Here is a 57,671-nt window from a genome sequence, read left to right as displayed (position 1 = left end):
AATCATAAGCAGCCTGCATTCTTTCCTGAACGATCCGGGAAACTTGTTCAATCATTTTATAGTGGCTATTTTCTGAGGTGAAATAAGTGGTCGCCCAATTTTTTATATTGTTAAATGCCCCATCCCTGTCTTGTATGATCATTATTTCTGCTAAAAACCTGTAATCCCAAGAAGAATCGATAATCTCTTGTCTTGTTGCTAACTCTTTTACAAGCACTATCTCTAACTGTATAATCTCCTCACCATACAAAACATCCATATGATCCGCGTGCCTATCCGAATCCGTATAAATCGTAATATCCACATCACTATATTGGTCCGCTTCTCCCCTAGCGACTGAACCACCTACGCTTGCATAGTGAACTGGCAGATCCAACTCTTGAATAAAATTCTTAGCTACTGAAAGTAATTCCATGCTTCGCTTGTTCATATTGTCCCCCACTCTTATTGGCTATCACTTCGCTTTGATCCACGTTATTCATTCAGCAATATCATCGTTTGGCGGTTCACTTAAACGGCTGTCTGGTTTATAATATTTTGTTAACCAATGGTTTAATGATTTTTCTTTAAAACCAAGGCTCTCATATATTTTTTTTGCGGGATTACCTTTCACCACACCAAGTTTTACGATTTTTTCACCACGACGCATGATTTCATTCACAAGAAAGGAAACAAAAGCCCTGCCATATCCCCGCCCTTGAAGCTTTGGACGAACGGCGACATGACGCAATTCATTACCGTTAATCACTCCAACTCCTGCGATTTCACCACCTATTAGCATCACGAACCGGTTGTTTCTGTTTCTCAGAAAACTCTTCCGCTCGCCTTCATCGGGAGGAAAATAATAAGAAGGAAGCATCCCCACATGCTCACGCATTTTGAAAAAGGCGATTTCGCTAATCTTGTGGCATGCCAAATAATCCTCATCTTCATATTGCCTGACAAAAATATTTTCTTCAATAAGCGTTTTGCCTTCACGCTCCATAATATAGCTAGAATAATTGATATAATAGCCGTTCTTATATAAAAATTGCAATGAAGAACGGTCCCCGTCTATACATGTTACAATCGAACGTTCTACTGCAACACATCGAGAAAGAAAGGTATCTGCCCTCTCCATAAGTTTAGTGCCGATCCCCTTTCTCCTGTATTCCTTACTGACAAATAGTATCGTTTTCGCGCCTCGTCCTCGCCTAAAATTATTTACAGAAAGAAAGCCTGCAATTAAATCATTGTAATAAGCAACAAATAGACCGTCGTGGAAATTTTTTTGATTCTCTTGAAACACTTCGTCCAAGTATCCTTCTCCACATAACATGGCTCTAATAGCAAGTTTATCCCTTTCAGAATCATAGGCTTCTATTATCAGATTTTCCATTGACATACTTCCTTTCGAGTATTTTATATATACGGCTTTGATTAAATAAAAAGCGTTGTTAAATGTTGCTGTAAACAGTAGTAAATCAAGATATCACAGGATTGTAATAGCCATTAAAACTATATTGATAATCGTTCTCTATACGGATATAGCCTAAAATGCAATGTTGTCTACTTCTTCGAAAGACACTTGAATAATTTTCGTTATTTTTATTCCCTTCTGCAACAAGAATTTGCTTGTCTTCACAAGCAAGAACGATTCCTATATGATCATGAGAATCATTGGATAATAGTTTGTCATAGATAACAATATCACCACGTTGGGGCATAAACCCCTCTTGTCCGTCATAATAGAAAAAACCAGTCTCAGGTAGTTGGGCCCACTCTAGCCAAGCACCCACACCGGCAAAACGACAGATACCGTTCGGGTAACGGATTGGGATTCGTATTCCGGCTTTTCTACAGCAGTGATAAACAAATGCTGCGCACCAGTTACTTTTGAGTACTTTATGGATATCTGAATCAGGCCAATATTGGCAAATTTCTTGATATCGCTTATCCTCCGGTATCCCGACTATATGTTGTCCCGCCAATTCTTCCGAGATGTTTGCTAAGAACCGGCGTTTATCTCCATTATTCCTGGGTGCTAATTTATCAGGAATGCCTTCTCCCTCTCTGTCTAGCTCATTTGGAATCGCTAATTCTTCTAACAGTTTTCGGATTCTTTGTGTTTTTAAAGGTTGGCAGGTATTATCTACATTTTGAAAGTACATATGTAACTCTACAGCATCCTTTACAATCTCTTCATAAGGACCATGCACCTGACTTCTGTCTTCCTGATAGAATATTGCCCGAAGGATGATGATTAGCTCATCATTTGTGAAAATGTTAGTATCTCTTAGGAAAGGTCTCACGGCTTCAGCACTGTTGGGGCCAGGAAATTCACGAATTCCGGTTTGATAGAAGTAATAATAATGAAGTAATCCCGCAATTGCAGCCAGTTCCGAATTTTGAACTCTCCTCATAGCAAGCATAGAAGAAAATGTTGATACCCCGTAAAGATAAATACAGGCTTCCTGTTTTTCTGCAGAGATGTCTAGTCTTTGTAACATTTCATTGATAAATTCTCGAACATATTCAAACCGAGTAGCTCTAGCACAATATTCCATTTTACCCACCACCTCTTACCCCCTATTATTTTGTATACTGTTGGTCCCCCTGATGAACGGTACTCAATAAGATACAGGAAATATTATGAAAAGTATAGACTTATAATTTGCTCTCGGTTATAATAAAAATATGGATTCCAAGGACACCATAGCTGTATTAAGTTATGTCAAAAACATACATAAAACAAAACTGCAATGCCTTATGCATTGCAATTTTTTATTGCCCTATAAACGATTTACTTGTTTCTGAGCATATGTATGTTCAGAAAAATTCGCGATTTCAATAAAGTTATTTTTTTCATAAAATCTTTTGGCGCCTGTGTTTGATTTCGCCACACGCAGCAAGATATTTTCTATTCCCTTCATAGCCCTTAAACGTTCAATACACTGCTCCAATATGATGGTTCCGCAGCCTTGATTCTGAAAATCAGGATCTACCACAAAATCTCGAATATATTCTCCTGATATAATATAAGCACCGATCAGATCCTCATCCAACCAGAAAGACCTAACTTGTCCCAGCGATTCATAATAATCGAGAAACTCTAAAAATTCATCTGGATCTGTAGCCGTACTCCAACCATTTTCTTTGTTTAAATGAAAATATGCCCTATCGAATAAATGAGTAAATTTCCCAAGCATCTCCTTCGTAAATCCTTTTTCTATAAATGGAGACGGAAAAAGTCTATCTGCTGTTTGATTTCCACTATATTTTAATTGAAACCCTTCCATGTCAGTTACAAAACCAAGTTCTTTAACGAATTTAATAATTGCAGTGTTTTTTCCGTATACATTAAAGCAAATCTCTTTTGTTTCGTTAGGGGTAAAATACTTCCTTAGTTTTTTTGCCATTAAATCGAGTAAAGCTTGGTCAGTGTTGTCATAATTAAAGACAGCGTAAGCAATGACCTGATCGATATTTTCTACTAAACAAAATGTCCCTTGATTCTTAGATGATTCCTCATGGTAAACAACACTTACCTTGCTATTTTTAAAAGCCTCTTTAACATATTCTTTGGCGTCTGTAGAAATGAGAGAAAGTAAATGTAATATCTTTACATTCGTATTAGTGGTCATATAGATAAGTCTCCTGGTTTTATTTGATTGAATATAATCTCTTTTCCGCTTATTATATCGCTCATGAGCTTTTATTTCGGTTAACCTATGAATATAGCATCATTGTTTCCGCTTACATATAATAGCTTTGTCGTAAACGACTGGTTTTTGATCTTAAACGTTAATTTTTACCGTTTGAATCAATAAAACATGCTTCTTTGTCTAGGTTTCGCTCCTTCATAATAATAAGAGTGAGAGGCGGTTTGGTTTTTAGTTCAATTATCGAAAAAAGTTGACCGAAAAATAATAGGTGGGTTCACTCATCCGTCATTGCTAGAATTTACATATTAGAACTATATTGTTTTTCTCGATACCCAATTACTAGTGATTTCCTCCCCATTAGATTGTATAAATACTCGAATTTTTCTTTAGCAATTTTAAAGTCTTTTTCTCCATATTCTTCAGGATCATTTACATAGACATATTCTTCGTCATATCCCGTCAAAACGACGTTGTGAAGGGGAGTTGGAGCATAAACCTCCTTGCCCTCTTTCGTTTGCCAAAATCTTTCATTCGGTGTTTCATATTCAATGGTGACCCAAATAAGCACTGGCTTCCCTTGTGCAACAAAATATTCTAACGTTTCAAGATTTGCTCCGGTCGAATCCATACTTAGGATGAATTGATCTGCTTGCTGTTTTAATATATTAGGAAAAATTGTATAACCAACAGAGAAGGGATCACCGACATAGCCTTGTAATGGATTTCCCCACATTTGAATCGAATTATCTTCCGCTCTTATTAATTTCGCATCGTCATAAATATGCTCTTGGGCAATCTCTTCTTTTGTGATAGAGATCCCATAATAATTTAAGGCCATGGCTAACGAAGTAGCTTCACAGCCGGAAGGCAAGCTTGGTCGTTGCTTGGTATAAGGAATGTCTAATTGCGCTTTTTTCAGATTAGCCGTTTCCCTATCCATTATCAAGGTCCTTACTAAAAACATGCTATTGATGTATCCTGTTTTACCAGCGTACTCAATGGGATAATATCCGTTGATAGGCTCTCCAACCACATCAACCTGTTCCTCAGCATTAAGTGTGCCAATGATTTTCTGATCTTGACTAGGTCCTGTGCGAATATTTAACATTGATCTTGTCACAATATAAGTATTGTTACTTACAGATAGACTAAAATTATCATCAGCATTTTGTTGAGTTAAATGTTCAGAATCAGATGCTGCACTCATAGTGAAATGATCCTCCTTACTATTGTGATAGTACACTAAAAAATGCTCCCCTATAAAAGATCATGATTTCATAAGCAATGTTTTTTACTGAAACTAGCGAACGCTCCCTCCTATAAAAATTATTTTACTAAAAATAAAATAGGAATGAATTGATTATTTAATCACTTATTCATACATGGAGAGTGTATTCAGTTTTATTAATCTAGGAACATAGTAACATTGTTTTTCACTATATAAACATTTTTGACATAAACGCCCATTTTTTAATCATAAACGTCAATTTTTAGTATCATTGAGCTATAATAAATAAATAATAACTTATTAGTCGTGCAATAAAATAATGAATTTGACGAGGTGGAAATGTTGCAAAAGTATGACTCCGAAGAAATAGCGATGGACCCCCAGAAAAAAGAAAAGCTCAAAAGGTACAAGCTTCTTAATCAATCCGTTATTAAGGGAGAAATTCTATTTGTTGGTTCTTCCTTAATGGAACAGTTCCCTATTAATGAACTGCAACAAACCTTAGGGAAAAACATGATTATCTACAATAGGGGCGTTGGCGGATTTGTTACAAAAGAACTGTTAGCATCCATGGATGAATGTATTTTTGAGCTAGAACCAGCAAAAATATTTATCAATATTGGCACAAATGATATCGGTTCACCTGACTACAAAAAAGAAAATTTGCTAATAAACTATGATAAAATTCTAGGCCAGATAAAGAAGAAATTACCCAATTGTAAAGTATATGTAATGGCTTATTATCCTGTTAATGCACAAGCAAATTTTCCTTCCATAGACCAGCAGCAAAAAAATGAAATGTTTAAGACGCGAAATAATTCATCTATCCAGGAAGCGAATATAGCAATTAAAGATTTAGCACATCACTATAATTATGAATTTATTAATGTAAACGATGGTTTAATAGATGGAGCTGGGAATTTAAAAGAGGACTATACAGTCGAGGGGATTCACTTATGGCCAAATGCCTATGCTGTGATTCTTGAAAATTTAAAACAGTATCTATAAGTTGCGTGTTCAAAAAGGAAGAAATCAGCAACTTCGCTGACGTCCTGTCAGTACATCCTGTACGTCGAAAGGTCTGACGCAGGTATGTACTGACTTCCGTGTTGCTCAAAAGACGTGGGCAATTTTAGCGAAAGATTCCTTTCCCTGCCAACGAGCTTACATAGCATCGATACAGGACATGTTAGTACTTAGTCGAAGATCCTGTATCTCACCAGTGCCATTTTTACCGAGGCCTGCAGGAAGCAAATCACAAAGGCGTTACGGGCAGGATGTCGTGAATTTAGTCATTACTTTTGAATATCCTCTATTAAGTACGTGTGCAAAAGGCTCGGCAACTTCGAACGCTTGATTAAATCCCCTATCTTCTCTTGAATCACATTTTCCGCAAATAGAGCTAGTCTAGCCCCAAATTAATAAGAAAGACATGTTTATAGCCCATTCCAAAAACACTCATAACCACATAGGATGTTAAAGATCAGTAGCCCATAATGGCTATTTTAATTCAAAAGGAGGTAACTGTTAGTATGTATTTCAACAACCAACAAGCATTTGATCAAAATGGTTATTATCGCAATCATCAACATGCCAATCTTCAACAATCCACTCTTGCTACGATAAGTCCAGTTGTGAGTCACGGGTTACGAGAAGCCCAACATCTGGGTTATGAACATGCCTTAACAGAAGCGGTTGCTATAGCTTATTTGATGGGAAGAGGACACGATTATAATACCGCTTGGAGTACTGTTGAATCGTGGTGGAGACCACCAGGAACCCCGCTTCCAACTCCATATTAAAGTTTCAAATGAGCTGTTTAGTTTAAACTTGAAACATAAACAGCTCTCCTTAGAAAACTTACCTCTTTATCTAATCAGTCAGTGATGTAAAAACCTTATGGTGGCTTGATCCCTACTATTATTAACATAAAGCAAAGGAGTAGCAAAACTCGCTATTCTTTTTTACTGTTTTAATAAGTGCAATTTTTTTGAGTAGGATTTCGAGAAGTCAGTGAAACTTCATTGAGCGGGCCTTTTTTATCCCCCACCATACCACATAATTTTGGTTGTCAGATGCAATTCGTCGAAACGTAGCTATGATATTATCAAAAGTTCCCAAATAGAAATCATCGGTATTCTATTCGTTTTTAATAAGAATTCTAAGTTCCCTATTATTTGGTGTTCAGTGTGCCAACTTAGTGCTATATTCACTGTTAATTGCAGATTGAATTCGTTTGATTAAATAAAACGTTGTCTAAGACTAATAAAAACATAATAATGCATTTTTTAAACCTCCCGATATTGATTTCTCAGGAGGTTTTGTGTTCTTAACAAAAATAAAAATGTCTCTCCTTAAAGCAACTAATTTCTTTATTCAGCGGCACCTGAAGCACATATGAAGAGCCCCTACAACAGTGTACCCTTATTAAAAGTTTTTCATTTCAGTTCCTACTACTTGTATCAGTGAGGAGAGTCTTACTTATTACATTAAGTGTATTAAATGGAAGACAATACCTACAACGAACAATCCAAGAATCATAATGATGGGAGAAACTTTTTTTCTAAGCAACCACATGCTTAAAAGAGTTAATCCCAACCCAGCTAAACCTGGAATTAAACTGTCCAGATTATCTTGTAAAGTCGTTATTTTGTGAGCAGTCAATGAAAGACCTTCTGCTTGTTGTTGCAATGCCGTTTTAATCCCTTCTGCTCCTGCAGGCAATTTGTCCCAATCTATATAAGCCCCTTCATCAAGCTTTACTCTAGCCACAACAGGCGTGAATTGGACAGTAACCCATCGATTCACTAATGCACCAAGGATAAACATACCCAAAATTGAGGCACCTTTGGTTATATCTTGGAGTACTCCACCAGATAAGTCGTCTGTAATTTTTGAACCAGCCTTGTAACCAGATTCTTGTGTATACCACATAAATGCCATACGAATAATATTCCAGGCAACGAAGTAAATAATGGGTCCAAGTAGATTACCGGTCATAGCAAGAGAAGCCGCTAACGCACCAAGGATTGGTTTAACCGTGAACCAGAATACAGGATCCCCGATACCTGCTAAAGGCCCCATCATCCCAACTTTAACCCCCTGAATCGCCGCGTTATCAACCGGCGCCCCATTTGCCCGCTCTTCTTCAAGCGCTAAAGTGACTCCAATAATAGGTGAAGCGACATAAGGATGGGTATTAAAGAACTCTAAGTGACGTTTTAATGCAGCAGCACGATCTTCTTTTGTTTTATATAGTCTTTTGATTGCGGGGATCATTGAAAATGCCCAACCACCGTTTTGCATTCGTTCATAGTTCCAAGAACCTTGTATAAAAGTAGAACGCCACCAAATAGCTATCCGATCTCTTCGCGATAATCTTATTTCCTTTTCCATTTTTATATACCTCCTTTTTAGTAATTATCAATAATATCGCCTAGTGGATCGCCGGTATTATTTCCGCCATTGCCTGAACCACCTTGTTTAGAAAGGGCTAAATAAATAAGTGCAAGCGCCACCCCTATAGCACCTAGACCAATAAGGGTAATTTCTGAAACAGTCGCTAATACGAAACCAATTGCGAAGAATGGCCATACTTCTTTAGTGGCCATCATGTTAATAACCATTGCATAACCCACGGCTACGACCATCCCTCCACCTATTGCTAAACCACTTGTTAACCAAGTCGGCATAGCTTCAAGCAATTCTCGAACAGGACCTGCACCAATTGCTAGAATTAAAGCGGCTGGGATTGCAATACGTAACCCTTGCAAGATGATCCCGACGATATGCCACAGTTCAACTTTTCTTATGTCTCCTTCATTCGCTGCAGCATCCATTAAATGAACCAATCCTGTTGCAATTGTACGGACGATGATCGTTAATAATAAACCTGCTACAGCAAGCGGAACCGCAATCGCAATCGAAGATGTCACACCAGCCTCACCTTGCCCACTTAAAACTAAAATAATGGCAGACGCAACCGATGCTAACGCAGCATCCGGTGCTACGGCTGCTCCAATATTTGCCCAGCCTAAGGCGATCAATTGAAGAGTACCACCTAAGACAAGGCAGGGTGCTAAGTTTCCAGTAACTAAGCCGATTAACGTACAAGCAATGATAGGTTGGTGGAAGTGGAATTCATCCAAAATTCCTTCCATACCAGCTAAAAATGCGATGATAACGACTAATATGATTTGAATCATGTTTAAATCCATTATTAGTCCCTCCGTTTTCTCTAATAGTAGAATTATTTTTGTTTGTTTAACTCTGCTTGAGCTCTCCTGATAATTTCATTCATGTTTCCTTTTGAATCGTTCGGAACTTTACGTACATCAAATTTCAAACCAACTTCCTTCAACTTAGCGAACGTGTCAATATCTTCTTGATTAAAGGCCAAAACCTTATTTGGTTGGACTTTACCAGGTGAATGGGCCATCGAACCAACGTTGATCGTCTCTAATGGTACTCCACCTTCAACCGCTCTAAGCACATCTTGTGGATTTTCAAAAAGAAGTAACGCGCGCTGACCGCCGAAATGTTGATCATCTTTTGCGAGTTCAATCATTTTTTTAACAGGAACAACGTGTGCCTTTACACCTGAAGGAGCAGCCTGTTGTATCAATTTCTTACGGAGTTCATCTTTAGCTACTGCATCAGATACAACAATGATACGTGTAGGCTGTACCGTTTTTGTCCAAGCAGTTGCTACTTGTCCATGAAGTAAACGAGAGTCAATACGTGCTAATACGTATTCAAATTTACCAGGTGCTCCTACATTTGATGGTCTGGCAACATCTGTACCAGCTGCTTTAGCTGGTTCTAATTCTTCAGGTTTTACTTTAACCCCTTCTTTGGCAGTGTCCAAGATATGCGTAGCAATTTCATGCGCGGTGTTCATTGAGAATCGCGATGCATAGGCCTCAATCAACATCGGTAAGTTCATACCCGCAACGATTGCCCATTTATCTTTGTGTTCTTCAGACAAGCTGTTGGCTTGATTGAAAGGAGTTCCCCCCCAAAGATCGACTAAGAATAATACTTCATCTTGATTGTCGAAAGAGGCAATAGCTTCTAGCATTTTTGCCTTAACATCTTCAGGTCCTTCACTCGGCATTAATGTGACAGCCCTTACATTTTCTTGTTCACCAAAGATCATTGCTCCAGATTTCATAATTCCACTGGCAAATTCACCGTGACTCGCAATGATAATTCCGACCATTTTTTTACCTCCCTATTATATTTTTACAACTAAATAATCATCCGTAAAAATATATATAACTAATTTTTAGTGTGCTACGAAATGAAAGGTATGAATATAGATTTCATTTAACAATGCTTTTTACTCACCCCCGGTCGAGATAGTAGTACGCAAAAAATAATTGCAATCTAAATTCAATTTGTAAGCGCTGTAAAATTGAATTTGAATAAACTGGTTGTATTTTACAAATGTTTGCCTGTCTTGTAAAAAATTATTATTTTTTTCCTTTACCCTTTAATCCGAGTTTGATAACCTCGAAGAAACTCAATGATTGGACCATATGATTCGGATCAACATAATCACGCATCGTCCGTAGAACTTTTTTTGGATCTTTAGAAGAAAATAAAAATGTTCCACTTCGCTTTGTTTGTATAGCGTAGCGTGGAATCCATTTCCCTTTGAACATCACTGAAGCGATCACATGATCAATTTCTTCCCAAGGAATTTGAATAAACTTACGTGCGTCACGATCATTGAAGAATTCAAATCCTTTATCTCCGATCATGATCTTACCGTACTCTGAAATTCCGATATGAGAGGTAGCATCCATAACTAAATCGACTTTTGTATTGATTGATTGGACCATTTGATGCACTCCATTTCTCTATTTTAAGATTTATTATAAGCGTTTTCTCACTTTATGCAAAAAGATTGGAGTAGGAAAGATTATGTATTTCCTTTAAAATTGTATTATTTCATGTACGATACCCATTTAGAAAAAACAAACAAATGAACAAGAGCCATGTTCTAATCTATAAAACCTAAAATGAAAGAGTATCGATTTTAAAGAGTATCATATTGGAAGATATAATTCTTCACACAGACGTTCGTTTATGACAGAGAACCCATGGGTTAGACCGACGAAGGAACCATTGAGAAAATTGTCTTTGGACGATTAATAAATAAAAGGAACACTTAAGCAATGATTGACTTGCCTTTTATTCTATGTACTGTACTATAAATAAAATAAGATATAAATTCCATAGATTTAGAAAAAGAAGGTGTTTTATATTGGAAACAGAAATTGCAAATATTATTACAACTATTGCTTCCATCACGATTTTTATTAACTTATTATTGGCATTAGGTGTATTGTTTTTTGAGAAACGCGATCCCGGATACACGTGGGCGTGGTTATTAGTCTTATTCTTCCTGCCTATTGTCGGATTCTTAATTTATATCTTTTTAGGACGCAGTTTAAAACAAAATAATTTCTATCGATTAACAAAAGAGGAACAAAAGCTGCTTAAAGAAGAAGTTGATACACAATTAAAGATAATCGATGAAGAAAAAAGAACTGATGTACCATGGTTAACACAGTACGAGGAGCTTATCACAATGAATTTGCGTTCCTCACACGCAAGGTTATCTGAAGATAATGAAATGGTGATATTTAATGACGGCCATAAGAAATTTGATGCACTTCTGGAAGATATTATAGCTGCGAAATATGAGATTAATATTCAATATTATATCATTCAACCTGATAATCTTGGAAGAAGACTTAGAGATGCACTAATAACAAAAGCAAAAGAGGGTGTAAAAGTCCGGGTTTTATACGACGAAGTCGGTTCAAAAAAATTGTCATCCAGATTCTTTGATGATTTAAAACAGGCAGGCGGACGAGTACGTGTTTTCTTCCCAGCCTTTTTAAAACTAATTAATTTCCGGATCAATAACCGGAATCACAGAAAGCTGGTCATTATTGACGGTGCACTTGCTTATATTGGCGGCTTCAATGTGGGTGATGAATATCTTGGTGAAGATAAGAAATTCGGCTATTGGCGGGATACACATTTTAAAATATACGGAAATGCAGTCAATGATATTCAAGCCAGGTTTATTATGGACTGGCATCAGGCAGGTAAGGACAAACAACATGATGATTATAAGGAGTTTTGCTTTCATCTAGAGCAGCACCACGGGAAAAGTCCAGTACAGATCGTTTCCAGCGGCCCAAACTCAAAAACAGAACATTTAAAGAATATGTATATTAAAATGATACTTTCTGCAAAGGAAAGTGTTTGTATCCAAACACCATATTTCATACCAGATACCAGCTTTATGGATGCTTGTAAAATGGCGCTTTTATCTGGAGTAGATATACGGATTATGATTCCCTGCAAGCCGGATCATCCATTCGTATATTGGGCAACCTGGGCATATGCAGGGGATTTACTGGACTACGGTGCAAAAATATTACTCTATGATAATGGCTTTCTACATGCCAAAACAATTGTGGTAGATAAAAAAATTGCATGTGTAGGAACAATGAATATTGATTCTCGAAGCTTCCGATTAAATTTTGAAGTAAGTGCGGCAACATATGATGAAAATGTTGCTGAAGAATTGTACCGTATTTTTGAAGAAGACTGTAAACTATGCTCTGAATTAACACCAGAGCGCTATAGCAAACGCTCCTTATGGATTAAATTTAAAGAAGGTATTTCCCGTTTACTTTCACCAATTCTATAACAAATCATATTAAGAATAAAAAGGTTCCAAGCAATAAAAATGATATGCTCCCTCTTAAGTAGACACTAAAAAAAGTGAATACTTAAGGGGAGTATATCAAAAGTTTGCTTTGGAACCTTTCTGTAACATTCCTATAATGTGATTTGGCTTTCTGTTTATGGGACTGTCCTAAAGTCGAAAATCGTCAAAGAGGCTCCCTTGCCTCAAGGGCTCCTCGCTTCGCTTCGGGTCTTCAGCCGACACTATTCCTGCTGGCATGTCGACGTTTTTGCGATTTTCTCAGTGTTTATTTGCAACAAAGGCAATGCTTATTGAGCTGTCTGCCCACCATCAACTGCTAAGTTGATACCAGTAATATATCCAGCTTTACCAGAACATAACCACACAGCAGCATTTGCCAGATCTTCAGGTTTATCAAGACGCCCTAATGGTATTGCAGCTTCTACCTGTTTAGCTTGCTCTGGCACTTCGCTAGACCAGGATTCAACACTTGGTGTTAGCGTCATTCCCGGACAAATTGAGTTTACCCGTATTCCATGTTCAAATTGGACATTCTTCCAAAAAGCTCACCTCAATACTACCCGTCAGTGTAAAAATTATTATGATTAATACTCCCAGTGTGTGTCGTGAACCGCAACAGATGAATAGTATATCCTAAGAGTCCTCATACTAAATTCTGAGGTGAATGGACATGGAGATTTTTAACAAAATAAATGACAGAATATCTGAATGGAACGCTACTCAAACTAAAAAGAAGATAAATACCAACCGCCACAAGGGTACGTGCCCCGACTGTTCTGGCAAAGGTTTTTTCGCCACGGAAGCACTTGTCGATCCGACTTGTCCTAGTTGCAACGGCACCGGATCATTTTTGGACTGGGCTGAGACTACTCTGCAACAGCTTGATTAGTTTAATATCCCAATTTATTCGTACTGTTCAATAGTTAGGTTGTAAGCACAAGCCCATCCAGCAAAGCACATAAAACCAGACGAACTAAAAGTGGTTGCTTCACGCCGGCTGAAATTTATTTACTCTGATGCGCGAGGCATTTTTTTGTTTCAAAAGTATTCTGTCTTAACTTGATTCTTTGGTGAGCCAGTAAGTTCTATATTATCGAATGTTTTTCCCATGTTGGGAAGCACAAATTTGAGTTCCATATTTTTGATGGTTAAATGAATCTTATTTGTTTGATGGTCTACACGCCAGGGAGCAACCTTAGTTTCTTGTTTTTCTGTTTTCCTTGGTTCTCGTTCTTTCAAAATTGGGTAAAAAATTAGACACCTTATTTTTAAAGTGTCCATCATCAATATATTCAATTTATATTTGTCAGCTTAGGACATTTCTAGTTGGTTCATAAAATTAACAACATCAGACGATACCCAATAATCTACAATTTTTCCGTTTCTGATTTGAAAAATATCAGTTCCCTCAAACGAAATTTCTTTTCCTTTTTCAGCATTTGCACCAGTCATTTGACCATTGTATTTTCCGTTAAACAACCATCTTGCGGAAACATAATTATCTTCCTCAATCGGTCCAACAACTAGAGACATACGAATATTGTCAAAAAAACTTATACTAGAAGTGATTACATCTTTCATAGCTTCTACACCTTGTTTGTTTTTTGAATCTTTGCCATCTGTTCTTGCTCGATGAACTATACAATTTTCATCTACTATTTCATCAAGTACATTGATATCCTCATTCCATGCCTTAACCCAAACTTTATAAATAGACTTACCGTTCATAATAGAATCTCCTTTCTTTATTCTCGTTACTCAATCAAATCATATTTGAAACAATGCTATCAATGTTGGAACTATCCTTGCTTTTTTACTGTCGTAGCTTTTTTGGGGTGGTGTCCCCTCAAAAACTGTCTCCCAAACTCAATTCGTTTTGCTGCATTTATTAGAAGGAATCTCATTGAGATATTAATGGGAAAACCTTATGTTCAAAGGCAATTATTTCCTCATGTTTGTATTCAAATGCAATATTATCTGTATCTTTGAGAATAAAGTTTAGAAAAAAGAGAAAAAAATAAGACTGTCTGTACTTTGGCTGAAACTTTAAATCAAAAATAGCGAAAAGACAAGTTAACTCTTCGTCAAATTCTCCTCCTAGATACCGCTTATAATAGGAATAATTGTGATGCACATCTAATTCGTTCCAAATAAATTTGAAAAAGTCGTAGAAGAAAACATATTCACCTGCAGTCTCCCAGTCGATATACCATAAAGTTTTCCCTTCTGATCCAGAGCTTAAAAGAATGTTATCAGACCACATATCGCCGTGTAAGTTGATAAACGGTAAGTTCATAGACAACAATTCAGGAGCAATTTTTTCTATTATTTTTTCAAACTGATGGATATAAATTACATTTGAACTTGTGTCTAATAAGCTATTCAAAGTTTGATAATCAACCTTTGAGTGAAGAGTCAGCTGATTGAAATAACTACGATAATCATCATATATTGCTCTTAAAATAAATGCTTCATTGTTATCTGTTTTATCTTCAAAATTAATGAATGCCTCCGTCAACATATTGTGCTTAGCGTCTTGATTGATTAATGCTGGAATACGAAAGAAAGATGAAAAATAAGTATGGTTTGCTATTTTCCTTTGATAACTTTCTTTATTGGCACAAATGACAAGTACCTCATCATCTGAAAAAATTCTGATATCACCATTAATACAAAACCATAAGATACTTCCATGAAAATACTTCAATCCAGGTTCTTCAATTTTTTGTGAAAGTTGAACCTCTTTTTTTGTATCTTTAAGGTTATTAATCATCGGATGAGTAGCTTTTTCTGTATTAAAAACAGTTCTGAGATCTTTATCAAAAGCATACAATCCATTTTCTAAGTAAGCACTCAGTTCTATTATTTTAGCTTTTTTTGCCATGACTATTTCGTTATATTTTTTTAATTCCGTCATCTGTTATCTCCTAATTTAGTTTCAATGAAATATAGTTTGTTACATTTTATCATTCATGCTCATAAACTTCACTTTTAATATATAATAAGCAATATTTACAAAAAAAAAATAGACTCTTGAAGCATCTCCCTTATATATTACCAACTACTTCATGCCCCGGTATACAAAGATAGGAAGTTGTTTCTCCTTCACTAGTCATAACGTCTCCATGACAGACACCACAGCCTTCTGCTCGTATAAGCACTTTTTCTTCTTTTAGTTCTGGAATAGGTATTTCAACCGGCTTCATCACGGTTCTCCTTTTGCTTCTACTTGATAGATTACACACCGTTATAAAAACAAGAAGACAGACTGATTCCAATATTCCACGGAATCAGTCTGTCTAATTCATACGATATCTATCGTTTCATCCACATCGGTTCCAACATATTTCCATCAATATCAGATACTTCCAACCCATACATTTGTTCTTCCGGCACTCCCGTGTCAATATGGTAAGCATCTCCGCCATTTTCTTTCGCTATTCGCCCAAATTCTTTCACTGCATCTGCGCTTTCCATACTAAAACAGATTAAGGCAGCATTTTCTTTATGTGTATCGGCAATCTTTTTACCTTTGAGAAACTGTTGATAAAAAGAATGTTCTAACAGCATAATATAAAAATTTTCGTCCCAAACCATACTACTTGCATCAACACTAGAAAAATCATCGTTCTTCGTAAATCCTAGTTTTTCATAAAAATTAGTGGCAGCAGCAACATTCTTTACTGGAAAGTTAACAAAAATCATTGTACTCATTCAAAAGCCTCCTTTTGATTAGTTTACTATAAACAAATAATAAAAACTTCTTCTCGATTGCTAAAATTTCCTTTTTATTTTCAATTTCTTCTATTATAAAAGCTAAGAAGACTCCTCCCCCCTAAAATTCTATAGAATTTTAGGGGGGAAGTGAATTGGCGGTTTAACATAGAAAACCGAAAGAAATTTCTAACAGGATAAGCACTGAGAGAGGGTATTACTAAAAAAGTTGTCAAAATAGCGGTATTTATTTTCCTTCTATGATATTTTAGAACATACGTTCTAATTAGGATGGGGATGAAAGATCAGCAGCTATTTTATACGTTACTTATTTCACATATGATGAATAGACTTTCTGAGCTGCTTTTACGCCTGCCCCTAAATCATAGGAATAGTTAAGATCGCCTAAAGCACATTCAATCAAGGACACAGCCTCTAGTATATCTCCTGGAAAACAATAGCCCATATGTCCAAAGCGGAATATTTTCCCTTCTAATTTCCCTAAACCCCCAGCTAAATCTAAATGATATTTCTTTTTGAGATGTGTACAAAGTTCATCTACATTAATTTCCGGCGGTGCACATACTGCTGTCACAGTAGGAGAGCCGTCTTGTTCATTTGTTAAAATCGGAAACTTTAAAGCTGACATTGCTTCACGAACCATACTTTTTAGTAATTGATGCCTATGTACAGTTTGATCAAGCCCTTCCTTTTCAATCATCTCGCATGCTGCTGAAAGTCCATATATGAGTGAGACAGCTGGCGTGTTAGGAGTCATCCCTTTTTTGTACCATTCACGGTATTGTTTTAAATCCAAGTAATAAGCCAGAGCATGATTGTTGTCTATGACACTCCAAGCTTTTTCACTTACACAAATAAAAGCCAATCCAGGGGGAAGCATCATTGCTTTTTGAGAACCGGTGACAAGAATATCTATCCCCCACTCATCCATTTGTGCAGGAACCCCGCCAATACAGCTGACACCATCAACGATAAATAACGCATCACTATTCATATGAACAGCATTTGCTAAGTCCTCAATCGGATTTAACACACCAGTAGAAGTTTCATTATACGTTGCAAATACCGCTTTAATGTTCTTATACTGTTTTAAGAATTGGGCTAATTCATCCCCGGTACAAGCTTTCCCCCACTCAATCTCTAATTTGTGAACTACCGCACCATATTTTTTACATATCGAAACAAATCTGTCGCCAAAAGTACCTATTGAAACAACGGCAACCTCATCTCCAGAAGAAATAGTATTAACAACTGCAGCTTCTAATACAGATGTTCCACTCCCTGTAATGATGTACACATCTTGCTCCGTTCCAAAAAATGGTTTTATTTGCTTGGCAGCCTGATGAAATAATTGGACGAACTCTTCACTTCTATGACTGATCATATCGTGATTCATTGCTTCTTTCACTTGTTCAGGTACGGGAGTTGGCCCCGGCGTTCTTAGAATATTTTTATACATGATGTAATCCTCCTTGATATCATCATAGTCTTGCAGGGTTGTTTAGCCAGTGATATTTAATAGTCCTGACGTATATCATTACCCCTTTCTTCTAATTCTAATCCAGGTTCTTTGCTTTGGCAGGATAAGACATTCCACATTAAGATTGCTTCAACTTGTTAGCGGATTCTAATAATTTTAAATTTAACTTAAGTTGAGCATGGACAACTAATATACGTATTCATAAATAGCTCACGACTGAATAAAATTAGAACTTCTATTACAGTTAGTGATAACCTTACTCGCAATACACCTGCAACTAAAATTACCATTTCGTAATGAGTTCAATCAAGTTAATTTAATAATTGGACATACCCAATGGGTATTTTTGTATACTAAATACAATAATCTCTATGAGTGGCTAAAAGATAGGATAAAGAATTTAAAGTATATGCAGTGAAACTCTGAATCAAAGCATTCAAAAATGGGCAATGGTTATGCCCCAACTTCTTCCTCGTGATGAGTTAAAAGATAGAGTGTTAAAGCACCTTGAGTAGATGGGAACTTACACACTTTGTTTAATCCCCTATTTAAAGATATCTTATCTCTTATAGACTATTAATTTAATTTTTCATGTAAAAGTCTCTCCAATACCTCTAATTATTGCATCTAAATTGTCAATGATTGGGAAGTGCCCACACTCTTTTAGTACCCTGAGCGATGCATTAGGAAGAGATTTAACTGTTTCGTTAACATCATTGAAATTAATAATACGATCTTGTTCTCCCCAGAAGCATAATACTGGAACTTTAACTTGTTCAATTAACCCATTTCCTTCTCGATAACCATTATATTCATTAGACAAGTTAAAGTTAGCTAACGCCCAATAAACATCACCTAAGTTTTGCTGTTTTAAGGTCTCTCTTATCAATTTTTCATTCTTACTTTCAGAAGGCTTCTTGTTCGTGTATATCCCTCTATTCCACATGTCACTTAATGTATTAAAATCCTTATTTTGTATTGCTTTTAAAGGGACTGCTACTTCAGGGCCACGCACCATTTCTTCCTTGGTTTTATAATAACCTCCACTAACCTTGCCTTCATTGTCTTTTCTTTGCAATGGTGCTCCTTTTAAACCGACTGAACTTAAAAGAATAATTTCCTTTACAAATTTAGGATAATCAATACAGAATTGAAGACATATAGGACCTCCAGCAGACCATCCAATTAAACTAACCTTATCTAAATCCATATGATTTATAAATTTATAAACGTCATTTGAAAAGTCTTCAACTGAATTAATTGGTGAAAAATAAGTGCTATCTCCAAACCCTCTCAAGTCTAATGCATAAAATGTATATAGTTCAGGATCTATTTTTTCTAGTAATGATGAACAATGCTCACTAGAACACATGTTACCATGTAGCATAATCACCACCTTACTTCCAGTTCCCCTTTCTTGGTAAGCAATGGACTCACCGTTATCAAGAGTAATCATTCTCTTAGTCAGCACTTAAAAACACCTCTCGTTCAATACAAAGTTCAATAAGTTTCTTTAACAATTTAACTTGCTTGTGTAGCCAAAGCATTAATACTCCTAGGACGGAAGTTTGCCATTGTCCACCTGGTTTCATTCCATTCTTTAGTCCGACTTCGTAAGTTTTCCCGCTCATAGCTCATAGCTAATACCTACAGTTACTTCTCAATGATTTTCCGTATCTGTCAGGCTGTATTCTACTCTGATTGGAATTTCCTCTGCGTATACGGAACGGATATTATATTATCTGATTTTCCAGGTCAAACAATAATCTTCCTATTCCATATCAATTTAAAATAATTTAAACCTTATTAAACTCGCTCTTCAAAATACCCATTATAATGGAATCATGATATTCACCATCATAAAATAGTTCATCTCTGATTATTCCTTCCTGTTTAAACCCAAGCTTTTTGTAGGATTTAATTGCTCTTTGATTAAATGAATAAACATCCAATCCAACTCGATGCAAGTTCAATATGTCAAATCCAAAACTTAAGAGCAAGGACATCGCTTCGGTACCATATCCATCTCCCAAGAATTCACGATCGAATATAGAAATGCGAACGACAGCATTTCGATTTTGATTGTCGATATTCAACATAGCCATTTCTCCGATAGTCTGATTATTGTCTTGCAAACAAATGATGAGATCGATTCTGCTATTATCTGATGATATGCTCTCAAACCACTTTTGAACGTTTGAACGACTAAATACGGTCTGAGTTCCTGTCAGTTTTCTTCCTTCTTTATCCCAAAGGGTAGTATAGAATAAATCTAAATCCTCATTCTCTATTGGTCTTAAATAAATTCTCTTCCCTTCCAGGAATTTAATTGGTTTATATTGTTCCGCGTTTTTCATACTTATCACCTTCCCATTTTTCTTGAGGAAACCTCATTTAATCATCACTTGTCTTCAAAGGCTTTCCAGACAATCCATATATCAACAAATCGTAAAGTTCGCTAAGCACTACTTGATTATTTGCTTTCACCACATCTGAATTATTGATAACGCTTTGACAGATTTTAAGATAAATCATCATTGTTTCCGTAGATATTTCTCGTTGGATATATCCATCTCTTCTCCCTTTTTCAATAAAAATTTCTAATAAAGCAGGATAACGTTCATGAAAGACTTTTTTTACGAGTATATTCACATCTTCGCTTTCCTTAATGAATTTCTCTAATAAATTTAAATTAGAAGGATTTAAGAATACATTATGATTTTTAATTGCTTTTTCAAGTAACTCCTTAAAGGGTAAATCACTATTCCACAATAATTCTTTTTCTCTTAAAGCATCCTCAATTAAATCTCTTGCTGATTCCATAACTAAACCATCTTTGGTTTTAAAGTAATTATATATACTGGCTGGAGAAACTTGTGCTTCTTTAGCTATTTCACTAACACTGGTTTTCTCAATTCCGTATTCATCAAAAAGTTTGCATGCCGCTTTTTTGATTTTTGCTTGCTTATTTATTGTTCTTTGTTCATATCCATTCATCGCATTTCCCTCCATACTTATCATCGCAATTAATAATTTAGAGTGATTCAATAAAAATTATACAAAACAATTGACAGGATGGGAAGACTAATCTAATCTGTTTTGTATAATATATATTATTTTACTACAAAATATACAAAAAAGGAGTTTAAGATGAATATTATAGAAACTCAAAACTTAACAAAATCATTTGGTTCGTTTATGGCGTTAAAAAATGTGAATCTCATCGTCAAAAAAGGAGAAGTTCATGGATTCATTGGTCCGAATGGAGCTGGAAAATCTACTACTATTCGAATACTGTTAGGTTTATTGCGAAAGAGTTCCGGCACGATTTCTTTATTAGGAGGTAACCCGTGGGATAATGCCGTTAGTCTGCATTCAAACCTTGTATATGTCCCAGGGGATGTGAGCTTGTGGCCAGACCTAACGGGTGGAGAAATAATTGATTTTCTTGGACGTTTACATGGAAAGCAAAACTTAAAAAAGAGAAACGAGTTGGTTAAGAAGTTTCAGCTTGATTTGCCAAAAAAAGCATCAACTTATTCTAAAGGGAATCGTCAGAAGGTTGCTTTGATTGCTGCTCTTTCATGCGATGTAGACCTTTATTTATTCGATGAACCCACCTCAGGATTAGATCCGTTGATGGAAGCTACTTTTCAAGAATGTGTAGCTGAAATAAAATCAGAAGGAAAAACAATTCTTCTCTCCAGCCATATTCTTTCTGAAGTGGAAGCACTCTGTGACCGGGTAAGTATCATCAGACAGGGATCAATAGTTGAAACCGGTACATTAGAAGAATTGAGACATCTGACCAGAACAACCATAAGTATAGCTACACAAGATACCATTCCGAATTTAGACCAAATAGAAGGTGTATACGATATTTCTTATAACAATCATCAATATCGTTTTTCAGTGGATTCTTCTGCAATAAATAACGTTATGAAGGTATTGGCTTCTATCAATATTCAGTCTTTCACAGCTGAACCGCCCAGCTTAGAAGATTTATTTATGCGGCATTATGATGTTAAGGAGGAATTTTAGTTGACTAATAAATACTTTGCTGGAACAAAAACATTGATTTCCGTATATCTTAGAAGGGATCGTTTTCTTCTTCCTATTTGGATATTACTGCCACTATTTATATTGGTTGGACATGCTTTTTCCTTTCTCTCACTGACTAGTAATCTGGAAATAACCTCTGTAATCACTGAATTAAATCAAGATCGTTTAGTCTCTGCGGTACATGGGCCAATTATGTCTATGGATATTGTTGGAGCAACATTGTGGAGAGCTATAAATCCGATTACTTTATTGATTGGCGTTAGCGTAATTCTTACTATTATTCGACATACGAGAACAGACGAAGAAAACGGACGGACTGAACTTATTAATTCTTTGACACTTGGCAAATATGCTAACTTAACTGCGACATCTTGCATGGTAATTTTAGCAACTTTTTTATCCAGTGTTTTAATGAGTATTGCCATGATGGAACTTGGGGCCTCTTTTAAAGAAATTAGTATTTTCGGTGCTACTTTATTTGTTGCAGGTATGTTTTACACAGGCATCGGATTGTTAGCTTGTCAATTAAGGGATAGTAGTTCTGCTGCACGAAATATAGGAATCACTATTTTGGGGTTAAGTCTAATAATCAATATATTGAATAACTTTGGTGGAAGTGATCTGTTTCTTAAATGGTTTTCCCCCATTTCCTGGACTAGGATTACTTCTCCGTTTGCTAATAAAAATGCTCTTGGTTTACTTCCCTTGTTTGTGATTTCTCTCCTCCCTATTATTCTGGCTTATTCCCTTTCTACTAAAAGAGACATTGGCGGTGCTATTTTAGGGAGAGTGGCTGGTCCTGCTAGGGCTACTCCTTCTTTTAAAAACCCTCTTGCATTAGCTTGGAAGCTTCATAGGGGAATGTTTACAGGATGGCTAGTTGCTGTCACTCTCTATATTGGAGCATTTGCAGCTATTTCTCCTAGCATCTCGGGGCAAATCAGTTCCCTATTTGCAGAAATTGGAGGAAATAATTGGATGGAGGATATGCCAATAGGTTTATTGTTTGTCAGCATCGGTATTTACATTATGGCACTTTTTATTGGGGTATATGCTTTGCTTGCATTGAATGGATTGAAGAAAGAAGAAACAGATGGACGCAACGAAATTATCTTAGATAAAAAAGTAAATAGAAAATCCTATATGTTTAGCTTCATTCTTATCGCATTAGTTGGCTCAGCACTTCTGCTTATTCTATTGGGAGTCATTGGGGCCATTATATATAGCGCTGTTGCAGGCAGTTGGGGAAGTGAATTTTGGCAAATTTTGATAATGGGGATTTCTAAAATTCCAGCAGTATGGACACTTATCGGGGTATTCAGTCTGCTATATGGTTTCTTTCCAAAAATAACTGCTCTTAGTTGGGGGCTATGGGGACTGTTTGGTTTGCTGGAAGTGGCTTGGGAAAGTGGCCTTGTTGGCTGGGAAATTATGCAGTTTTCCCCTTTTGCATTTTCACATTATACGATTCAAGTGGAGAATCTGTCTATTGGAGCATTGAGTGTTAATTTACTACTTGCTATTGTTAGTATCTATTTTGGTATTCTTGCTTATCTAAAACGAGATGTTATGACAAAACCTTAATAAAAATCATGACAAAGACAATAATCTCGGAAAAGACCTTACCAAAGTAATAATGCCTTATTTCTACCTTTACATACTAAGAAATGAGGCTTTTTAATACTATCCTGCCATTAAAAAATCAAAATCATAATAGTCTACTCCGTTTATTACTCCCCTTTCAACTATAGACTCCAAAAGCTTTTTTCTGACATCTAGTTCAATCTGAATTTAATTCTTCCTTGTCACCAAGGTTGTGTATACCGCTTATACTTTTGTCTGTATTAGTGACCTGGTCAAAATTATTATCCATGTAAACATTGATCGAATCATTTCTCCCTTCCAAACTACTTTGTACCATATACAGCCTCCTCACAAAATCACACCCAAAAAGTATTAATTGACTTTTCTACTTATAGCTGAATATCATTTTATTTGAGAAATCCCCTTCTATCTATTTTTTGATCAATGGCTAAGGAGCTGTCCAATAAGTCTTCAGCAACAGAAAAAGAAGGGAGTAATGAAATTATCCCTCCCTTCTTTTTCAAACGCTAAGAAAATCGCCAAAAACGTCGACACTCCTGTAGGAATAGTATCATAACCAAGAAGTTATATATTCATTACTACAGGCTATAGAAAATGAGGAATGAAAAAATAGTACAGTAGCTGCAAAAATCAATATAAATACAAGCACTGAAAATGTCAAAATCTAAATAAATATATTCTGTAAAAAATATTGTGTTTTTTAGAATCTATTTGTCAGGATTTCTGTCTATCTATTGTTTTCACTTTTTCTCTATTTTGAAAATGTCCAACAATTTCAGAGATACCTATACATGTCAAGATAATTCCAAAAGCTTGAAATAATATTAATGTACTTTGGAAAGGGTTAAAAACAAGGACAGCTCCTCCTACCATGAGCAGGATACAAAAAATAGTCCAGCCAGTACTCTTTATATTCAACGCTACAATCAGTTGCATTAATCCATTGATAATAACTGCTAAACCTAGTAAAAATGGCAAAATTGAGAATAGAGTTGGCGCAAAATAAAGGAAGATGGCAGCCAATACAATCAAGATAATACCATTTGCTAAACCTATATCATAAGTACCGGTCTGCTGTTTAAATTTGTAGCTTTGGTATATTTTGATAACACCTAATAAGGTTAGATATCCAGCAATCAAATAACCGATAAAATGAAGAAAGTCATTTGGATTAATAAAAATAGCTGCTCCAATGAATATAAATATAACAGCTCGGAGAATCGCATGGCGTCGAAAGTTTTCTTTGAAATCCTTGATTTTGCTCATTTAATATTACCTCCTTTTATATCTTTTTTATTATTTTAATGTAAAAATCGCTTTTTTACTATAAAAAGACAAGATCACCATAAATAAGATAATCAGCTGGGATGGTCTCTGCTAGCGGATCATTCGTATTTTCTTCCTTTAAATATTAAATAGAATATAAACTTTTATTCAATATTTTACTGAAATCAAAGATATTAGCAATCGAAAAGAAATCTGGAAATTCACTATATGCTACATTCAAAAATGACCAAAAATTTAGAAGGAGTGGTTATTGTGAGTAATAGAAGAACAGATTCTGCTTCAAAAGTAATTAATTCATCTATGCAAACTATTTATCGGGCCTTCCTGAATCCAGATTCAATGATTTCGTGGCTTCCTCCACAGGGAATGACAGGCTATATCGACAAATTTGATCCTGTGGAGGGAGGATTTTTTAGGATTATTCTTACCTATGAAGGGGCTACCTCTATACATGGTAAAACATCAGAAAACACAGATGCCATACAAGGCAAGTTTTTAGAACTGGTCCCGGATAAACGAATTGTGCAATCGATCATATTTGTTTCGGATGATCCGGCCTTTTCAGGTGAGATGATCCAAAGCTGGGTACTGGAGCCTGTTTCGAATGGTACAAAGGTTACGGTTGTTTGTGAGAATGTTCCGGAAGGTGTGAGGAAGGAAGACCATGATGTTGGTTTAAACTCCACATTGGAAAATCTCGCTGCCTTTACTGAATGATCAACTTGCTTCATTATTGTTTTCTTAAATTTTTTTTAATATGTTTCTGTATATTTACTAACGTATCTCTATTTAGATGAAATAAGGCCATGTTAAGGTAAAGGAGGAAGTACGCGTATGTGATCAGATTCAAGTCTACTACACATACGCCGGAGAGATCGTTTCGGAAGATTTTATCAAAGCTTAGTGAAGTTTAGAATGACACGATACCTAGTAGAAAGTATATCTCGATGGATTTACGTAATAGTGATAGAATGATCGCCAACTCACAGGGGGTGGCGGAATCCGGGATATCAGCTGAATGGGCCGACTTGTCTTTTACCTCAAGCATATTACAAAACGTCAGAGGTTCTAATCAATAGTACTTGATACTATAGGAACTCAAATAATCTGTTTTTCCGACGTTTCCTCACGTAAATCACCTCCGACCTGTGCTACGACTAAATAGCGCGCATTGATCAGAAAAAGAGCGTAGTGTTTTTATACACATACGCTCTTTAACGTTGGTATACCACGATTTTCTAGTACCGGTGCTGGAGTCGAAACGTTCCGTCTAAACCCCGGTGTAGCAATTTTCTCAAAAGCGTCTCTACCAAATAATTTAGCTTCTATATGATCATAACGTTACTTTATAATGTAATGCTAACGTAAACGAAAGCTGTTCTTTCTGGAAATTCAACATGATCTTCTCAGTTTATACAAGAAAACAGATTAGAAAGGAGGACGCATGGTTCAAAAAAACAAAAGTTCCATACTCCCCTCGTCACTCTTAGCTTTGCAAACTCCCTTTTAACCAAGCACGCGGACGATATGGACCTACCGGAATTTGGATTAAACAGGTTTTACCTTTTAAGTCAATCCTATAAAGTTGATCACTGTTGTTCGCATCAAATCCGAGCAGTGGGTGTCCTCCCATCCCTAAAGCACACGAAAGCAAAAGCAGTCGTTGCACAAGAATACCCGCCTCCATCTGTTGAATACGATATCCCCTATATCCCAACTCCTCTTTGAAATAATCTTTTTCTCCAACAACATGTAAACAAAGTGGAGCTTGATACAGATTCACATTGGGCATGGTTAATCCATCCTGTAATAACTCCCGATAGTCTCCTTTGTCTATAGCTCGAAGGGTGTGAGTGTTACTGTCATACGAGTAGACACCATTCGGAACCCCTTCTGCGTTATAAAAGCTGCCATATAAAGACATACGACTCTCAATAGTCCCAGACGACTCGTCAAGATCATTCTGATACGAAAAGGAAAACGTCTCTTTTAACAAAGTAGATAGTTGCGTTTGACTCAGCTTCCCGATTATAAAGTCGATATCAGGTGAATGCCTCTCCCTACAAACGGATGCGAGATCGTACGAAAAACCTTCCATAAAAGGAAGCAAGATCATTTCCGTACCTAACGAACGTTCCGCACTATGATTATTTTTTAGCCTCACAAATGACTTTGTTGTTTCAAACATCGATGCTTCATTCATTTTGTTCAACAGCGGGTAAGGAATGACTCTTTTTGAACGATTATAGGAAATATGCTTTAATAATGGCAATTCCTCACATAATTTAATAGCTGAAGCAATTTCACTTTTGTTTATTTCTTTGTCTGCATAATGGGGAGATTCATCGGTAGATAATGAAATAGCCGCATAGACACTTTCATCCCGTTCAGACAAACCAAGTAAATGATTGATCGCCCGGTCAAGAAATTGATAGCACACTCTTGAAGAAAATCCCATCCGATTGGCCACTTCTAACGATTGCCCAATCAGGACACCTGCATCTAATCCTTGGAGTCTATAAGAAAAATTATTATATTTATAGAAGTTCTTCCAAAAGACCGTCGAAATAAAAATGGTACAAAAATAATCAGAAGTATTATCGCCATTTTTTAGACTTCTGGCTAAGTAGAAATCGTAATCTCCTTCTCGCACCAATACAAGGCGGTGATGTGCCACATCATAATGGTAAACACCTTGTGGAGTTTCTTCAAAATTTAAATATGCATATATTTCATTAGGATAAAGTGCCCCTCCCGAAGGAACAAACCGACGCATCGATTGCATAAAGCTTACATCTTTTTCATTCAATCCATCGTTTAATGCGGATTGAGAATATTGAGTAATTCCGTAAACATACCATAAGAAATGGCCAAGCTCCACTAAGCTCGGCTTTCGATGTGCTTCTCTTTTATCAAGTATTAAAGGGACATCCCCGATAAGCGGAACTACTGGTAAGTCGCGATACAGTTTATAGGGGAGCGGTGCATCTTCCCAATCCACTTGCCAATCCGACGGAGTAACCTTTTCCGTGTTAAAATGTAGATCGTATAGAAATGTTTCTAGATCCATCCTAAGCCTCCTATTCTACCATTATGGGAACGGATGGGGATTTGCGTTTAGCTGATCATATGTTAACGGTGCCTTCGTAAATCCAAGTTCCATCGGTACCGTGAGTACCCTCTTTAGCCCTTTCACCCTAGTAAGATGATGGCCGAATGTCATTGGTAACATTCCGGGAATCAATACTTTTACACAGAATAACTCGTTCCGGCTGGTGACAGGTGTTGTCTGATCAACTACAATGACTTCAAGGTTTAGCTGCTGGAATTTCTGGAGAATATTTTGTAGATCATCCTTCAAATCAATATTTGCTTGTGGCTGCTTAAATTCCTCAGCAAACGTACGTAATGAGCGATTGTCATTTAATAAGAAATTCAATCGTTCCTCTGCTTCTGGCAGACCGTAAAGGAGACCATGGTCTTCCATTGTACGAACGGTAAATGGATCTCGTAGCATGCCTTCATACTTTTCGCGGTTTTCCTCTAGTTTTTCGTCTTGCCTAGCCATCGTTCCTGCAAGCTCATAGATCGTGCTTTTCACAGCACTAATAGGATCAGGGTTAGCTGCGGCTGCGCAAATAAGGTTTAAACCATTTGATCCTCTGTTTTTTGCCACCCCAAAAACGCTCGGAATCCCATGTTCCATCGTTGAATTATAAAAATAAAGGTCATATCCTGTCACTTCATATAACCGGTCTACCATCTGCTGTAGTTCTTTGTCATGAGCGGATCGAAGATTAAGACGCGGAAGAGGAAGCTGAGCATACCAGGTCAATAAGAATGAGTCCCTTTCAACAACCTCCATAATCCCATGAAAAATAGCTTCTTCTATACTTCCTCCCAGGGCACATCCATTTGAAGTTTCATAAACAAATCCCTCTCCATGACCCAAGCTATAATAAGCAAGTAGCTCAGGAACTAAAATAGGTCGTTCAGATAAAAACGAGTAGCCCCAGACCCAATTCATTATCCGATCAGGATGAAATGGCTTAAACGGAAAATGAGTTTTTTCATATTGTTCCTTTTCATGTAAACCTACACGTATAGGATTTAGTGCGTGCTTCTCTAATTGACGATAACTATTACGAACCACCGTCCGCTTTCCGCGGGGCCTGATTCCGCAATATCTCTCCAAACCTTCCAAAATGGCAGTTTGTTCACTCATCTCATAGGAATTAGACCTTCCTGCCACTCCTTCATCCGCCCCAAACAACGGCATGTTAACTACTACATCCGCAAAAGGCAATGTGAAGTCATGTACTTTCCCATTCATAATACCAGTACGTTCATCGAGATAATCTTCGGCTAACACTGCTTTTAATTCATCGATCGGACGGCAGCGATAATCATCCTCGCTTATTTTTAGACAAGATGTCAACTTGATTTGAGCTCGTTCAGCTGTATCATCAGGTATTTGACTACATATTTGACACAATGGATCAGGGAGGATAAGGTGAGTGGAGTTCGTTAATGTTTTCAGATTCGTAATGAAAATCCTCTCTTCCAAGTTACTTGGTATTCCCTGAAGAAACTTCTGAACTTCATTGCATATTAAACTTGCCATATGCGAGAATCCTGTTCGTGATGCCCAAGCCTCCTGCCATGGGCTTGCTTGTGCCGCCATTCTCATCTGAAACTTCCACATCTCTTGACTATCAGCTCCAGCTATTATGCGCCGCATGTCCGCACAGTGAAAACATCCTGGTATATCAGGGCGTTTAAGCGGACCAATGATTCCCTCACCAAACGAAGCAAACCCCCGAATCCATGGGATACGTACGGATTCGAGTCTTTTTTCTACTCGTCGATGAACAGATGGATGCCAGGCATCATGCAAGACGAGGGCTAGTTTTGTATCTTCAGGGACATCTCCTACAATGCTTTGGTGCTTGACGCTGAAGCTTTCTGACAATTGATCGTAGACAAAGTCAGCCAATAACCCCTGCCCGATAATTAGAATATGAGTAGTCATTAAGACTCACCCTCTCGTATCTGCACACCAAACACCCCGGCCATTTCCTCTTTCATAAAAGGTTCAAATGTAAAGTCATAAACGAATAACCGTTTGCCGTTTTGTTTTAAAGTCTGAATAGCAGATTGCAATAGCTGCAATTGTGTCACTTCATCACAAGAAGGGATTTCAAGTTTGGTTTCCGTTTTATGAATAAAAACTACTGGGTCGATTTCTTTCCTTATTTTAGAGTTCCCCTGGTCTTGAGTATCCAATAGTGCTTGTTTCAATGCATTTCTCATACCTAATGTAGTATTTAAACCTACGCTAGAATACCAGCGTCCATTCGATCTTACTCCTATCACGGGAAAGCCTAACAGATGTTCCTGCAAACCGATTGTCGGTGAATCGTTTAAGCTAGTTAGGGCATTAAAATAATATTTGCATTGCTTATCTTTAATGAATTCCAATGGCATATAAATCGTATTCAGCTGATCACTCTTTCTCTTTGCCAATTCTTCATTCAAATAAACTTGTACCCCACGGCAAACAGCCTCTTCAATTGTTTCTCCTGCACCGATGCCGGTAAATCCCTCAGTCATGTTCGGACTAACCTGATTATTCCTGTCTTTGAACTCCAAAGAATCGACTATTTGTGTAACATACATTTCAATCCCAGTCAGACCCGCTTCCCTTTTTGCCTCCTCATGTGTTATACCTGTACAAACAACTTTGGGTAATAGTTCTGCCGGTCCCTCAGCTAGCGGATTAACCGCCTGAACATAACATTGTGCGAGTGGAAGCTGTGACAAGTTTTGTTCCGCCCACGCATGGAAAATCCCCGTCTTTCCAGAAGTTAATTGACTGAAATATTCTAAAAGATCAATCGGTTGTTGACCTCTGACCGTTTCCTGTTCGATCCTTCCATCAAGATCTTCAACAAATTGGGGAGTAAAACTTCTTGATGTAGCTAACGGATGCGTGATAAATGCTAACCATTCTCCTTCTAGGGTTTCAAGATCAAGACGATAAATTTGGCTGCTTTGATTGGAATCAGCAATTCCGGTTACATTCTTAAACATTTCAAATACAGCAACATTTGCCAAAACGGCTCCCGTTGTTGATGAAAATGGCTGAGACTGGTGTTCTGTTTGCAATGCAGATCGATGGAATCTGCGCCACGCGGACTCCCAACACCCCTCCGATTCCGGATGACATAATGGACCGGAGAGTCCTACTTTTTGGAAGCATATGGCAGGAATAAACGACTTTCCCTCCTCTTTACAAACGAAGTTAAGTTTCCTTAATTCATTTACATCTCCGGACTGTGAAACGTATAAAATACAATCATAGGGTTGCACTGCCTCTTTCCAAAATTCTTCACCTGTCCCTTTTTGAAAGGGTACCTCCACTATCTCAGCATCAGGCTCGAACGTTCTAACATGTTGAACCAATTCATCTAACCGTTGCTTGCTTGTATGGACTGGATCCATCATCATGACATTTACTTTAGGTAACCCTGACTCAATTAATGCTGAAACTAATGAAACTAGAAAGGGACCAGAGCCAGCAGCAAGAACTTTAGATTGACGGTATTGTTGAAAACGATACGCTCCGGATTCCACAAAATTCTCTATAAATTCCACTTGTGAAGCATATTTTTCAAGGACGGAACGATCTAATTGATGAGGGATATCTTTGCTAACATCCCGAACAAAACCATTCTTGTACAACGTTTCTCCAATTTCATAAACTCTGTCACGATACGGCGGCGTTAGCCCCTGTGTTAAATCTTCTAATGTTTTCTCGCCATCAAACATCGGTATCAATTTTTCAATCCATTGATAAATCGTATCCCCTTCCATTCGGAAAGAATTTAAATTATTTCGGAAATATACACCCCCCTTTGACTCTGGGAGAAAAAATGTATCCCTCTTCACCTTTAGACGGGTGGATGAATTAAGCTTTAACATTTATTCCCTCCTTATTCCTAATTGTGACGAATCCCTCATCATCATTTTATGTACTCGTGGCTGTCCACTATGATAAAGAATAAAAGTGAAATTGTTCATTTAGTGGTCTACGATAAAGCAGCAGATCTTGACTTATGTAGTAGGAGGTGCAAAGTTTGTTGCTGAGCTAGATAGAGGTAAAAGGAAATTCCCTGCACCAACACTATGCTAATGCAGGGTTGATTTCTTTTTATAAAACTAGCATTTCATGATTTGACCTAAATGAAAAACCCAAAACAACCAAAGCAGCCAAAGCAACCGCCACAGCGAACACCGCCACAACGAAAACCACCACAGCGATAGCATCCGCCGCAACCGCCACAACGACCACAAAGTCTACTGTCAGCCTGTACTGGATATTGATTCATATGATCCATAGGAACTAATTCACCAACATGATAGTTATCCATCCCTAATGTTTGCAAATCATTTTGATAATACTGCATTTGTACCTCCCCTTTACATTTAATAGCTTTGATAAACTGGCAACAAGTAAGCCGATTGCTGGCTTCTTGCATATGAATATTTCTACTCTCTTCAACACAATATGATACTTTTAGGTGGTTGTTACTGATGTAAAAGCCTATTTCCATGGTGTTTAATTCATAATGAAAAAACAGTGACTTCTCGATAAAGTGAAACTTCATTCAGTGGTTTTTTTCCATCCCCACTGAATGTTAAGGATCAAAAGCTAAATTCGCAATATCCCGTTGGCAGACTCAAAACGCGACGTCCTGTCGCTTCGTCTGCAGAACTAGTTTGCTACGCCCTTTGTAACCTGCGTCCTGCAGGCTTGAACCAATCAGGTATTTACTTGCAGTTGTCCCCCCTTCTCGTTTTTACCTCAAATTCTTAAAGTAGGGGGTCTTACTGCCAGTTAATTCAGGATAAAGTTTTATTGAATCATCATCATTTGACTAAGCATCCTTTCAACATTTCAAGACCCTCAAACCAAATGGGTTCAAGAGCCTTGAAATATTGAAATATAAAAGATCAGAAACTATGATTTCACGCCTTACGCATGTAAGGCCGTACTCCTTAAAAATTCGGTTAACGACTTGATTTTTATTATTCATGAATCTCCAATGGAAGTAACTCTGCTATAATCCCGCTTATGAGGAACATTTATAAATATGTATTTTTACAACGCTTCTCCCACTGATTAACGAGGATCAAAGGGTAATATCCACCCTTTACAAATGCTCTATAAGAAGATAAGTTAATACTAAGGTCCGAACTAAGTGAGGGATGAGATTCATGTTAAAAAGGATGGGTTTATTTCTATCCATGATAATACTAGTAGGGATTATGGCAAGTTGCAGTCAGAAGACGAATTATGCAATAAATGAACCCTTTATTATTGTGACCTATTCGCCAGCTGGACCGGATGATTTTAGGAACATGTTTTCACATAACTACTCCATCTATGAAAACGGTAAACTTTTTTTATATACGGAGCCAGGAAAAAGATTAAGAATTGGTGACAATGCTCCAGTATATGAAACCGAACTAAGCAAAAAGGAAGTAAATCAGGTAAAGACGCTGATTGAGCAAAATAAATTTTGGAAGTTTAAAGAAGATTTAAGCGTAGATTCTGAAGATGGTGCTTTTCTTTACATGACAGTGAATTTAACAAATGAATCCAAGAAAGTTGGTGGATTGAATCCAAATGACCTTAAATTTAAGGAATTGACGGATCATGTCATTGATTTGGTCAATGATACAGAGTATGAATTCTGGAAAAAAGAGATAACAAATCATATTTATAAAATGAATCCTGAATAACACTCCCCGTGCAAACATGGAATTCGCTGTTTCTACCAATCATAATAGAGATTCTGGTTTTCGTAAAAATATATCGCGATAATTTTTTGAAAGGTCAGGTTTATAGTACAAACCACCCTTTTCGAAAAAACTTGCTATTAGAAATTGACTGCCATAAAACAAAAAGACAAATTGAGATGAGGATGTATTCCATGAATCTTTTTAAATTACGTTTGTATATTGAGGTTTTAGCAATATCTACCGGGATCGTACTTTTAGTGTGCATACTTCCCATTCAGGCTTTTGCAGAAGGTAAAATAAGACCCCTAACCATCGTATGTGGTTCAATCCTTTGGTTTACCATTATCTTTCGAAATGAAACATTTCATTTTCTCATAAATAAATGGTTCAAACGCTGATTTTGAAACTTACTCAATGCTGACTGTAAACATATTACGTTTGTCTTGCCACATATCTGGCTGGTTTTCCTAAGCAATAAGTTAGATTGGTGTCTCAATTCCCCTTCAGCAAGAACTTCTAAATTTGTAGAATCTAATTTATATTGCATTCACGACGATAAGTCTCCTTCATCCAGCATCTTCCTTTTTCGTTAAAATCAAGTACTTCCTCAATCCTTTTTACATAAAAACATTTGACCACAAATCATATATTACACTACATATTTTGCGTTTTACTACAAACCATAAGATTGTGTAAACCTTAAAATACAAGGGGGTATTTTAGTCAATGAAACATCTGTGGATGTTGGCGTGTCTATTTCTTTGCTTCAGTCCTCTTTCTCTAAAAGGGAAGATGTCAGCAAACCTTACTTTTATGCTAGACAACGCACAAGTCGTTTCTAACATAGATCCTCCATCTGATTTATCGAAACTGAAAAATAAATATAAAAGCACCTTTTTAATGAAGGGACCTGAGTCGAAACGGGAAGTTGCCTTAACTTTTGACGATGCCCCAGATGAAACTTTCACACCTATCATATTAGATATTTTAAAACAAAAGGACGTTAAAGCCACCTTTTTTCTTGTAGGATATCGCATTGAAAAATATCCCGACGTGGTAAAGCGGATTGTGCAAGAAGGGCATGCAATAGGAAATCATTCATATAACCACCCTGATTTTTTAACCCTCAGTAATACAGATTTTTGGAATCAGATAGGTAGAACCGATGAATTAATCGAATCATATACCGGCTTTAAACCAACAATTGTTAGACCGCCATACGGAAATATCAATGATAAACAGCTGGAATGGCTTGCTTCACATAAAAGAATAGTTGTGAATTGGAATGTGGACTCTTTAGACTGGAAGGGATTGGATGCAGAACAGGTAACAAACAATATCCTTTTAAATGTGACCCCGGGATCCATCATTTTACAACATTCTGGCACAGGTGATGGCGGGGATTTATCGGGCACAATTCGTGCATTACCAATAATCATTGATAAGCTGAAAGAAGACGATTATAAATTGGTCACGGTTCAGGAATTGTTAGAAGTTTCCTCCAAGCAGTGATGAATATGTTTTGGACAATAAGACAAACTCTACTAGCTATACGTGTGCAAATCTGCAGAAAGCACTCCTAAAACCTTGACATCACACTTTTAAAGGTGGGATTCCTCTGTAGACAGTTCGGCGTTCCTTCTATATAAGAAGGGACATGTTGAAGAAATATTATACAGGGGCGGTTTGTACAGTATGGCTAGCACGGTGATTATTTGGTCTTTATCTTTGTAGGAACTTTTGATTGCATTGGTGCCATTCCCAATTTGATTACGAAAGGACCTATACAGTCAACGTAACTTGCATAGCTAACATCAATCGCCTTATCATCCAACAAATATGTTCGACTGATTTAATCATTTCTTCCTTTGTACAGCCAATTCTCACTTTTGCTTCTAAGCCAACATGGCAGGGAGCAGTCGCAAATACTTCTTCTCTCGTATACATAACTTCTGCACCCTTCCACCAACAGCCTATTAACTACAAGCCATCCAAAAGAAAATTCTGGACAGCTTGCTTTTTTTGAATTGCTTAATCTTTATTTTTTAGATAGTGAGATCAAGACAAATAAATATGACGGATTGGATACAAAGGAATCATTATTTTTATTACCACACACTCAGAGTTAGCACCAATTTAAGAGTCACGGTAGGCATGATTTGATCTTGCCCTTTTAACATACAAATAAAATTACTCTCATCACAAAAATCAGCTTCAAATCTTAAAAGAAATCACTCAAAAGGTGTAGCCAATCATTCGTCCGCTTCTGGAAATTCATTGCTAGAATTTTGAACACCCCCAACTGATTTCCTTAGCAAGCTTTTTTTACGAAAATAATAGGAGTAAAGTTTGGGCTAAAGTTAATCCTGTTGGAGAAATATTGCGTGTAACAGTAGCTCTTTGTTTGTCATTTAAATTTTCAAGAATGGGTTTCATTTCATTTAATTCCGTCTCAAGATGCTGCATAATGCCAGCAAGTTGATCAAAGTGTTTTTCTAGCTTGCACGCGTCAATATCACTTGATGAATTGATTAATCCAATAGAATTTTTTATCTTATCCAACGGCATATTCAATTGTTTATAATGCTCAACTAATTCCAGCGCTTGAATCGCTTCTTCCCCATACATTCTATAATTGGACTCTGTTCTTTTTGGTTTCAGTATACCTATCCGGGTATAGTAATCGATTGTTCTTTTTGAAACTTTCGCTAATTTTGCCAATTCACCTATTTGATACAACTTCCCAAGGTACTCACTCCATTCCCTTATAATTCATTAAAATCTTACTTAAACTATACAATAAATGATCTAATTATTATATCAAATCAAGCAAGTATACACCATAACGTTGGACTGTACGCTTATCATATTCTTATGATATATTAATTATACAAGATTATGTAGGGGGGATGATTCATGTAAAGTCGTTACTTCAAATAGATCCAGTTGTAACAAGTGAATTTTCCCTTCGAAATCTCGAATGGTTCAGCACTTGAAAAACATAAGGGTATCAATCGGTTGTTTAAAACAGATTGCAAAATTATTTTAAAAATTCGGAGGTGAAACCCCAGTTTTTTCAGGGGTAATATTGGATACAACTCTTATTATTAATCTATTTCTTGTAGTACTATTAATTGCACTTACTGCTTTTTTCGTAGGAGCAGAATTTGCAGTAGTAAAAGTAAGGATGTCAAGGATAGACCAATTGATTGCGGAGGGGAATAAAAAGGCAGTTACTGCAAAAAAACTTGTAGGCGACTTAGATTATTATTTATCTGCATGTCAATTAGGAATTACAGTTACTGCTTTAGGCCTTGGTTTTTTAGGTGAACCGACTGTTGAAAGGATTCTTCACCCTATTTTTGAGGAATTAGGTATGCCTACCGCTATGTCCACTGTTGTCTCCCTCATCTTAGCATTAGCAATCATGACTTATTTACATGTAGTGGTGGGAGAGCTAGCACCTAAAACATTAGCCATACAATTTGCGGAAAAATTAACATTGATATTGGCGATTCCACTATATTGGTTTGGAAAAATTATGTATCCTCTTATTTGGTCTTTAAATGGTTCCGCACGAATTTTACTTCGTATATTTGGTGTAAAACCAGCCAAGCATGAAGAAGCGCACACAGAAGATGAAATAAAAATCATTATGGCACATAGCTTGAAAAGCGGTGAAATTAATCAAACTGAATTCTCATACATGGAAAATATTTTTACATTTGATGAGCGGGTTGCAAAAGATATTATGATCCCTCGTACTCAAATAGTAGCTTTATCTCAAACAATGAGTGCAGAAGAAATATTAACTATTTTGGAACAGCATCAATTTACTCGCTATCCTGTAACAGATGATGGAAATAAAGATCATATACTTGGCTATGTAAACGTGAAAGAGATGCTGACTGACCATGCTGCGGGTCGTAAAAAACCACTAAAAGAAAGTCTGCAAAAAATGACGTATATTCATGAAATAACACCATTACGAGATGCACTTGTAAAAATGCAAAAGGAACGTGTTCATATTGCACTGGTCATTGATGAATATGGTGGAACAGCCGGTATCCTCACGATGGAAGATATATTAGAAGAAATTGTCGGAGAAATTCGTGATGAGTTTGATGCAGATGAAGTACCCGATATCCAACAAAAGAGTGAGAAGATTTACCATATAAAAGGGCGTGTTCTGCTTACTGAATTAGAAGACCGTTTCGGATTAACTTTCAAAGAAAGTAAAGATATTGATACCATTGGTGGATGGATCCAATTTAAGAACATGAATTTATCGATAAACGATAGCCTTGAACATATGGGGCACCTTTGGACAATCTTAGAGATGGACAATTACCAAATCCTAAAGATAGCATTGCATTTAAACGCGCCAAAAGAAGGAAAACAATATTGATCTCCTACACCATTCGTTTTTTCGGATGGTGTTTTTTAAATCATTTGTGATAGATCAATATTGAGCATTTTCTCTCTCTTACAAATAAAGTCATGTAAGTCTATGTTTTCTTTAAATCGGTAGCATACAGTTATAATAAAAAACACTTTAGTCCCATAAGTCAATATAAGCTTTATAGCTTCGTAAAACATCTATTCTCCTCCCTATATATAAATAACGTATAAGTCGACTAATTGTTTTGTCAGTGAAAGTGGAAACATGATATCCTTGTTCTCCCTGTGCCTATGCTAAAAGGAGCGAAACCTCATAAAAAATTTGATAAACTTGTCGAAACTGTGAAGGAAAATCCTTATCAAACCTTGCCACCATATGAAATATTGGTTGGTGTCCCCAACTATTCAAGACGATTAAATATTCAGCATAAACTAGTTTATAGCGTTGATGAAGAAAACAAGGCAGTACTATTTTGCCTGTGTGGTCACATTATGAAATAAAAACATACTAAGAATTAGTGGGTAAGGTCATTGACGAATAACTTTGCCCACTGATTCTCAGTATATTTATTCATGATATTAATCCGACTTTTTTGCAGAAACAACAGAAATACAAGCTATTGCTACCAATGCAATACCAATAATGAATAATGCCTTACCAAGTAGCCAAATGATCCATCGCATCGGAGCATAACCAAATTCTAAAATCATGCTAAGCCTCAGACCTGCTAGTTTAAAATCCATACCATCTGTAATGAAAATTAAAATTAAACCTAAAATAAAAATACCTAACCCTATATATATAGTTTTAGTAATCTTATTACTCTTTTCTTTGTCCTCTATCTTCTCTATTTCTGATCCGCCTGTAACTGCTTTGGGGTTTTTGATTGCTAATACTGGTAAAACGATGAGCAACATAGTAAATAATGCTCCTAGCGCCTGACCAAGTAACCCAATAAGTCCTGTCAGCATAATTTGCATATTAACAGAGCCATCCCACCAATAATGATCCCCCTCATAATTTTCTACTGCTACACGTAAAGAAGGAATCATCCAAGCTATAAGAAGTACCAATACATTTACTACAATAATAGGAAGTGAAATCGTAGCAGAAGCATTAAAAAATTTTCTAATAATATTAGGTGTATCCTGCCGTTCTTTTTGTCTTAAAATGGACACGAGATACCATGCTGATAAAAGTGCTGGTGTTATTAGTGGAACTGCACCAAGTAGCCTGTCACCATTTGCATCAAAGAAACTATCAATCGTTCCCCAAACACTTAAAGCAAGAATAAAAAAAACAATAATTAGATTTCTGCCTAAATATACTTTTTTGAACTCTTGAAGAACATAAGATGATACTGTTGTCTTTTGTGTATTCATATATCCCTCTCCATTTCTTAATGATTTTTGTCTGATGGCGATATAAAAGGGGGGAGAGGATCTAGAAGCTGAGGAAACAGTTTCTTTTGAAGTAACCAGGACAAAAAAGGATGTTTTAAAGGAAATCCTTTTTTCTTATCCTCGTCTATGCAACTCTAATATAAAGCAAAATCATTTTCTTATAGAAAGAATTACCTAAAAGAATTTTGAAGTAATTAGAATGTGTATCTATATATTTTAAGGTTTCCTCTAAAACTAAACTTAGTCCAGTGGTCTCCCCCTTTATTATTGTAGGAAGTACTCTTGGAAGTTTAGCAGTATTTCATCGAATTTTAACGTTAATTGATTGAGAAGATTAGACTACACGTCGATCGCTTGGATGTAATGTCAACAACTGACCTTCTTATGTTAAGATAGATGTCACATGTTAACGCATTTGCTTTTTCTTCTTTTATTTGTTTTCTCGCTCTTAAAAAATATCTGACTTTTTCAGTAATGAATCTCCTATAAAGGGCTTTCTAAACGAGTTAGTACACCCTCTTTTTTCTACTATGAATCTAATATGGGATCATAACCACATTTTTAAGGGTGTTTAAATATTTTTTATAATAGACTAGATGATTCAGCTCTGTCAATAATCTATTTAATTACTAATATCTTTTACTGATTCTCTCTTGATTATTTCCGCCGTATATTCTTTAACAATCCACAGATCTTCTCATCATTAATTTGACGTAGTAATACGTTCATTATATGTAGGACCAATATCCTTTTTTCGGGAATGAAATTGTAGTCAACGAGGGAATAATCAATACCAGAAAGTTCTGTACCATCAAAATCGGTTACGGAAAATCCCATGGGATTTTAAGAGTAATGAAATCAGCTCTTCACCCAAAAATTATGATACCAAGGATTATATCTGTAACAGACCGTATAAATTTGTTAAAAATGCAAAGACATTAGCTGCTTGTTTTTCAGAATGTATTACTCTCTGGGGCTCCCCTCTCAAGCTCTACATCAACCGATAATCAAAATGCGAAATTCAAGTTAACTTACAGCTAGCTTGTTTTTAAATCAGTTTTGATACAGGATATTAAAATTCGAATGAAATAGGATTGAGATCCTGTGTTAATACATTTTTCTTTGGTTTGACTGTTACCCTTCTACTACTCAGCTGAATGTTTCCGATTAAAGATGTCTCTAAAGTAGCAGGCAAATCTTCTCTCAAAATCTCATTATTTTCCAAATCATATACACATAACAGGGGTGAATAATATCCATTATCCAAAAGTCGAAGATATACCGTTGCTTTCGTTTTAGCGGCTTGTTTTTCCTTATAACGTACGAGCATTTCAGCTCCTTCAGTCATAACCTTCTCCACAGATTCATTTACAAGCTTTTTCGATGATTCATCAGTTGCAAAGAAGTTTAAAAGTATTTGTTTTACACCGTCAATTGCAAATGCCGTGCAATCGTTTTCTCCCAAATCATCATACAGTTTTTGACTAACACCGATATCATAATATCTATACCATGGATGGTAACGATCTATTTTCCTGTTCGCAGGTCTTATTAAACCTTCATTCAGACATGTTGAAAAATTGATATAAAGATGATCAAATTCACCTAATGAAAAGTCAGCTTCATTCAGCTTCATTGCAAGTCTACGAAGTATGATGTGAAATGTCTTATCTTGAAAACTACTTGGATGCGAGTTACCATCACTATTTTCTACTTCACTTTTAAAAGCTCTAAAGTCTTTGATTATTTTCAATTCTATATTCCCTCTCTTTTAATAGGCTCTTTGTTTATATCTACAATCTAACGTACGATCAACTTTTTTTCAATCCGAAATATCATACACTTAGCCCCGTATCACTGAAAGGAGAGAACCTTATGCTATCCTGCACATAAAAAAGAGCTAGAAGCCCTTACATATCAAAGTTTCCCAGCTCTACCATTACTATTTCCACGCTATAGCAGATAAAAAGCTCATAAACGTTTGTACCAAATTGGTACCAACAAAATTCAGCTTCTATATGGATATTGTAGGAAACCACACATCATATACATGGATTCAATGTATATAGATTAATGAAGTTTGACCATTTATAATGTACTGCTAATGAATGACTAACATTTTTTAAGTTTACTTCTAGAAAACCCGTGTGTTTTCGTCGCTCCCTGTAAATAATCAAGGTGTGGGCCGCCCCCAAATAATAGAAGCTATTGTGACCAAAATTAAACGTGCCCAATCTGCATAAGATGTAATTAATTCTCGAATACGATTATCAAATTCTTCAACAGCATTACTTGTCATACGTTCACGTGAGAATCCATTCCTAGAATGAATTGATTCTATGTAATCGTCAATGGTTTGTGTAAAAGGGATTGGTGCTGTCTTATGAGATCATTCAACCTTAAATAATTCTCTTGCTTTTAATTCATCGATATAAACAAACGACCTTTTTATAAAAATTTTTGTTGAATCAGGAAACATTTTATAGTATTATTGTTTACTAAGGAAACAATATATTTTAAAGGAGAGATACCATTGCATTCTGATAAAGATTTAAGCTTTATTTTTGATCGTGTTATAGAACGTCATACTATTATAAATAAAACGATTGAGATGAATTATCCATTTATGCAAGAAAATACGTATTCAGAAGTTCGTGTTATAGAATTAATTAAGCTTTCTAAAGAGCCAATGAATGTATCGAAATTAGCCGAAAAAATGAATTTGACACGAGGAGCAATCAGTAAAATAACAAAAAAACTAATACAAAATAATTGTATAGAGAAATATCAAATGAAGTCTAATAAAAAAGAAATTTATTACAGACTTGCTGCCAATGGATATGAAATTCATAAACAGCATATGAGTATGCATGAAAAAAGATTAGAAAGAGATATACATTATTTTGCTGATTTATCACCAGAAGAGAAAGAAATCTTAAAACCTATTTTAGAGAAAATTTACAGGCAGATTACTAGAAAATTAATGGAATTAGGTTTGGAAGATTATATTTAGGAGTGAAAATATGACAGAACCTGAAGTAACTCAAGGATTTGCTGAAAATAATGGAGTAAAGCTGTATTACGAGACAAGAGGCTATGGTGAACCATTAATATGTGTTTCTGGCGGTGGAGGTGATGCTGGCTTCTTTACTAAATTGGCAAATTATTTAATGGATTCATTCACAGTAATCACTTATGATCGACGTGGCTATTCAAGAAGTACAAGACCGCAAGCAAATAATTTTAACATTCAAGAGCACGTTGCCGACATTAAAGCCGTACTACATGCAAACGGCTATGAATGCGCTTACATTATAGGTAACAGTGCTGGGGCAATTATTGCTTTAGAAACAGCTGTACGTATGCCGGAAATTATCAAAAAAGTAATTATTCATGAACCTCCTATCGTAAATGTTTTACAAAATAAAAAAAAGCATCTTCGCTTTATGACAAAAACTTACAATATAGGGTTACGGTATGGCAGCAATCTAGCAAGTAACTGGTTTAATTTCTCATCACTACCCTTTAGTGTATTTAAACATATACCTAAAGATTTCCAGGAAAGGATGACTCAATATAAAAATAACGAGCAGTTGATTCTTGTAGAATTACTAGGAATTTGCCGATACGTACCTGATTATAAAAAAATCATTGACCATAATGTTGATATCTATTTGGCCTCAGGAAAAAGAACAATGAAAAAAAAGAAATACTATGGTGTTACTTCTCCAATCATAGCAAAAAATCTAAAATGTCCTTTTATTGTATTTCCAGGGCATCATTTGTCTTTTTTAGACCAAACCGAACTATGGGGCAACAAATTAAAGCAAACTTTACTTGATTAAAAGGAAGGATTGTTGTTATGAAAAATATCTATCAGAACCTGTACTTGGGATTAGCATGCTTAGCATTTCTTTGTATTCTGCTTCAAGTATATCTGGCAGGGATCGCTTTATTTCAGGATTATACGTATTGGAATATCCACAAATCTTTTTCTTTATTTAAATATATTTATCTAGCTCTGTTCATTGTGGGGCTAATAGGAAAAATACCCAAAAGTCTTACTTGGTACGCACTCATTTTATTTGCTGTTGCTAATGTACAATATTACACCGCTCATGGATTCCTAGCTTCTTTACATGTTATTCTGCCCTTTATCATTTTTAGCTTGAATTTCATCATAATTAAAAATACTTTAAAACTTGTAAAGAGTATTTCTTAATAAACTACCATTTCATAGAAAAAGATTATTGATGAAGAAGAAGTTTTTCATAAAAAGGAGATGAATCATTTAATAATTATGTCCCTGCATAGTTGGATGGTGCTTTTAAAATGATCGGGTGAAAACTTTTAGGAGCGATACATGCAAAAAAGAGATTCCAAGAATGATGTAAAAGGAGACTGGAAGGTTGCGAATCAAATAGGTATTGCTCTTTCTATAAATCAAAACCACCTGTGTTGAACTGGTGGTTTTGGTTTGAATCTTAGTTTCCCTTCTTAATTGTTGCGCTTATAAGCCAGGAAATCTTCGTTATTCACAATAAAAAACGGCTTATCTCTTCTTCCCTGCCATATATCCAGATGCATAGTGAACAATCGTATCAAAAACAATCGACCACTGTTCTTCTGTAAGATAACCAACTGGAAACTCATTGTTCACACCTAGATTCCTTCTTAGAACTTTTAATTGTTTATGGGTAAAAATAGTAGAAAGAACTATACCTATGGGCATTTCCGGCTGTTTCAGCAACGGCTTCACTACTCGCCTAAAGGTTGTGGCATATCGATAAGAAAGTAATGGTGTCTTTTTTCTCGTAATAATAACTAATGCTGAATCCACCTTTGGCGGCGGAGAGAAGTTTGTTTTAGCAATATACCTTGCTATCCTGATATCAAAATACATCCGCCACTGAAGCACATGGACATCTTTTATACGCTTAGAGGTAAAGCCTTTGGCCGCACCATTTGCCATTACAATCAAGGCACGTGACAATTTCTGCTGCGGCTGGTTTAGCAGCTTCTTCATAATCGGTGTAGTAATATCATAGGGAATATTGGATACTACCACAAATTCCTTTCTCGGTAAAACAAACTTCAAGATATCCTGATGAATTGGCTTTACTTGTTTCATATCCGCAAATCTTCTTTCCAATCCAGCAATAAATCTCTTGTCTATTTCAACCGCTAATACACAACGGCATCTATCAGCTAACACTTCTGTAATCGCACCCTTACCCGCGCCGATATCAATTACAGTTTCATCTTGTTGGATGGCCGCACGTTTCACAATGTCTTTAATAATGCCTTTATTGTGTAATAAATGCTGACCAAGAAAATTGGGGGGCTCGCCTCGACTTATATTTCCGTCTTTTCCCCCTTTGCTCATATTTCTATTAATCCACTTTTTTTTCTTACGATTTCTCATTTGCGTCATCTCCTTTTTTCTAGATCAAGACATAGCTTCAGCCCTGTATGTGATCAGAAAAAAGGATCTCTTATACGTAAATAAACTATATTAGAAAAACACGTATTCACTTTCAGAGTTTTTCTTATATTTTGTACGCTGACATTCTTTGTTGTTATAATCTATGTCTAACAATACGCACAAAAAAAGAGAAAGGCAGAAAATCCACCTTTCCCTGTTTACATATACCGAAGAGAGATATTAATTAAGAATGGATAGATTTATCCCATGAGACTCTGATCACTACAGAGCCATTGAACTATTCATTTACCAGTTCAAAGCACGGAATATATCAATCATTCAGTACAATCCCTCCTTAAGTTAATACTTGTATTATTACAAATAATTTTATATTTAACAACCTTTACTGTGATTTTTTAAAATTTCTCTAAAAGGATTAACACTTTTCACCCAAACTAAAGTAACGGTTTTAAATAAGAATCCCCTTTATCATGTATAAGATATCAGATCAATATTTTTGAAAAACTATTCGTCATTTCAAAGCTCTGTGGCTCATTAATCTTTCCATCTAATAGCATGGCTGATGATTCAATCATCATTAAACCAACAGCTTCCATTGCTCTTTTCACATAATGATGCTTTTGCCATACAGCTTCTTCATTTCATCTGCAATTGTAGTATTGAATAATGATTGCATTGAAAATAACTAACAAAGTTTTTGTTTATTTAAACTCGTGAGATCCATATTCTTCAGCTGTTTTAAATGGTTAATTTTAATGGCTACCATTTCCTCTGTTTTCTTTAGTTCTTGCTGTTGCTCCTGAATCTTTTTCTGATGTGCTTCTAAAATATCAATTCGTTCCGATAATACTTCCTTATCCCCTTTTGACAAGTTCATCATTTCTTTTAAGTCAGCAATCGAAACATTTGCATCACGTAAGCAGGAAATGACTTCAATCCATGATAAATCTTCATCTGTATAGATTCGATAACCATTTGTATCCCGTTTTACGTTAGGTAAAAGTTTCTCTTCTTCGTAGTAACGCAGAGTATGCGGAGCAAGTTTTGTCTTTGTAGCTGCCTGTTTTATTGTATAAGCCATCGCATTTTCTCCCTTTATTGAGTGTCCTAATCTTTGATTGTATCTTAGACCATCTATATCTAAGATACAATCATTTGTCACTTTCATTTAATAAATACAGGGGCTAGAAAGCTTTTTGAATCGTAGGCCTGACAATGATTTCATTGGTAGAAACTTCATCCGGTTCATTCACAGAATAAGCAATGGCTTTTGCGATACTTTCTGGCTGCAGCCACACCTTACTCACCATTCCTTTTACAGCATTCTTTGTTTCTTCATGAGTTATCCCATTTGTTATTTCTGATTGTACCACACCAGGAGAAATAATCGTGGTACGAATATTATTTTCACATTCTTCCTGTCTAAGCCCTTCTGTAATAGCTTTCACCGCAAATTTTGTTCCTGCATACACTGCTGCATTCTCCACAACAACATGTGCTAATGCTGAAGCAACATTAATAATCTGCCCCTTTTTATTCTCTCTCATAGTTGGAAGAACAGCAGATATGCCATACAGCACCCCTTTAATATTGATATCTATCATTTGATCCCATTCATCCACTTTTTGTGCATGTAATGGAGAAACTGGCATAATACCTGCATTGTTAATAAGAACATCAATCGTACCGAATTCGTCTAAAGCTAATTGCGCTAATTCCTGCACTTGTTTCCTTGAAGTAACATCCGTTACTTTATAAACAGCGGTTCCTCCTGCTTCTTCAATTGCTTGTTTTATACTACGCAGTCTTTCTTCACGTCTTGCGCCTAAAACTACCTTAGCACCATGCTTTGCTAATAATTTTGCTGTAATTTCCCCAATCCCGCTGCTGGTACCGGTTATGATAACTACTTTATCCTGTATATCTTCCATGAAGATTCATCCTCCTTTGGTGTTAGCTTATAATAAAAGCTATGAATCGGAGTATAAACCTTCAAGTGAACCTGAAGGCAAGAGATTTTTTGTAAAATGAATGAAATCTTAGAATGAATAGACAACTAAGTTTATATTTGATTCGTATTACTATTTAATGAAACGTGGTCTTTTATCGTTTTATTTAGATAAAGAGATCGTCTGATAAAAAGAAGTGCAACTACGACAAACAATCCTGCAATCCAGCTTAAGTTGACAATATCCATATACTGAATAATAATTCCCCCTATAGCGGAACCAAACATCATGCCCACATTCATTAAGGCGGTATTAAAACTTAGTACTGTTTCAGATGATTGCGGCTTTAAGGAAACTAAATAAAATTGCTTTGCCGGTGTTGTTGTCCAGGTTGCGACTCCCCAAATAGCTAAAGTAATAAATACACCTATCGTTGAGTATTGGGTGAATGCCAGTACAAATAAGGCAGCAATATGAATACATAAACTAATCGATATGGTTCGATTTGGCCCCCACTTGTCTACCGCATAACCTCCAAAACGTGATCCAATAAAAGCAAAGGTTCCTAAAACAAATAAGGCGATACTTGTCATCCTTATTGAGAAGCCAGCTGTATTACTTAACAATGGAGCGATGTACGCGAACACCATGGTGTACCCTAAAATCCAAAAAATCGTGGTTATTAATCCAGTAAGCACCCGCTTGTCTTTAATGATTTGCAGCTGCTGCTTAAACGGCAATGATGGGTTTCCTTCGATAGCCGGCATTAATTTATAAAGTCCCGCTAACAAAAGAACTGTGCCGAGTGCAATGATAAGAAAAATGTAATGCCAATCAACATATCCTGCTAAAAATGTTCCTATTGGCACGCCAAGAACTAAAGAAATTGTAAATCCGGTAAGAACGCTTGCCATGGCACTTCCCTTTCTTTCAGGAGCTGCAATTTGAGCCGCATAATTGGTAGCTACAACAATAAATAGTCCCCCATTCATTGCCTGGATAACTCTGGCTACCATAAGAACGGTAAAGTTATAGCTGAAAAATGCCAGCAGATTCCCTAGAATAACCGTAAAGATGGCATATAAAAGGACTTTTTTACGGTCAAATTTAGAAGTTAACATGACCAATACCAAGGCTCCAATGGCATAAGATAGAGAATAAACCGTAATCAACTGACCGGCTGTTGAAATAGAAACGTCTAAATCAGCAGAAATCAGTTCTAGTATTCCGGAAACAACAAATTCCCCTGTTCCTGTCACAAAAGCCCCGATAGCTAAAAGTATAATTGTAAATTGATTTTTCTTTTTTTTCATCGTGTATATCTCTCCCTTCTTTGAACAATGTTTTTATCGCAGTGTAACTGGCTACAAGACTCCCACGTCAAGAATAGAGAAAGGTCGAAATTTCTAAGTGGGAGATCAAACAGCCAGTAACTACCCGATTGGTTCAACTAACACTCAGTGGAAAATGAAAGAGAATTCCACTGAGTGAAGTTTCACTTTAGTGTAAGTCCTATGTTAATATAAGTAAAACTCGTTTTTTTAATAAGGGAGATGAGTAAAAACTCATGAGCATTGTTCGCTTTGAAATCATTGCAAAAGTAGTGGAGCTGGGGAGTTTTACAGCCACTGCAGAAAAACTGAATATGACGCAATCTGCAGTAAGCCACGCTGTAGCTAGTCTGGAATCTGAATTGGGCGCTTCTTTGTTAATCCGGGACCGTAAAAAAGGAATTTCTCTTACCGAAGTAGGACAAAAAGTTCTTCCTCATATTAGAGAAATATTGAATAGAATGGAAAGCATCCATCAAGAAATTGCATTAGCAACCAATTTAGAAACTGGAATGATTCGTGTCGGTACATTTGCAAGTGCTTCTTCCTGTTTGTTACCGAAACTGCTCGCCAAGTTTCAGAAAAAACATCCTAAAATAGAGTTTACGTTTTATGAAGGAACCTATGAGGAAATTATTGATTGGCTTAGTACGGGAATTATCGATATTGGGTTTGTTGTAAAAGGAAAATCCAATCCAGGTTTTGATTTGGTTCATTTGATAAAGGACAATATGGTGGTAGCTTATCATCCAGAACATCCATTTCACTCTAAAGAAACAGTGGATATGAATGATTTAATAAACCAGTCTTTTATTATGCCAACAGGGATGTATCAATCGCATGTAGAAGAACTGTTTGAAGAAGCACAAATCGAACCTTCTATCCGTTTTAAAGTGCATGATTGTACAACGATCGCTAACATGGTACAGGAAGGTCTTGGTGTTACGATTGGTCCAGAATTATTTCTAAAGACGCAGCAAAATATAAAGATTAGCAAGCTGAATATTAAAAATACACGTGAAGTGACACTTGCTTGCCAATCTATTGAGAATGCAACTCCTGCTGTAAAGGAATTCCTCCATGTAGCAAAAGATGTTTTTTATGAAAAAAAAGACAAAATCTCGACTACTCGCATAAACACTGAACACATCTAACCTTTTCAAGGTCTATTAAGTTAATTTACTACTTTAAAAAAAGCCTTGATACGACGAATTAGCCCTGAAAAGAGAAGAAACAAAGATACTCCCAACAAGGATTGAATATGAAACCATTAAAGTAGGAATTTAAAATAGGAGCAGTGCTAATGAATAAAATAAGTATTTAGGAATTGATATCTCACTTGGATTAATCTTACCTTCTCATAAGCGTTTGTATCAAAATAGAACCAAATAATTTAGCTTCTATGTGATCATAAATCGAGGTCAAACCGCTTCATCAATAGAAGCGATGATTGGATATTCAATGGGTATGTGGGGAATAATTGCAGTAATCACTGTTACTCTTCTAGCATCTATTGGTGTTTTAATAGGACGACGCATTCTACAAAAATATCAACCAGATCATGCAGGTTAGTATGTTGGGAAAAGTCTCATGCTCTCTTTCTCTAAGACAAACAGCAAAAAAATATCCTTGAATCTGTTGAAAGTAACCACACACGACTTTTAACAGATTTAAGGACATAAACGTATTGATAAACTTGAATTATCAAAGAGTTTTCCTCTTTAAGATAATAATTAAAAATGTTACTCCACCAACGATTTCAATAATAATTGAAACGACGCCCTGAGCGTTAAATACATGATTCATAATAAAATATGCACCAGTTAGTATCAAGAATCCGATAGCAAGAGCCATAGGAAAAATATATCTGTGATCATAAGTTTGTGCCAGCTGATAACTCAACGTTGCAACCAAAAAGCCAAAGAAAGTAAGCGGTCCAACTAAAGCAGTTGAGATGGACATCAAAATAGAAACTAATACAAGAACATAAATGATACTAAACTTATGATTCACTCCTAAAGAACTGGAAATCTCTTTTCCGAGTGACAATACATTTAATTTCTTAGAATAAGCAAAGAGAAGGAATGCCACAACGATTACGATTGGAATTGCAATAGGAAAATATTCTACATCCGCATTATTGACAGAACCAAACAGCTTCGCCTGCAGAATATCAAACTCAGAAGGTGCAAGCAGTTTTCTCATAAAAGTTGACAAAGATCTTAGCCCCGTTCCAATTATGATTCCAACCAAAAGCATCAGCTGTAAATTTCCATACTTTCCAGAAAGTAACCATCCATAAAGTATTAAACACATCGCGACCATAATAGCCACTTGAAATAAAAATGATCCAGTACCCATATAACCGATAAATGCGGTGGCACCAAAGAAAAACATGGTACTCGTATGAATCGTAGAATAAAGCGCTTCAAACCCTAAAAGCGAAGGAGTTATCACCCGATTATTCGTTACTGATTGGAAAGCAACGGTCGCCAAACTCTGACAAATTGCAGCAATAATCATGGAAACAATAGCTACCATTCTTCTTTTAACAACTGGGATAAAGGATGGGGAGTCTACTGGAACTGGATTGTTATAAACTAAAAGTCCATACGAAGAAAGAATACCCAAACAAATCAGCGTTATCAATAATATCCAATAACGCCTTTCCTCTTTCTTGGAACGAAAAGCTTTAGATGCTTTATCTTTATTAAGAAGGCTGGAATCCATTTTGACATTTTTTTCATTAGTATATTCCAATTTGTTATCCCAGCCTCCTTCTTCTTAACAAAATAACGATAAATACGACTGCCCCCACTGTTCCAAGTATCAAAGAAACAGGTACTTCAAATGGCATGATAATTATTCGGGATATAATATCAGAAATGGTTAAAGCAGCCATTCCGGACACACATACCCAAGGCAGATTACTCCTGAGATCATCGCCTCTAAACATAGAAACAATATTTGGGACAATTAAACCTAAAAACGGTAAGTTCCCGATAACAGCTGCAACAATTCCAACTGCAACAGCAATAAGAGCAGTACCAATAAGAACGATCTTATTATAACTCACTCCAAGGCTTGTTGTAATATCTTCACCTAATCCAGCTAAAGTCAATCTGTCCGCATAGATAAAAATAAGAATAGTAATGATAACAATCAGCCATAAATATTCATATCTTCCAACCTGAATCGATGCAAAAGAGCCGACAAACCAGGTTTCAACACTTTGCGACATTTGAAAAACGAGGCCGACAAATGTAGAAACTGCAGAAATAACCGCTCCAAGCATTATCCCGATAATCGGGACAATTAAAGACGATCGAAGCTTCACTCTTCTTAAAAACAAAAAGAAAACCATCGTTCCAATAAAGGAAAAAATGATTGCTCCAGTCATTCTTTGGAATAAAGTTGGCGCAGGAGATAATAAATAAACAATAATCAATCCCAAGCCAGCCCATTCAATCGTTCCTGTTGTGGTAGGTTCAACTAAACGATTCTGTGTAATAAGCTGCATGACGAGCCCGGACATCGCCATTGCGGCTCCAGTAAGCATTAGTGCAGCTGTCCTCGGAATACGAGTGATAAAAAACATATCCATTCCATCTTCTCGTCCACGTATATCGTAAACTCCTACAAGCATAGAAATAATACCTAGAATAATAACAATGAAAACTGCTATTATAAAAGGTTTTGTCCATATTTTTTGATGATTAGAATGCAGGGGCTGAGAACTCCCAGCCCCGAACATTTTTTGTATTGTATTTTTTAGCACTATAGTTATACTCCTCTATACTATTCACCTAGAGTATTTGCAAGATCTTCAAATAATTTAGTAAATGTTTGTATGGATTCATTTGTATAGGTATCTGCCGGTGCATAAACTATTTTTCCTTCAGTAACGGCAGTTGTGTTTTGAAGAGCAGGTGCATTATCAATTACATCCTGAGCAGGGGTTGCCTCCTCTTCAGATGATATAGCAGCATCACGGTCCATTACGAAAATCCAATCAGGATCAGTTTCTGCAATAGCTTCAACAGAAATATCATCACCTTGGTGGTCTGCAGAAGCCTTGTCAATTTCTAACGCCGGAGTCCAATCAAAGATATCATACAGCGGACCCCACACGCGGCCGGAATGAGGAGCAGCGAAGTTAATATCTCCACCTGATACTATAACACTCATAACCTTATCTGATCCATTATAAGCAGATTTAGCATCTTCAATCGCTTGATCAAAATCAGCTGTCAATTGTTCAGCCTCTTCTTTTTTATCAAAAATTTGTCCAAGAGAGTTTGTAACATCCTTAAATCCGTTTTCTAAGTTTTCTCCAGGTGTTTCAGCTTCCTCGGAAACATCAAAGTTAAGATCAATAACAGCTGCGTTTGGCACTAATTCTTTTATATCTTCGTAATAATTACCAAATCTTTGACCGACAATAACAAGGTCAGGGTCCACCGCTGCAATAACTTCAAGATTTGGTTCACGGTGATTTCCTATGTTTTCAATTGATTCATCAGTTGCATATGGTATATCTTCAGGTATTAAATCCCTTGGAGCAGCAGCTAATTCAATGCCCCAGTCAGATAACGTTTGAAAAGTTCTACTATCTAAAGAAACCACATTACTTGGATTTACAGGAACTTCAACCGTTCCATGGGCATCAGTAATTTCAACAGTTGCATTTTCAGCAGAATCCTCTGATCCTCCATCTGTTTCAGCAGATTCGTTGACTTGATCATCGGCGCCTTCATTTTTATCATCTGAATTTGAACAAGCTGCCATTGCCAATGCAAAGATTACGAATATTGCTATAATAAAAGTTGACTTAAAAAATTTTGTTTTTCTCATTCTCCTACCTCTTCCTTTATGTATTATTAATGTTTAGACTATTGAATTGATCAAATTAATATCTGCGTTATATTTTAGCGTGCGACTTAAATAAATAATGATTCCTATTTCACTATAGTGCATTGCTACAATAGAACTAATTGATAATGATAATCAATATCAATTAATCTGTTTATAGTATATCAAATTAAAAGGTGTTGTCAACTGTATTTTAAAAGCTTTCATTTTTCAGGCATATGTTTTAGACGGTAATTCCCAGTTCTAAAATTCTATTATTCCCGTTCCATTCTCAACTGTAGAGGAGATAATAAAATGATTCATGTGTGAATAGTTACTTTAGCAATGAAAGAAACCACTTATTCTTCTGAACAAATACAACATTTGGTTAAAAATTATGTTCGATGCATGAATAGACATGCGTACCCCCTATGAAAGAAGTACGCATGGTGACAGATTAATCGTCATCAGTTAGTCATCCCCTTCAAGTTAAGTTACCAGTGAGAAGATATTTTCCACAGAAGGTGTTCATGAACGAAAAGGAGCAAAGCCCCAGTTTAAAGACGTGGAGACTGGAGTGACGTAACTGAGATAAGGGAGTCACGCTCCCCTATAATGACTTATCGTAGGGCACTTCGCGAAGTCTTCTAGTCTTTGATGCATGGAGCAGGACAGTTATATCTCAAGTCCGAAAATTATTTCGTGAAAAGGTATACTTTCTTTCTTCATGAGAAGGCATTAGGTTTGGAACGATTAGCTGCTTTTATTGATATGTGAGTCAAAGTATACACAAAAACGACAACCGTTTTGCATATGAACCGGAATATGCATATCATAGATTTCGTTTAATGCTTCAGAATTAATAATTTCGTGTGTTGGACCATCTTTTATTAGACGTCCATCTCTTAAGGCTACAATCTGATCCGAATAAACCGAAGCAAAGTTAATATCATGCAATACAATCACGACTGTTTTATCCAGCTCATTGACAAGCTTGCGTAATATTTTCATGATTTGTACAGAATGCTTCATATCCAAATTATTCAATGGCTCATCCAGTAAAATATATTCTGTGTCTTGGGCAATAATCATAGAAATAAATGCACGTTGCTTTTGACCGCCAGACAGCTCATCTAAGTATTTATGTTGGATATCTGTTAAGTTCAAATATTCAATTGCTTGATCGACGATTCGATTATCCTCAGCATTTAAACGACCTTTAGAATAAGGATAACGACCAAATGATACCAATTGTCGAATCGTTAATTTCACAGTTAAAAAATTCGATTGTCTTAAAATGGCAATACGCTTAGCGAATTCATTAGATTTCATGTTCTTTACATTATTTTTGTCTAGTAATACATCTCCCGTGTCTGCATCAAGCAAACGACTTACCATGGAAAGTAGCGTTGATTTCCCTGCACCGTTTGGCCCAATAAACGATGTAATTTTATTAGGCTGAATTTGAACCGATATATCATTTACGATGGCTTTATTACCATACTTCTTTGTCAATCCTTTAATATCAATCATCTCGTAGGCCTACTTTCTTTAAGTATTAAATGAAAAATAGAAGTAAGTGAAAAAAGAATGAATAATGTACCAAGTATCAAATCTTCATTGCGTGTAAATTCTTTGCCAATCAAAATTTATTAAACTTCCTTATCTTAAAAATCCACTCAAACTATATACAGATAATAATTATTATCAAGTTCTAATTCCCCTAAAAAATAATGATATTCATTATCAATTAGTTAACAATACCTAGTATACCAAAATTTCAGCCGGCGTCAATGCCAGATTAATTGAAATATAGTGTTGATCAAGAAAACTGCCATTAACAGCAGCTTTTTTGATTATTCTGTTCAATTTTCCGTCAAAATTATTGATATTACAACTATTAAAAGGATATTTCCCTTTAATTTACAGGAGCATCTGATGAAGGTTTCCGTTTCATTTATTCTCATATCCATCATCTGTACAATTGGATGTTTTATTCTCATTTGGATTCAATGATTGCAAAACAGCATTTCCTGCTCTTCTTTCCACACTTTTTAGTAATTGAGTGAATGTTTCTTCCGGCTACGTTCCAGACACGGCATATTTTCAATTAAATAAAGAAAAGAACGCCTTCTAAAGCTGCTTTGCCAAAGCTATATCTTTAATTGACTTTATTGTGAAATTTACAGCTGCCTAATACGGTTTCAACCGTTTCTCTACCCAAACCTATATCTTCCTCTAATCAGACCAGTGTATTTTTAGCACTCAATAGTTCAGAATCTGTAAAATTAGCTTGAAAGAAACATTCTGCCAGCTTTTCTTTTTTTCATTCTCTGCAACTAACTTAGTAATTCGATGTGTATCAAATGTATTACTGTATTTCATCGTATCAAAGTGATAGGTTAAACCGACTTCTTTTGACTGATTCTCTCGCTGTTATTCATAGCGTATACTTATTCTAAGGTCATTCCCTACAGCTGCGAAAAGTTTTTCCTCGGTATATGCTGAGCAGTTGGTATCGTTGAAGGCTAATAAGACCTTATAAAAGTTATAGACGAAAGGATTCAGTCCATTGCAATTCTGCCTCTCGGCTACGGAAATGGAGGACTCGAGTGGTCTAAAATTAAAGCCCTGATCGAAGATACATTTGCAGACTTACCTATAATGGTACACATATATGAACTTGCTGGAAGTCCAAAACCTTCCGAGATGAAAGTTGGGACAAGGAAACCCAGAATGACAAAATCAAGGGCTCTATTATTGGCTTCATTGGATAATTATAAACTTCTTTAACATTGTCTCCATCACAATTTAAAGGATTAAAAACATCCAGCATGCTTTCTACATCCCTTAACTTTTTATGATGTTGTAATCTGATATTGCATTGTACCAAAAAACTTTAAATTTAGGAGGAAAATGGATTTGTAGCAAACTTGTACCGAAAAATTCAAAACCTATCGTTTTCTATCGTATTCTCAGAATCTTCTCTAGAATACAAAAAAGCTCATAAACGCTGTTACACCAACGTTTACGAGCAAGTCTGGTTACTTTTGTCTCGACCTATCGTAACCCTATAATACCGGTGGCCGGGGTCGAACCGGCACTCCGTGAGGAACACGATTTTGAGTCGTGCGCGTCTGCCAATTCCGCCACACCGGCATAGTTCATGGAGGCGGCAACCGGATTTGAACCGGTGATAAGGGTGTTGCAGACCCGTGCCTTACCACTTGGCTATGCCGCCAGAACCTTATGGAGCGGAAGACGGGATTCGAACCCGCGACCCCCACCTTGGCAAGGTGATGTTCTACCACTGAACTACTTCCGCAAAAAACTGGGCTAGCTGGATTCGAACCAACGAGTGACGGAGTCAAAGTCCGTTGCCTTACCGCTTGGCTATAGCCCAATGAAGATGGGGCGACTAGTGGGAATCGAACCCACGCGTGTCGGAGCCACAATCCGATGCGTTAACCACTTCGCCATAGCCGCCATAAATTAAAATTGGCAGGGGTAGTAGGAATCGAACCCACATCAAAGGTTTTGGAGACCTTCGTTTTACCATTAAACTATACCCCTAAAAATGGTGGTGGGGGACGGATTCGAACCGCCGAACCCGGAGGGAGCGGATTTACAGTCCGCCGCGTTTAGCCACTTCGCTACCCCACCATGAATTCTATTAAATGGTGGCTCAGGACGGAATCGAACCGCCGACACAAGGATTTTCAGTCCTTTGCTCTACCGACTGAGCTACTGAGCCTTAAATTATAGTTTACGCTAAGCTTCGAATTTCTTCGTCAGCGTACTCTTTCGCATCCTCACATACCTAAGTACGCTCTGATGCTCTCTCGTCCGCTTCCTTTACTTCTCACTTATCCTAAACCTTTCATTTAAAAATAATAAGTTTATGTAACAATGGCGGTCCGGACGGGACTCGAACCCGCGACCTCCTGCGTGACAGGCAGGCATTCTAACCAACTGAACTACCGGACCAATATTGCGGGGGCAGGATTTGAACCTGCGACCTTCGGGTTATGAGCCCGACGAGCTACCAGACTGCTCCACCCCGCGACGAAAAAGTGACCCCTACGGGATTCGAACCCGTGTTACCGCCGTGAAAGGGCGGTGTCTTAACCGCTTGACCAAGGGGCCAATATATTTTAGAATGGCGGAGAGCAAGGGATTTGAACCCTTGAGACAGCGTTAGCCGCCTACACGATTTCCAATCGTGCTCCTTCGGCCACTCGGACAGCTCTCCAACAATGGCTCCGCAGGTAGGATTCGAACCTACGACCGATCGGTTAACAGCCGATAGCTCTACCACTGAGCTACTGCGGAATAGTATGCCTGGCAACGTCCTGCTCTCACAGGGGGAAACCCCCTATTACCATCGGCGCTGAAGAGCTTAACTGCCGTGTTCGGGATGGGAACGGGTGTGACCTCTTCGCTATTGCCACCAGACTTCATTTGCATAGACTACGCTGCATCTTCTAGAAGAAGATTCCTTTACAATCGACATAATCTATTATAACCATTTTTATGTAAAAAGCAAGAGAAACTTTTGTTATTCTCTCAAAACCAGATAAAGAAGAAGATAAACGAGAAACACCATTATTAATCCAGCTCCAGTGCCCAGCGACTAGAAAACTTCTACGTTTCTTCCTACGATAAGTCAACATCAGTTCGCCCT

The 57,671-nt window shown here is 36.5% G+C and carries 51 protein-coding genes, 13 tRNA genes and 1 rRNA gene (1 of these 65 running past the window's edge); 13 read left to right on the top strand and 52 right to left on the bottom strand.

What is annotated here, in order from left to right:
• The 5 genes from KI375_RS21170 to KI375_RS21150 form a co-directional block, all read right to left on the bottom strand.
• Window positions 1-430 carry the 5' end (the start) of a nucleotidyltransferase domain-containing protein gene (locus KI375_RS21170; RefSeq protein ID WP_212975397.1) on the bottom strand. It extends 536 nt beyond the left edge of the window, so only the first 430 of its 966 coding nucleotides appear in the window; its start codon is at window positions 428-430; the stop codon falls past the left edge of the window.
• A 48-nt stretch (window positions 431-478) separates the two neighbouring features.
• A complete protein-coding gene (locus tag KI375_RS21165; protein WP_212975396.1) occupies window positions 479-1,378 on the bottom strand; it encodes a GNAT family N-acetyltransferase in 900 nt (299 codons plus the stop codon).
• A gap of 85 nt (window positions 1,379-1,463) precedes the next feature.
• The gene (locus KI375_RS21160) at window positions 1,464-2,558 is read right to left on the bottom strand and encodes a CHAP domain-containing protein (protein WP_244852913.1); all 1,095 of its coding nucleotides are present in this window, start codon (window positions 2,556-2,558) and stop codon (window positions 1,464-1,466) included.
• A gap of 213 nt (window positions 2,559-2,771) precedes the next feature.
• Window positions 2,772-3,623, bottom strand: coding sequence for a GNAT family N-acetyltransferase (locus KI375_RS21155; protein WP_212975395.1), 852 nt, complete (start codon window positions 3,621-3,623; stop codon window positions 2,772-2,774).
• Window positions 3,624-3,942: 319 nt separating this feature from the next.
• Window positions 3,943-4,851: a C39 family peptidase gene (locus KI375_RS21150; protein ID WP_212975394.1), complete on the bottom strand. Its 909-nt coding sequence runs from the start codon at window positions 4,849-4,851 to the stop codon at window positions 3,943-3,945.
• A gap of 363 nt (window positions 4,852-5,214) precedes the next feature.
• On the opposite strand from KI375_RS21150, the gene KI375_RS21145 reads away from it, so the two are divergent.
• Together KI375_RS21145 and KI375_RS21140 are read left to right on the top strand one after the other, a co-directional pair.
• Window positions 5,215-5,880, top strand: a complete 666-nt coding sequence (locus tag KI375_RS21145) for a GDSL-type esterase/lipase family protein (RefSeq protein ID WP_212975393.1) — start codon at window positions 5,215-5,217, stop codon at window positions 5,878-5,880.
• Between the two features lie 524 nt (window positions 5,881-6,404).
• Window positions 6,405-6,674, top strand: coding sequence for a hypothetical protein (locus KI375_RS21140; RefSeq protein ID WP_212975392.1), 270 nt, complete (start codon window positions 6,405-6,407; stop codon window positions 6,672-6,674).
• Window positions 6,675-7,356: 682 nt separating this feature from the next.
• Here KI375_RS21140 and KI375_RS21135 read toward each other — a convergent pair.
• The 4 genes from KI375_RS21135 to KI375_RS21120 all read right to left on the bottom strand — a co-directional run bounded on the left by KI375_RS21135 (window position 7,357) and on the right by KI375_RS21120 (window position 10,718).
• Window positions 7,357-8,268, bottom strand: a complete 912-nt coding sequence (locus KI375_RS21135; protein WP_212975391.1) for a PTS system mannose/fructose/sorbose family transporter subunit IID — start codon at window positions 8,266-8,268, stop codon at window positions 7,357-7,359.
• A gap of 17 nt (window positions 8,269-8,285) precedes the next feature.
• Complete coding sequence (locus KI375_RS21130) at window positions 8,286-9,089, bottom strand: PTS mannose/fructose/sorbose transporter subunit IIC (protein WP_212975390.1); 804 nt, start codon at window positions 9,087-9,089, stop codon at window positions 8,286-8,288.
• Between the two features lie 32 nt (window positions 9,090-9,121).
• A complete protein-coding gene (locus KI375_RS21125) occupies window positions 9,122-10,093 on the bottom strand; it encodes a mannose/fructose/sorbose PTS transporter subunit IIA (protein WP_212975389.1) in 972 nt (323 codons plus the stop codon).
• Window positions 10,094-10,346: 253 nt separating this feature from the next.
• Window positions 10,347-10,718: a DUF956 family protein gene (locus KI375_RS21120; RefSeq protein WP_212975388.1), complete on the bottom strand. Its 372-nt coding sequence runs from the start codon at window positions 10,716-10,718 to the stop codon at window positions 10,347-10,349.
• 425 nt (window positions 10,719-11,143) lie between these two features.
• Between KI375_RS21120 and cls the strand changes: the two genes are divergently transcribed.
• Window positions 11,144-12,607 carry a cardiolipin synthase gene (gene cls / locus KI375_RS21115; RefSeq protein ID WP_244852910.1) on the top strand — a complete coding sequence of 488 codons (1,464 nt, stop codon included), beginning with the start codon at window positions 11,144-11,146 and terminating at the stop codon, window positions 12,605-12,607.
• A gap of 308 nt (window positions 12,608-12,915) precedes the next feature.
• On the opposite strand, the gene KI375_RS21110 is transcribed toward cls, so the two are convergent.
• The 9 genes from KI375_RS21110 to KI375_RS21070 form a co-directional block, all read right to left on the bottom strand.
• Window positions 12,916-13,140: an SDR family NAD(P)-dependent oxidoreductase gene (locus KI375_RS21110; protein ID WP_280528673.1), complete on the bottom strand. Its 225-nt coding sequence runs from the start codon at window positions 13,138-13,140 to the stop codon at window positions 12,916-12,918.
• A gap of 799 nt (window positions 13,141-13,939) precedes the next feature.
• The gene (locus KI375_RS21105) at window positions 13,940-14,356 is read right to left on the bottom strand and encodes an ester cyclase (protein ID WP_212975385.1); all 417 of its coding nucleotides are present in this window, start codon (window positions 14,354-14,356) and stop codon (window positions 13,940-13,942) included.
• Window positions 14,357-14,528: 172 nt separating this feature from the next.
• Window positions 14,529-15,545, bottom strand: a complete 1,017-nt coding sequence (locus KI375_RS21100; RefSeq protein WP_212975384.1) for a phosphotransferase — start codon at window positions 15,543-15,545, stop codon at window positions 14,529-14,531.
• A 130-nt stretch (window positions 15,546-15,675) separates the two neighbouring features.
• Complete coding sequence (locus KI375_RS21095) at window positions 15,676-15,834, bottom strand: alcohol dehydrogenase catalytic domain-containing protein (protein WP_212975383.1); 159 nt, start codon at window positions 15,832-15,834, stop codon at window positions 15,676-15,678.
• 109 nt (window positions 15,835-15,943) lie between these two features.
• Window positions 15,944-16,342: a VOC family protein gene (locus KI375_RS21090; protein WP_212975382.1), complete on the bottom strand. Its 399-nt coding sequence runs from the start codon at window positions 16,340-16,342 to the stop codon at window positions 15,944-15,946.
• Between the two features lie 328 nt (window positions 16,343-16,670).
• On the bottom strand, window positions 16,671-17,822 hold the full coding sequence (locus KI375_RS21085; RefSeq protein ID WP_212975381.1) for a pyridoxal-phosphate-dependent aminotransferase family protein: 1,152 nt from the start codon (window positions 17,820-17,822) through the stop codon (window positions 16,671-16,673).
• A gap of 610 nt (window positions 17,823-18,432) precedes the next feature.
• Window positions 18,433-19,314 carry an intracellular short-chain-length polyhydroxyalkanoate depolymerase gene (phaZ, locus tag KI375_RS21080; protein ID WP_212975380.1) on the bottom strand — a complete coding sequence of 294 codons (882 nt, stop codon included), beginning with the start codon at window positions 19,312-19,314 and terminating at the stop codon, window positions 18,433-18,435.
• 325 nt (window positions 19,315-19,639) lie between these two features.
• Window positions 19,640-20,200, bottom strand: a complete 561-nt coding sequence (locus KI375_RS21075; protein ID WP_212975379.1) for a GNAT family N-acetyltransferase — start codon at window positions 20,198-20,200, stop codon at window positions 19,640-19,642.
• Window positions 20,201-20,237: 37 nt separating this feature from the next.
• A complete protein-coding gene (locus KI375_RS21070) occupies window positions 20,238-20,840 on the bottom strand; it encodes a TetR/AcrR family transcriptional regulator (RefSeq protein ID WP_212975378.1) in 603 nt (200 codons plus the stop codon).
• Window positions 20,841-20,993: 153 nt separating this feature from the next.
• Here KI375_RS21070 and KI375_RS21065 point away from each other — a divergent pair, with 153 nt between their 5' ends.
• Both KI375_RS21065 and KI375_RS21060 read left to right on the top strand, forming a co-directional pair.
• Complete coding sequence (locus KI375_RS21065; protein ID WP_212975377.1) at window positions 20,994-21,884, top strand: ABC transporter ATP-binding protein; 891 nt, start codon at window positions 20,994-20,996, stop codon at window positions 21,882-21,884.
• Window positions 21,885-23,489 (top strand): ABC transporter permease, encoded by a 1,605-nt coding sequence (locus KI375_RS21060; RefSeq protein ID WP_212975376.1) that lies wholly within the window; start codon window positions 21,885-21,887, stop codon window positions 23,487-23,489.
• Window positions 23,490-23,685: 196 nt separating this feature from the next.
• On the opposite strand, the gene KI375_RS21055 is transcribed toward KI375_RS21060, so the two are convergent.
• Window positions 23,686-23,826, bottom strand: coding sequence for a hypothetical protein (locus KI375_RS21055; protein ID WP_212975375.1), 141 nt, complete (start codon window positions 23,824-23,826; stop codon window positions 23,686-23,688).
• A 398-nt stretch (window positions 23,827-24,224) separates the two neighbouring features.
• Window positions 24,225-24,776, bottom strand: coding sequence for an HdeD family acid-resistance protein (locus KI375_RS21050; protein WP_212975374.1), 552 nt, complete (start codon window positions 24,774-24,776; stop codon window positions 24,225-24,227).
• Between the two features lie 273 nt (window positions 24,777-25,049).
• Here KI375_RS21050 and KI375_RS21045 point away from each other — a divergent pair, with 273 nt between their 5' ends.
• Window positions 25,050-25,514: an SRPBCC domain-containing protein gene (locus tag KI375_RS21045; protein ID WP_306419850.1), complete on the top strand. Its 465-nt coding sequence runs from the start codon at window positions 25,050-25,052 to the stop codon at window positions 25,512-25,514.
• A 769-nt stretch (window positions 25,515-26,283) separates the two neighbouring features.
• Here the strand turns inward: KI375_RS21045 and KI375_RS21040 are convergent.
• The 4 genes from KI375_RS21040 to KI375_RS21025 all read right to left on the bottom strand — a co-directional run bounded on the left by KI375_RS21040 (window position 26,284) and on the right by KI375_RS21025 (window position 32,266).
• Window positions 26,284-27,867 carry a SagB family peptide dehydrogenase gene (locus KI375_RS21040; protein WP_212975373.1) on the bottom strand — a complete coding sequence of 528 codons (1,584 nt, stop codon included), beginning with the start codon at window positions 27,865-27,867 and terminating at the stop codon, window positions 26,284-26,286.
• 21 nt (window positions 27,868-27,888) lie between these two features.
• Window positions 27,889-29,829: a TOMM precursor leader peptide-binding protein gene (locus tag KI375_RS21035; protein ID WP_212975372.1), complete on the bottom strand. Its 1,941-nt coding sequence runs from the start codon at window positions 29,827-29,829 to the stop codon at window positions 27,889-27,891.
• Window positions 29,829-31,781, bottom strand: a complete 1,953-nt coding sequence (locus tag KI375_RS21030) for a putative thiazole-containing bacteriocin maturation protein (protein ID WP_212975371.1) — start codon at window positions 31,779-31,781, stop codon at window positions 29,829-29,831. Before KI375_RS21030 ends, KI375_RS21035 begins: the two co-directional genes overlap by 1 nt.
• Before the next feature lie 257 nt (window positions 31,782-32,038).
• On the bottom strand, window positions 32,039-32,266 hold the full coding sequence (locus tag KI375_RS21025; protein ID WP_207450706.1) for a heterocycloanthracin/sonorensin family bacteriocin: 228 nt from the start codon (window positions 32,264-32,266) through the stop codon (window positions 32,039-32,041).
• An 811-nt stretch (window positions 32,267-33,077) separates the two neighbouring features.
• Between KI375_RS21025 and KI375_RS21020 the strand changes: the two genes are divergently transcribed.
• Entirely contained in the window at window positions 33,078-33,605 is a 528-nt protein-coding gene (locus tag KI375_RS21020) for a hypothetical protein (RefSeq protein ID WP_212975370.1), read from the top strand.
• Between the two features lie 726 nt (window positions 33,606-34,331).
• Complete coding sequence (locus tag KI375_RS21015; protein WP_212975369.1) at window positions 34,332-35,117, top strand: polysaccharide deacetylase family protein; 786 nt, start codon at window positions 34,332-34,334, stop codon at window positions 35,115-35,117.
• Window positions 35,118-35,387: 270 nt separating this feature from the next.
• Here the strand turns inward: KI375_RS21015 and KI375_RS21010 are convergent, their stop codons facing one another.
• Both KI375_RS21010 and KI375_RS21005 read right to left on the bottom strand, forming a co-directional pair.
• Entirely contained in the window at window positions 35,388-35,552 is a 165-nt protein-coding gene (locus tag KI375_RS21010) for a hypothetical protein (protein WP_212975368.1), read from the bottom strand.
• Window positions 35,553-35,930: 378 nt separating this feature from the next.
• On the bottom strand, window positions 35,931-36,344 hold the full coding sequence (locus KI375_RS21005) for a MerR family transcriptional regulator (RefSeq protein ID WP_212975367.1): 414 nt from the start codon (window positions 36,342-36,344) through the stop codon (window positions 35,931-35,933).
• Between the two features lie 349 nt (window positions 36,345-36,693).
• Here KI375_RS21005 and KI375_RS21000 point away from each other — a divergent pair, with 349 nt between their 5' ends.
• Complete coding sequence (locus KI375_RS21000; protein ID WP_212975366.1) at window positions 36,694-38,013, top strand: hemolysin family protein; 1,320 nt, start codon at window positions 36,694-36,696, stop codon at window positions 38,011-38,013.
• Between the two features lie 572 nt (window positions 38,014-38,585).
• On the opposite strand, the gene KI375_RS20990 is transcribed toward KI375_RS21000, so the two are convergent.
• Window positions 38,586-39,389: a hypothetical protein gene (locus KI375_RS20990; RefSeq protein ID WP_212975364.1), complete on the bottom strand. Its 804-nt coding sequence runs from the start codon at window positions 39,387-39,389 to the stop codon at window positions 38,586-38,588.
• 1,093 nt (window positions 39,390-40,482) lie between these two features.
• A complete protein-coding gene (locus tag KI375_RS20985; protein ID WP_212975363.1) occupies window positions 40,483-41,163 on the bottom strand; it encodes a hypothetical protein in 681 nt (226 codons plus the stop codon).
• Between the two features lie 780 nt (window positions 41,164-41,943).
• Here KI375_RS20985 and KI375_RS20980 point away from each other — a divergent pair.
• The 3 genes from KI375_RS20980 to KI375_RS27540 are packed head-to-tail and all read left to right on the top strand — an operon-like array spanning window position 41,944 to window position 43,632.
• On the top strand, window positions 41,944-42,423 hold the full coding sequence (locus tag KI375_RS20980; protein ID WP_212975362.1) for a MarR family transcriptional regulator: 480 nt from the start codon (window positions 41,944-41,946) through the stop codon (window positions 42,421-42,423).
• A 10-nt stretch (window positions 42,424-42,433) separates the two neighbouring features.
• The gene (locus KI375_RS20975) at window positions 42,434-43,255 is read left to right on the top strand and encodes an alpha/beta fold hydrolase (protein ID WP_212975361.1); all 822 of its coding nucleotides are present in this window, start codon (window positions 42,434-42,436) and stop codon (window positions 43,253-43,255) included.
• 17 nt (window positions 43,256-43,272) lie between these two features.
• On the top strand, window positions 43,273-43,632 hold the full coding sequence (locus tag KI375_RS27540) for a DUF6220 domain-containing protein (protein WP_244852908.1): 360 nt from the start codon (window positions 43,273-43,275) through the stop codon (window positions 43,630-43,632).
• Window positions 43,633-43,962: 330 nt separating this feature from the next.
• On the opposite strand, the gene erm is transcribed toward KI375_RS27540, so the two are convergent.
• The 5 genes from erm to KI375_RS20955 all read right to left on the bottom strand — a co-directional run bounded on the left by erm (window position 43,963) and on the right by KI375_RS20955 (window position 48,118).
• Window positions 43,963-44,796 (bottom strand): 23S ribosomal RNA methyltransferase Erm, encoded by an 834-nt coding sequence (gene erm / locus KI375_RS20970; protein WP_212975455.1) that lies wholly within the window; start codon window positions 44,794-44,796, stop codon window positions 43,963-43,965.
• A gap of 542 nt (window positions 44,797-45,338) precedes the next feature.
• A complete protein-coding gene (locus tag KI375_RS27710) occupies window positions 45,339-45,464 on the bottom strand; it encodes a hypothetical protein (protein ID WP_280528671.1) in 126 nt (41 codons plus the stop codon).
• 77 nt (window positions 45,465-45,541) lie between these two features.
• Entirely contained in the window at window positions 45,542-45,937 is a 396-nt protein-coding gene (locus tag KI375_RS20965) for a MerR family transcriptional regulator (protein WP_212975360.1), read from the bottom strand.
• A 103-nt stretch (window positions 45,938-46,040) separates the two neighbouring features.
• Window positions 46,041-46,787, bottom strand: a complete 747-nt coding sequence (locus tag KI375_RS20960; protein ID WP_212975359.1) for an SDR family oxidoreductase — start codon at window positions 46,785-46,787, stop codon at window positions 46,041-46,043.
• A 131-nt stretch (window positions 46,788-46,918) separates the two neighbouring features.
• Window positions 46,919-48,118, bottom strand: a complete 1,200-nt coding sequence (locus KI375_RS20955; protein ID WP_212975358.1) for an MFS transporter — start codon at window positions 48,116-48,118, stop codon at window positions 46,919-46,921.
• A 254-nt stretch (window positions 48,119-48,372) separates the two neighbouring features.
• Between KI375_RS20955 and KI375_RS20950 the strand changes: the two genes are divergently transcribed.
• Window positions 48,373-49,290 carry a LysR family transcriptional regulator gene (locus KI375_RS20950; protein ID WP_212975357.1) on the top strand — a complete coding sequence of 306 codons (918 nt, stop codon included), beginning with the start codon at window positions 48,373-48,375 and terminating at the stop codon, window positions 49,288-49,290.
• Window positions 49,291-49,840: 550 nt separating this feature from the next.
• Here KI375_RS20950 and KI375_RS20945 read toward each other — a convergent pair.
• The 19 genes from KI375_RS20945 to KI375_RS20855 all read right to left on the bottom strand — a co-directional run.
• Window positions 49,841-50,866 carry an iron chelate uptake ABC transporter family permease subunit gene (locus KI375_RS20945; protein ID WP_212975454.1) on the bottom strand — a complete coding sequence of 342 codons (1,026 nt, stop codon included), beginning with the start codon at window positions 50,864-50,866 and terminating at the stop codon, window positions 49,841-49,843.
• 34 nt (window positions 50,867-50,900) lie between these two features.
• Window positions 50,901-51,890: an iron chelate uptake ABC transporter family permease subunit gene (locus tag KI375_RS20940; RefSeq protein ID WP_212975453.1), complete on the bottom strand. Its 990-nt coding sequence runs from the start codon at window positions 51,888-51,890 to the stop codon at window positions 50,901-50,903.
• 44 nt (window positions 51,891-51,934) lie between these two features.
• Complete coding sequence (locus KI375_RS20935) at window positions 51,935-52,990, bottom strand: siderophore ABC transporter substrate-binding protein (protein WP_212975356.1); 1,056 nt, start codon at window positions 52,988-52,990, stop codon at window positions 51,935-51,937.
• 750 nt (window positions 52,991-53,740) lie between these two features.
• Complete coding sequence (locus KI375_RS20930) at window positions 53,741-54,520, bottom strand: iron ABC transporter ATP-binding protein (RefSeq protein ID WP_212975355.1); 780 nt, start codon at window positions 54,518-54,520, stop codon at window positions 53,741-53,743.
• A gap of 1,544 nt (window positions 54,521-56,064) precedes the next feature.
• Window positions 56,065-56,146 (bottom strand) — tRNA-Leu (locus KI375_RS20925).
• Window positions 56,147-56,154: 8 nt separating this feature from the next.
• A tRNA-Cys gene (locus KI375_RS20920) sits at window positions 56,155-56,228 on the bottom strand.
• 9 nt (window positions 56,229-56,237) lie between these two features.
• Window positions 56,238-56,312, bottom strand: a tRNA-Gly gene (locus KI375_RS20915).
• A 6-nt stretch (window positions 56,313-56,318) separates the two neighbouring features.
• Window positions 56,319-56,390, bottom strand: a tRNA-Gln gene (locus KI375_RS20910).
• Between the two features lie 7 nt (window positions 56,391-56,397).
• Window positions 56,398-56,473: transfer RNA gene (locus KI375_RS20905), tRNA-His, on the bottom strand.
• A 13-nt stretch (window positions 56,474-56,486) separates the two neighbouring features.
• Window positions 56,487-56,560: transfer RNA gene (locus tag KI375_RS20900), tRNA-Trp, on the bottom strand.
• 5 nt (window positions 56,561-56,565) lie between these two features.
• A tRNA-Tyr gene (locus KI375_RS20895) sits at window positions 56,566-56,650 on the bottom strand.
• Window positions 56,651-56,665: 15 nt separating this feature from the next.
• Window positions 56,666-56,741, bottom strand: a tRNA-Phe gene (locus KI375_RS20890).
• 156 nt (window positions 56,742-56,897) lie between these two features.
• Window positions 56,898-56,974, bottom strand: a tRNA-Asp gene (locus KI375_RS20885).
• A 4-nt stretch (window positions 56,975-56,978) separates the two neighbouring features.
• Window positions 56,979-57,052 (bottom strand) — tRNA-Met (locus tag KI375_RS20880).
• Window positions 57,053-57,061: 9 nt separating this feature from the next.
• A tRNA-Glu gene (locus tag KI375_RS20875) sits at window positions 57,062-57,133 on the bottom strand.
• 14 nt (window positions 57,134-57,147) lie between these two features.
• Window positions 57,148-57,239: transfer RNA gene (locus KI375_RS20870), tRNA-Ser, on the bottom strand.
• 5 nt (window positions 57,240-57,244) lie between these two features.
• Window positions 57,245-57,319: transfer RNA gene (locus KI375_RS20865), tRNA-Asn, on the bottom strand.
• Window positions 57,320-57,326: 7 nt separating this feature from the next.
• Window positions 57,327-57,442, bottom strand: a 5S ribosomal RNA gene (rrf, locus tag KI375_RS20860).
• A 29-nt stretch (window positions 57,443-57,471) separates the two neighbouring features.
• Window positions 57,472-57,671: hypothetical protein (locus KI375_RS20855; RefSeq protein ID WP_212975354.1), on the bottom strand; the 200-nt coding region annotated here is incomplete at its 5' end.

The sequence above is a fragment of the Bacillus sp. J14TS2 genome (assembly GCF_018333015.1).
In the GTDB taxonomy this organism is placed as follows: Bacteria; Bacillota; Bacilli; order Bacillales; family Bacillaceae_C; genus Lederbergia.
The sequence above is the reverse complement of the archived record's forward strand: the minus strand, read 5'-3'. Positions and strand labels throughout refer to the sequence as shown.

Excerpts from the sequence above, each read along its gene's own strand:
- KI375_RS21165 (WP_212975396.1), bottom strand. The coding sequence starts at position 1,378 with ATGGAAAATCTGATAATAGAAGCCTATGATTCTGAAAGGGATAAACTT.
- KI375_RS21155 (WP_212975395.1), bottom strand. The coding sequence starts at position 3,623 with ATGACCACTAATACGAATGTAAAGATATTACATTTACTTTCTCTCATT.
- KI375_RS21150 (WP_212975394.1), bottom strand. The coding sequence starts at position 4,851 with ATGAGTGCAGCATCTGATTCTGAACATTTAACTCAACAAAATGCTGAT.
- KI375_RS21140 (WP_212975392.1), top strand. The coding sequence starts at position 6,405 with ATGTATTTCAACAACCAACAAGCATTTGATCAAAATGGTTATTATCGC.
- KI375_RS21135 (WP_212975391.1), bottom strand. The coding sequence starts at position 8,268 with ATGGAAAAGGAAATAAGATTATCGCGAAGAGATCGGATAGCTATTTGG.
- KI375_RS21130 (WP_212975390.1), bottom strand. The coding sequence starts at position 9,089 with ATGGATTTAAACATGATTCAAATCATATTAGTCGTTATCATCGCATTT.
- KI375_RS21125 (WP_212975389.1), bottom strand. The coding sequence starts at position 10,093 with ATGGTCGGAATTATCATTGCGAGTCACGGTGAATTTGCCAGTGGAATT.
- KI375_RS21120 (WP_212975388.1), bottom strand. The coding sequence starts at position 10,718 with ATGGTCCAATCAATCAATACAAAAGTCGATTTAGTTATGGATGCTACC.
- KI375_RS21105 (WP_212975385.1), bottom strand. The coding sequence starts at position 14,356 with ATGAACGGTAAGTCTATTTATAAAGTTTGGGTTAAGGCATGGAATGAG.
- KI375_RS21100 (WP_212975384.1), bottom strand. The coding sequence starts at position 15,545 with ATGACGGAATTAAAAAAATATAACGAAATAGTCATGGCAAAAAAAGCT.
- KI375_RS21095 (WP_212975383.1), bottom strand. The coding sequence starts at position 15,834 with ATGAAGCCGGTTGAAATACCTATTCCAGAACTAAAAGAAGAAAAAGTG.
- KI375_RS21090 (WP_212975382.1), bottom strand. The coding sequence starts at position 16,342 with ATGAGTACAATGATTTTTGTTAACTTTCCAGTAAAGAATGTTGCTGCT.
- KI375_RS21085 (WP_212975381.1), bottom strand. The coding sequence starts at position 17,822 with ATGTATAAAAATATTCTAAGAACGCCGGGGCCAACTCCCGTACCTGAA.
- KI375_RS21075 (WP_212975379.1), bottom strand. The coding sequence starts at position 20,200 with ATGAAAAACGCGGAACAATATAAACCAATTAAATTCCTGGAAGGGAAG.
- KI375_RS21070 (WP_212975378.1), bottom strand. The coding sequence starts at position 20,840 with ATGAATGGATATGAACAAAGAACAATAAATAAGCAAGCAAAAATCAAA.
- KI375_RS21065 (WP_212975377.1), top strand. The coding sequence starts at position 20,994 with ATGAATATTATAGAAACTCAAAACTTAACAAAATCATTTGGTTCGTTT.
- KI375_RS21055 (WP_212975375.1), bottom strand. The coding sequence starts at position 23,826 with ATGGTACAAAGTAGTTTGGAAGGGAGAAATGATTCGATCAATGTTTAC.
- KI375_RS21050 (WP_212975374.1), bottom strand. The coding sequence starts at position 24,776 with ATGAGCAAAATCAAGGATTTCAAAGAAAACTTTCGACGCCATGCGATT.
- KI375_RS21040 (WP_212975373.1), bottom strand. The coding sequence starts at position 27,867 with ATGGATCTAGAAACATTTCTATACGATCTACATTTTAACACGGAAAAG.
- KI375_RS21035 (WP_212975372.1), bottom strand. The coding sequence starts at position 29,829 with ATGACTACTCATATTCTAATTATCGGGCAGGGGTTATTGGCTGACTTT.
- KI375_RS21030 (WP_212975371.1), bottom strand. The coding sequence starts at position 31,781 with ATGTTAAAGCTTAATTCATCCACCCGTCTAAAGGTGAAGAGGGATACA.
- KI375_RS21025 (WP_207450706.1), bottom strand. The coding sequence starts at position 32,266 with ATGCAGTATTATCAAAATGATTTGCAAACATTAGGGATGGATAACTAT.
- KI375_RS21020 (WP_212975370.1), top strand. The coding sequence starts at position 33,078 with ATGTTAAAAAGGATGGGTTTATTTCTATCCATGATAATACTAGTAGGG.
- KI375_RS21015 (WP_212975369.1), top strand. The coding sequence starts at position 34,332 with ATGAAACATCTGTGGATGTTGGCGTGTCTATTTCTTTGCTTCAGTCCT.
- KI375_RS21010 (WP_212975368.1), bottom strand. The coding sequence starts at position 35,552 with ATGTATACGAGAGAAGAAGTATTTGCGACTGCTCCCTGCCATGTTGGC.
- KI375_RS20990 (WP_212975364.1), bottom strand. The coding sequence starts at position 39,389 with ATGAATACACAAAAGACAACAGTATCATCTTATGTTCTTCAAGAGTTC.
- KI375_RS20975 (WP_212975361.1), top strand. The coding sequence starts at position 42,434 with ATGACAGAACCTGAAGTAACTCAAGGATTTGCTGAAAATAATGGAGTA.
- KI375_RS27540 (WP_244852908.1), top strand. The coding sequence starts at position 43,273 with ATGAAAAATATCTATCAGAACCTGTACTTGGGATTAGCATGCTTAGCA.
- erm (WP_212975455.1), bottom strand. The coding sequence starts at position 44,796 with ATGAGCAAAGGGGGAAAAGACGGAAATATAAGTCGAGGCGAGCCCCCC.
- KI375_RS20965 (WP_212975360.1), bottom strand. The coding sequence starts at position 45,937 with ATGGCTTATACAATAAAACAGGCAGCTACAAAGACAAAACTTGCTCCG.
- KI375_RS20960 (WP_212975359.1), bottom strand. The coding sequence starts at position 46,787 with ATGGAAGATATACAGGATAAAGTAGTTATCATAACCGGTACCAGCAGC.
- KI375_RS20955 (WP_212975358.1), bottom strand. The coding sequence starts at position 48,118 with ATGAAAAAAAAGAAAAATCAATTTACAATTATACTTTTAGCTATCGGG.
- KI375_RS20950 (WP_212975357.1), top strand. The coding sequence starts at position 48,373 with ATGAGCATTGTTCGCTTTGAAATCATTGCAAAAGTAGTGGAGCTGGGG.
- KI375_RS20945 (WP_212975454.1), bottom strand. The coding sequence starts at position 50,866 with ATGGATTCCAGCCTTCTTAATAAAGATAAAGCATCTAAAGCTTTTCGT.
- KI375_RS20940 (WP_212975453.1), bottom strand. The coding sequence starts at position 51,890 with ATGTTCGGGGCTGGGAGTTCTCAGCCCCTGCATTCTAATCATCAAAAA.
- KI375_RS20935 (WP_212975356.1), bottom strand. The coding sequence starts at position 52,990 with ATGAGAAAAACAAAATTTTTTAAGTCAACTTTTATTATAGCAATATTC.
- KI375_RS20930 (WP_212975355.1), bottom strand. The coding sequence starts at position 54,520 with ATGATTGATATTAAAGGATTGACAAAGAAGTATGGTAATAAAGCCATC.